This is a genomic window from Rhodococcus sp. NPDC060086, from assembly GCF_042730275.1.
Taxonomy (GTDB): Bacteria; Actinomycetota; Actinomycetes; order Mycobacteriales; family Mycobacteriaceae; genus Rhodococcus.
On the sequence record NZ_JBHWWZ010000008.1, the window covers coordinates 1 to 57,354 of the forward strand.

Consider the following 57,354-nt stretch of genomic DNA (forward strand, 5'->3'; position numbering starts at 1 on the left):
GGCCTGTTCTCTCGCGGAACGGTTTACGGCACCTGCCGGACCGCGCCCTTGTCTGCCGACGTGGCCAGCGCTGCGTAGGCGCGCAATGCCTTGGAGACCGTGCGCTCACGGTCGAGGGGCTGCCACGGACGCTCGGAGGCCTCCATCTTCGCGCGACGCTCGGCGAGAACGTCGTCGTCGACGAGCACCTCGAGTGCGCGGGTGGCGACATCGATGCGGATCCGGTCGCCGTTCTCGATCAGGCCGATGACACCCCCCGAGGCTGCCTCGGGGGAGACGTGGCCGATCGACAGACCCGACGTGCCACCGGAGAAGCGTCCGTCGGTGATCAGTGCGCACACCTTGCCGAGGCCGACACCCTTGAGGAACGACGTGGGATGCAGCATCTCCTGCATGCCCGGACCTCCGGCCGGCCCCTCGTATCGCACGACGACGACGTCGCCGGGCTTGACCTTCTTACCGAGGATGACCGAGACGGCCTCCTCCTGGGATTCGACGACGAGCGCGGGGCCTTCGAAGTGGAAGAGGTCCTCATCGATGCCCGCGGTCTTGAGGATCGCGCCGTCCGGAGCGATGTTGCCGCGCAGCACGACGAGTCCACCTTCGACGGTGTAGGCGTGCTCGACGTCGCGAATGCAGCCGCCCGCAGCATCGGTGTCGAGCGACGACCACCGGTTGTCCGTCGAGAACGGCTCGGTGGTGCGCACTCCACCGGGAGCGGCATGGAAGAGTTCGAGTGCCTCGTCCGTGGTCTTGCCGGAGCGGATGTCCCAGTCGTCGAGCCACTGGTCGAAGCTCTCGGTGTGGACGGTGTGCACGTCGGTTTCGAGTAGGCCACCGCGACGGAGTTCGCCGAGGATCGCGGGGATGCCGCCGGCCCGGTGCACATCCTCCATGTGGTAATCGGAGTTCGGCGAGACCTTCGACAGGCACGGCACCTTGCGGCTGATCGCGTCGATCGTCGTGAGATCGAAGTCGACCTCACCTTCCTGCGCGGCTGCCAGGACGTGCAGCACCGTGTTGGTCGAACCGCCCATGGCGACGTCGAGTGCCATCGCGTTGCGGAACGCCGCCGGGGTGGCGACGTTGCGGGGCAGGACCGACTCGTCCTCATCGCGGTAGTAGCGGAGAGCCGCCTCGACGACGGTGGTGCCCGCTCGCTCGAACAGGGCGCGGCGCGCCTCGTGGGTCGCCAGCGTCGATCCGTTGCCCGGCATCGCGAGCCCGAGTGCCTCCGTGAGGCAGTTCATCGAGTTCGCGGTGAACATGCCCGAGCACGAACCGCACGTCGGGCACGCGCTGCGCTCGACCTCGTCGAGACCGGCGTCGTCGACTTCCTCGCTCGCGGACGCGGAGATCGCGGTGATCAGGTCGGTGGGTGCCTGTGCCACCCCGTTGACGACCACGGCCTTGCCTGCCTCCATCGGGCCACCGGAGACGAACACCGTCGGGATGTTCAGGCGCATGGCCGCATTGAGCATTCCGGGTGTGATCTTGTCGCAGTTGGAGATGCACACGAGTGCGTCGGCGGTGTGCGCGTTGGCCATGTATTCGACGGAGTCGGCGATGATCTCGCGGCTGGGCAACGAGTACAACATTCCGCCGTGGCCCATGGCGATGCCGTCGTCGACGGCGATCGTGTGGAATTCACGCGCGACGCCACCGGCGGCCCGTACCGCTTCGGCGACGATGTCGCCGACGTCCTTGAGGTGTACGTGCCCGGGGACGAACTGGGTGTACGAGTTCGCGATGGCGACGATCGGCTTGCCGAAATCGGAATCGGTCAGGCCGGTGGCGCGCCACAGGGAGCGCGCGCCGGCTGCATTACGTCCGACGGTGGTGGTGCGTGACCTCAACGGGGGCATGGGCTGACTTCCTTGACGGGGCTGGTGGTGCGGCGCGGTGACCTGACGCGCCCGACTGCCGGGCTCTGGCGGTACAGGGCGCGGCGGTACAGGGGCGCAGCAGGATCGAATCTACCCGCGTGCTACTTCGTGTCGGGATCCGACTCGGTGTCGGCAGGTGTATCGGATATCACGTCGGCGTCGTTCGATTCCTTGTCCGCTTCGGCCAGTTGTGCTTCGCGAGCGGCCGCGTACGGGTCGGTGATACGTCCGCCGCTGGCTTCGGCCAGTTGCGGCAGACGCCCGAAAGTGACGACGGGAAGCGCAACCTCGGTGTCGTCCGTGAGGGTCGCGCGCGCCCATCCGCGCTTGGGGAATCGGATGCCCTTCAGTGAATCCCAGCCGACCGTCGTCGTGGTGAACGTCGCGCGAGCGACGATGCCGTCGGGGCCGACGACGGTGCGTACCCGCAGTACCCAGGCGACGACCAGGAGTGGGATCACCAACATCCACGAGAATGCGGCGGGCCATGCCATCGCGGGGGAAAGCACCGCGAGGAACAGAAGCCCGCATGCGAGGAATGAGAGCCGCGAGATCTGGATGATCTGCGTCGTCGGTTCGGGAGTGTGGGAGGATGGGGCCGGTGGCACGGGCTGCTGTGGAGATGACACCTCACCATCTTCTCATCGCAGCCATGGCATCTCACATTCTGGGACAGTGACCGTACCAAGTTGACTGTTCGTACTCCACGCGCCTACCGTCGAGCGCGTGAATCAGAATGGGTTGCTCGTAATCGGCCGGCGCGTCGTCGCCTGAGCCGCTTATAGCAACTCGCCCACGACGCGCCACCCTCGTACAGCACAATGCTGACGAGGGTTTTTTGTTGCCCGGAGTCAGAATCAGAGGAATTCGTAGTGAGCGCACCAACCGCACGACCTCAACCCTCGCCGCGGAAGCCGGGGTCTGCCACCCCGACTACCGCAGCTGCCGCGACGCAGCCCGCCGGCCGACGCTCGGTAGCCCCTGAACGGGTCACCGGAGCCCAGGCGGTAGTCCGGGCTCTCGAAGAGCTCGAGGTCGACACGGTCTTCGGTATTCCCGGCGGTGCGATCCTTCCCGTGTACGACCCGCTGTTCGATTCGAAGGGCGTGCGCCATGTGCTCGTCCGTCACGAGCAGGGTGCCGGCCACGCCGCGACCGGATACGCCCAGGCCACCGGCAAGGTCGGTGTGTGCATGGCCACGTCCGGCCCGGGCGCGACCAACCTGGTCACCCCGCTCGCCGACGCCCAGATGGATTCGGTCCCGATCGTGGCGATCACCGGCCAGGTCGGACGCCCGCTCATCGGAACGGACGCCTTCCAGGAAGCCGATATCTCGGGCATCACCATGCCCATCACCAAGCACAACTTCCTCGTCACCGACGGCGCCGACATCGCGCGCATCCTCGCCGAGGCGTTCTACCTGGCGTCCTCGGGCCGCCCGGGCGCCGTCCTCGTCGACATCCCCAAGGACATCCTGCAGGCACAGACCACGTTCAGCTGGCCGCCGGAGATGCACCTGCCCGGGTACCGTCCGGTCACCAAGCCGCACGGCAAGCAGGTCCGTGAAGCCGCGCGACTCATCGCCGACGCCAAGAACCCCGTCCTGTACGTCGGCGGCGGTGTGATCAAGGCCGACGCGTCCGCCGAGCTGCTCGAACTCGCCGAACTGACCCGCATCCCCGTGGTCACCACGCTCATGGCGCGCGGCGCGTTCCCCGACAGCCACGAACTGCACTGCGGCATGCCCGGTATGCACGGCAACGTCGCTGCCGTGGGGGCGCTGCAGAAGAGCGACCTGCTCATCACCCTCGGTGCCCGGTTCGACGACCGCGTCACCGGCCAGCTCGACACCTTCGCACCCGGCGCGAAGGTCATCCACGCCGACATCGATCCGGCGGAGATCGGCAAGAACCGGCACGCCGACGTGCCGATCGTCGGCGACTGCAAGGAGGTCATCGTCGACCTGCTCGAAGCAGTTCGCGCCGACCTCGCGACGGGCACCACGCTCGACTACACCAAATGGTGGGTCTACCTCGACGACCTTCGCAGCACATACCCGCTGTCCTACGACCGGCACACCGACGGCACCCTGTCGCCGCAGTACGTGATCCAGGCCGTGGGCAAGCTCGCCGGACCCGACGCGATCTACTGCGCCGGCGTCGGCCAGCACCAGATGTGGGCCGCACAGTTCGTCGACTACGAGAAGCCGCGTACGTGGCTCAACTCCGGTGGTCTCGGCACGATGGGCTACGCCGTGCCTGCCGCGATGGGCGCCAAGATGGGTAGGCCCGAGGCGGAGGTCTGGGCGATCGACGGCGACGGCTGCTTCCAGATGACCAACCAGGAACTCGCGACCTGCGCGGTCGAAGGTGTGCCGATCAAGGTTGCGTTGATCAACAACGGCAACCTCGGCATGGTGCGTCAGTGGCAGACACTGTTCTACGAACAGCGGTACTCGAACACCGATCTGTCCACGCACAGCCTGCGTATCCCCGATTTCGTGAAGCTGGCCGAGGCTCTCGGCTGCGTCGGCATCCGCGTCGAGCGCGAGGAAGACGTCGAGGACGCGATCCGCCAGGCGCAGGCCATCAATGACCGGCCCGTCGTCATCGACTTCATCGTCGGCAAGGACGCCCAGGTGTGGCCCATGGTCGCGGCGGGCACAGGCAACGACGAGATCATGGCGGCCCGCGACATCCGTCCGTTGTTCGACGAGGATGCCGCCGACGACCCCACCGTGGTCCACGAGACCATCGAGCGTGACCATGCGCGCAGCGAGCAGGCTGCGGCCGAGGAGGAAAACAAGTGAGCACGAGCCACACCCTCAGCGTCCTCGTCGAGGACAAGCCGGGCGTGCTGGCCCGAGTCGCATCGTTGTTCTCGCGGCGTGGTTTCAACATCGAATCGCTCGCTGTCGGTGGCACCGAGGTTCCGGAGATCTCCAGGATGACGATCGTCGTGACGGTCGACGAGTTCCCGCTCGAGCAGGTCACCAAGCAGCTCAACAAGCTCGTCAACGTCATCAAGATCGTCGAGCAGGAGGACGAGGCCTCCGTTGCCCGCGAACTTCTGCTGATCAAGGTGCGGGCCGATGCCAGTGTGCGCTCACAGGTCATCGAGACAGTGAACCTGTTCCGCGCCAAGGTGATCGACGTGTCTCCCGAATCGCTGACCATCGAGGCCACCGGCACGCGGTCGAAGCTCGACGCGTTGCTGCGCATGCTCGAACCGCACGGCATCCGCGAGATCGTGCAGTCCGGAGTCGTGGCGGTCGGACGCGGTCCGAAGTCCATCACGGCTACCCGTTAGCCTGAACACACCCATATTTCCTGAAAGAGGTAACCACTGTGGCAGTCGAGATGTTCTACGACGACGACGCCGACCTGTCGATCATCCAGGGCCGTAAGGTCGCGGTCATCGGATACGGCAGCCAGGGACACGCGCACTCGCTGAGCCTGCGCGACTCCGGCGTCGAGGTTCGCATCGGCCTGAAGGACGGCTCCAAGTCGCGGGCCAAGGCCGAAGAAGCGGGCCTGACCGTCGGCACCCCGGCCGAGGTGTCGGAGTGGGCCGACGTCATCATGGTGCTCGCTCCCGACACCGCTCAGGCGTCGATCTTCACCAACGACATCGAGCCCAACCTGAAGGACGGCGACGCGCTGTTCTTCGGACACGGCCTGAACATCCACTTCGACCTGATCAAGGCTCCGGAGAATGTCACCGTCGGCATGGTCGCGCCGAAGGGCCCCGGCCACCTCGTGCGTCGCCAGTTCGTCGACGGCAAGGGCGTCCCGGCTCTGATCGCCATCGATCAGGACCCGAAGGGTGAAGGCCAGGCGCTTGCGCTGTCCTACGCCAAGGGCATCGGCGGCACCCGCGCCGGCGTCATCAAGACCACCTTCAAGGAAGAGACCGAGACCGACCTCTTCGGCGAGCAGGCTGTGCTCTGCGGTGGTACCGAGGAACTCGTCAAGATCGGCTTCGAGGTCATGGTCGAGGCGGGCTACGCCCCCGAGATGGCCTACTTCGAGGTTCTCCACGAGCTCAAGCTCATCGTCGACCTCATGTACGAGGGTGGCATCGCCCGCATGAACTACTCGGTGTCCGACACCGCGGAGTTCGGTGGCTACCTCTCCGGCCCGCGCGTGATCGACGCCGACACCAAGGAGCGCATGAAGGCGATCCTGGCGGACATCCAGTCCGGCGAGTTCACCCGTCGCCTCGTCGCCAACGTCGAGAACGGCAACACCGAGCTCGAAGGCCTGCGCAAGGCCAACGCCGAGCACCCGATCGAGGTCACCGGCAAGAAGCTGCGCGACCTGATGAGCTGGGTCGATCGCCCGATCACCGAAACCGCATAGTCGGTTCGGACTTCTTCCGGAGGCCCGGTACACCTCACGGTGTACCGGGCCTCCGGCGTTCGCGGACCACTCTCCTCCCGGCCTGCCGAGAGCGATACTGGGTGAATGTCGCTCTGGACCGGGCTGGGTCGACTCCCCGGGATCGCTACCGCACGCACGTACCAGCGCGGTTGGTTGCGGAGCGACATCGGCGCCGGACTCGCCCTCAGTGCGCTGCTCGTGCCGGCAGGAATGGGGTACGCCCAGGCGGCGGGCCTGCCCCCATACACCGGCCTGTACGCGACGATCGTGCCGATGCTCGTGTATGCAGTGGTCGGCCCCTCACGGATCCTCGTGCTCGGACCGGATTCCGCCCTCGCGCCGCTCATCGCTGCAGCGGTGATCCCGCTCGCCGCAGAGGGTGACCCGCAGCGTGCGATTGCACTCGCCGGGGTGTTGTCCGTACTGGTCGGCGTGATCCTCATGCTAGGGGGGATCCTGCGCCTCGGGTTCATCACCGAACTGCTCTCCAACCCGATTCGAATCGGCTTCCTCAATGCGATCGCGGTCATCGTCATCGTGGGTCAGCTGCCGTTGCTGGTGGGGACCGAGGACGACGAATCCGGTGTGCTCGCCGAGATCGCGGATGTCGTCGACGACGTGTTCGAAGACGGCGTGCACCTGTCCGCGTTCCTGATGGGTGCCGGGTCCATTGCTGTCATCGTCGCCGCTCGGAGATTCGTTCCCGTTATCCCGGGTGTCCTGATCGCGGTCGTCGGCGCGGTCGCGGCGACGGCAGTGTTCTCCCTGACGGACGAGATGGCGATGGTCGGTGAACTACCTCAGGGTTTTCCGGCGCCCGCGCTGGGCGGTGTCGGGTGGGGAGATGTCGTCGAACTATTCGGCGCTGCAGTCGCGATCGCTGTGATCGCGTTCGCCGACACCGCGGTCCTGTCCCGCGCCTTCGCGATGCGGCACGGCGAGCACGTCGACGGCAGTTCGGAGATGCGCGCGCTGGGTGTGGTGAATGTCGCTGCGGGGGTCACGGGTGGATTTCCGGTGTGCGGTAGCGGCAGTCGCACTCCGGTCGTCGAAGAGAGCGGGGGTCGTACGCAACTCGTGGGCGTGGTCGGCGCCCTGGCCGTGCTGCTGTTCCTGCTGGTCGTGCCGGGGTTGACCGCCTACCTCCCGCAAGCGGCGCTCGGGGCGGTCGTGATCGTCGCGGCGAGTTCTCTGATCGACCTGGGTGCAGTGCGGCATCTGTGGAAGGTGAGCAAGGTCGAATTCGGGCTTTCTGTCGCCGCATTCGCCGGTGTCGCATTGGCGGGAGTGCTGCAAGGCGTACTCGTCGCCGTCGGACTGTCCCTGATCGTCGTGGTCGTGCGCGCCTGGCAGCCATACCGCACCGAACTCGTCGAATTGCCCGACGTCGCCGGCTATCACGATGTGGAACGGCACCCCGAGGGGCATCGGGTCGATGGACTGGTCCTGGTGCGGTTCGACGCACCGTTGTTCTTCGCGAACGGAGCGATCCTCACCCGGTACGTCCGAGACCTCGTGCGCGACGCCGAAAAACCGGTGGAGTGGGTTGTTCTCGCCGCCGAGCCGATCACCGATCTCGATACCACGGCGGTGGAGGCCATCGAGGAACTCGACGGATATCTCGAGCGCAAGGGCATCCGGCTCGGCTTCGCGGCAATGAAGGGTCCCGTCAAGGATCGGTTGAATCGAATGGCCGCCGAGGGTCGCTTCGAGGTGGAACGTTTCCATCCGACCGTCCGCACCGCGGTCATCGCGTTTCGGCACCGCAACGACGACATCGACCGTCGTGATGTGGATGCACCGCCGCGCGATGTCGTCGACTGAACGGCGTTCTCGGGGGAGGAATGATCGGTACGGCGCGAAGTGTCCGAATTGTGACCGGTGGGGTTGGTGTGGCAGCACACCCCTGTGGGGTACGCCCCCTACGGTATCGCCATGGGATGGAATCCGAGGGTAGCGGCAGTGGCGGCGATTCTGGCGACAGTGTGTATGGGTGGCGCAACGGTCACCGCCCACGCGCAACCCACGGTCCCAGGTATCGTGCTTCCCGGTGTCGAGGTCCCCGCGCTCGGCGATCTGCTTCCTCCTGCACGATCGGAATTGTTCGGAGGAGGACGAAACCTGTTTCCCGACAGGAGATTCGTTGCGTTGTACGGCCATCCCAGTGGGCCCGCGCTCGGTGCCTTCGGTGAGCAGGACACCGCTGGCGCGATCGCAAGGGTGCGCGACCTCGCGGCACAGTACCAACCGTTCTCGGCGGAACCGGTGCTGCCCGCATTCGAGATCATCGCGAGCATCGCATCCGCCGATTCCGGTACCGACGGGCGTTTTTCGCGTATCACATCGCCGGAGCAGTTGCGGCCCGTGATCGATGAGGCCGAGGCCGCAGGCGTGTACGTCGTCCTGGATCTGCAACCCGGTCACACTCATTTTCTCGAGCAGGCCCGGATCTACGAGGAATTCCTCGCGCGGCCGAATGTCGGTCTCGCACTGGACCCGGAATGGCGACTGGCGCCGGGTCAGCAGCACATGGTGCAGATCGGTTCCGTCGATTCGGCCGAGATCAACGAAGTGGTGGCATACCTGGCCGACCTCGTGCAGCGGCACGATCTGCCACAGAAGATGCTCGTTCTCCATCAGTTCCGCAGTTCGATGATCACCGGTCGTGAGTTCGTCGACGCCGGTCGACCGGAGGTCTCGGTGGTCCTTCACGCGGACGGGCACGGCACCCCGGCGCAGAAATTCGACACGTGGGGCGCACTGCAGAGTGGCCTGCCACCGCAGATCCACATGGCATGGAAGAACTTCTACGACGAGGATCTGCCCACCTTCACGCCGGAACAGACCATGGCCATCGAGCCGAAACCGGTGTTCGTGTCATTCCAGTGAGTACCGGCGGGTAGCTGCCGCATCCCCGTAGGCCCGCGAAGACCGCCGGGGCACTAAACTATGGGCGGTCGCGGCTTGAACACGCCTACCGTCAGGTGCCCGCGCCGTCGACTACTCGCCACATACACGACACAGGGAGTTTGCACGTGAGCCAGAATGGCCGTCCAGTAGTCCTGATCGCCGACAAGCTTGCGCAATCGACCGTCGATGCCCTCGGCGACGGAGTCGAGGTGCGCTGGGTGGACGGCCCGGACCGCCCGGCGCTGTTGGCCGCGGTGCCCGACGCGGACGCATTGCTGGTGCGGTCGGCCACGACCGTCGACGCCGAGGTCCTCGCCGCCGCTCCGAAGCTGAAGATCGTCGGCCGCGCAGGTGTGGGTCTCGACAACGTCGACATCGCCGCCGCCACCGAGCGCGGTGTGATGGTCGTGAACGCTCCCACCTCGAACATCCACTCTGCCGCCGAGCACGCCGTCGCGCTCCTGATGTCGGCCGCCCGCCAGGTGCCCGCCGCCGACCGCACGCTGCGCGAGCGCACCTGGAAGCGCTCGAGCTTCAATGGCACCGAGATCCTCGGCAAGACGGTCGGTGTCGTCGGCCTCGGCCGGATCGGTCAGCTCTTCGCCCAGCGCCTCGCCGCATTCGAGACCCACGTCATCGCCTACGACCCCTACCTGCCCGCTGCACGCGCCGCGCAGCTGGGCATCGAACTGGTCGATATCGACGAGCTCGTCTCGCGCGCCGACTTCATCTCGGTGCACCTGCCGAAAACGAAGGAAACCGCAGGTCTGATAAACGCCGAGCGTCTGGCCACGGCCAAGGACGGTGTCATCATCGTCAATGCTGCCCGTGGCGGTCTCATCGACGAGGACGCGCTGTACGACGCGCTCACCTCGGGCAAGGTCCGCGCCGCCGGACTCGACGTGTTCAACACCGAGCCCTGCACCGATTCGAAGCTCTTCGACCTCGACAACGTGGTCGTCACCCCGCACTTGGGCGCCTCGACCGCCGAAGCGCAGGATCGCGCCGGCACCGATGTCGCCAAGAGTGTCCTCCTGGCTCTCGCCGGTGAATTCGTCCCCGACGCCGTCAACGTCTCCGGTGGCCCGGTCGGCGAGGAGGTCGCGCCGTGGCTCGAACTCGTCCGCAAGCTCGGCCTGCTCGCAGGCACCCTTTCGCCCGAGGCCGTGCAGAACGTGCAGGTCGTGGCGAGCGGTGAGCTGTCCGTCGAGAATGTCGAGATCCTCGGTCTCGCTGCGCTCCGGGGCCTGTTCTCGGCCAGCAGTGACGAGCCGGTCACCTTTGTCAACGCCCCGCAGCTCGCCGAGCAGCGCGGCGTGAGCATCGAGGTCGAGAGCATCAGCGAGGCGCAGACCCACCGCAGCGCCGTCGAGGTGCGCGCTGTGGCGGCCGACGGTGGCATCACCACCGTTGCGGGCGCTCTGACCGGCCTGCAGCAGGTCGAGAAGATCGTCAACATCAACGGACGCAGCTTCGACCTGCGTGCCGAAGGACACAACTTCATCGTGCACTACCAGGATCGACCCGGCGTCCTCGGCACGCTGGGCACCGTCCTCGGCAACGCGGGCATCGACATCCAGGCAGCCGCGCTCAGCCAGGACGCCGAAGGCCCCGGCGCGACGGTGATCCTGCGCGTCGAGCGCGTCGTCGCCGACGCGGAGGTCGCGCAGATCGTCGACCAGCTTGAGGCACGTGTCGCGCAGGTCGACCTGTCCTGATCATCGCTTTGCACCGTTCGGTGGCCGCGACCGTCTGCACGGTCGCGGCCACTGTCGCACAGGAAGAGAGCACAGAAAATGAAACTTGCGGTCATCCCCGGTGACGGCATCGGTGTCGAGGTCACGGCCGAGGCGCTGAAAGTCCTGAACAAGCTGGTTGCGGATCTCGAGACCACGGAATACGACCTCGGCGCGCGCCGCTACAACGAGACGGGTGAGTTGCTCCCCGAAGCCGACCTCGCCGCGATCCGCGAGCACGACGCGATCCTGCTCGGCGCGATCGGCGACCCGTCGGTCACTCCCGGGATCCTCGAACGTGGCCTCCTGCTGAACATGCGCTTCGCGCTCGATCACCACGTCAACCTGCGTCCCTCACGGCTGTACCCGGGGTCGAAGTCTCCGCTCGCTGCGAACCCCGACATCGACTTCGTCGTGGTGCGCGAGGGCACCGAGGGCCCGTACACGGGCAACGGCGGCGCGATCCGCGTCGGTACACCGCACGAGATCGCAACCGAGGTGTCGGTCAACACCTGGTTCGGCGCAGAGCGTGTCGTGCGCTACGCGTTCGAGCTCGCGCAGACCCGCCGCAAGCACCTCACGCTGATCCACAAGACCAACGTGCTGTCCAATGCCGGCGCGATCTGGACCCGCGCCGTCGAGACCGTCGGCAAGGATTTCCCGGAGGTCGAGACGGCGTACTGCCACATCGACGCGGCGACCATCTACATGGTCGACAACCCGTCCCGGTTCGACGTCATCGTCACCGACAACCTGTTCGGCGACATCATCACCGACCTCGCAGGCGCAGTCACCGGAGGTATCGGCCTGGCCGCCAGCGGCAACATCGATGCCTCCGGAACGAATCCGTCGATGTTCGAACCGGTTCACGGTTCCGCACCGGACATCGCAGGCAAGGGTATCGCCGACCCGACGGCCGCGATCCTGTCCACCGCGCTGCTGCTGCGCCACCTGGGCCGCGACGAGGACGCAGCGCGCGTCGAGGCTGCCGTCGAGGCGGATCTCGCCTCGCGCGGTGATTCGCCGATCGTGACCACCGAGATCGGCGACCGTATCACCGCCGCACTCTGATCACCGGTGCGCGGTTCCGGTAGCACGCACTACCGGAACCGCGCACGACGTCAGTCCTGTCCGGGCACCACCGGTACCGCTGCCGCAGGGGCGATTGCGGAGAGCGCGAACGCTGCGGGAAAGCCGACCGCGGCGATGAGAGCACCGAACACCGGGCCCACAGCGGCGGCGAAGACGAACTGGCCGGTGTTCTGGACGCCGAGCGCCCGACCACCCCAATACGGTCCGGCGATCTCGGCGACGGCGGTGAACGCAAGGCCGTTGGGACTCGACGAGGCGACCGACGCGACGAGCAGCACGGCAACGGCGACGGGGGAGTCCGTGAGCGAGGTCGCCGCGAGCGCCACCATGGACATCGCGGTGATCATCGACACGATCCGCAGCGGACCCAACCTGCTCCCGACGCGATCCGACCACGCTCCCACGGCGACCCGGCCGAGCGCGCCGAGGACTTGTGCCGCGGTGATCACCAGTCCGGCACCGGTCTCGTCCCAGCCGCGGTCGACGATCAACCACACCAATGCGTATGTCCACACGACGTATTGAGGAATCACCAACAGGATCGATGCGACGTGGATGCGGGTCAGCGCAGAGCCGGCCCGGTACGGATTCGCCAACGCTCCGGTGCGCGCGGCCTCGGCCCTGTCAGGACGTGGCGGGTCGACGATCCCGACCGCGCACGCAACAGCAGCGACGCCGCACACGATCGCGGGAAATGCCAGGGCCCAAGCGATTCCGTGGTCACGCGCCAGCTGCGGCATGACCAGCGCGGAGGCTGCAACCCCGAGTGGCACCGACATCTGGCGAATGCCCATCGCGAGCCCGCGCTGATGCACCGGAAACCAGCCGACGACCACGCGTCCGCTGGCGGCGTTGGCACTCACCGCGCCGGCGCCGCCGCACGCGAGCAGCACCGCGAGGGCGGCCGGTGACGTGGTGAAGGTCGCGCCTGTGACCGCGGCGGCGGTGATCGCCATGCCGGCGGACAGGGCGAGGCGTTCGCCGAAGCGATCGGCAACGGCGCCCCATGCGACGAGGGTGAACATTCCGCCGAACAGCGGTGCAGCGGCGAGGGTTCCCGCTTGCGTCAGGGTGAATCCGGCCTCGTTGTGCCAGGTCGGGATGAGGAATGCGGCACCGTTGACCACTGTTGCCTGCGCGGTCTGGGCGAAGACACCCAGCGCGAGGATCAGCCATCGTCGGTTCCCGATGGTGAGTGTATCCATGAAATCTCACTATCTGAGAATGTGATCCCGTAGTTTGAAACTTGGGGGGAACTCTATACCGAGAGGGCCTGCGCGTCGATCGGGGAGAGTCGGCGCCCGATAGACTCGCCGCATGCGCCTTGGTCGAATCGCAAGTCCGGACGGTGTCGCTTTCGTCAGCATCGAAGGGGAGGGGGACTCCGTGATCGCCAAGGAGATCGCCGAGCACCCGTTCGGCACTCCCACCTTCACCGGCCGGAGCTGGCCACTCGCGGATGTGCGGCTGCTCGCACCGATCCTTGCGAGCAAGGTGATCGCGGTCGGGCGCAACTACGCGGCCCACGCGGCGGAGTCGGGCAACGAGGTGCCCGACGAGCCTGTGATCTTCCTCAAGCCCAACACGTCCATCATCGGTCCCGGCGTGCCCATCGTGATTCCGCGGAACTCCTCGGTGGTGCACCACGAAGCAGAGCTCGCGGTGGTCATCGGACGACCGTGCAAGGACGTCACCGCGGCGAAGGCACGCGAAGCGATCCTCGGGTACACGGTCGCCAACGATGTGTCCGCCCGCGACCATCAGGCGAAGGACGGTCAGTGGGCCCGCGCCAAGGGGCACGACACGTTCTGCCCTCTCGGCCCCTGGATCGAAACCGACCTCGACGCCTCCGACCTCGAGATCTCTGCGGAGGTCAACGGGCAATCTCGTCAGCGCAGCCGCACTTCGATGATGGTGCACGACATTCCGGCACTCGTGGAATGGGTCTCGGCGGTCATGACATTGCTGCCGGGCGACGTGATCCTCACGGGCACGCCGGAGGGCGTCGGTCCGATCGAAGCCGGCGACACCGTCTCGGTCACGGTCGAGAAGATCGGCACGCTCACCAACCCCGTGGTGACGAAGGGCGCCTGAGCTGTCGGTCCGCCGTTCCTGCGGTGTGGTCGGAGACTAACCTGAGAGGGTCTTGATATCCCGTCCCTCGACCCGAGTGAGCCGATGACCACCAGCGAAGTTCGCGTCCGTTTCTGTCCGTCCCCGACCGGTACCCCGCACGTCGGCCTCGTGCGTACCGCCCTGTTCAACTGGGCATTCGCACGACACCACGGCGGGGCATTCGTCTTCCGTATCGAGGACACCGATGCGGCCCGGGATAGTGAGGAGTCGTACCAGGCGATACTCGACGCGTTGCGCTGGCTCGGGCTCGAATGGGATGAAGGGCCAGAGGTGGGCGGCCCGTACGAGCCATACCGTCAGTCGCAGCGACGGGATCTGCACCTCGACGTCGTCGCGAAGCTCCTCGCGGCCGGTGAGGCGTACGAGTCGTTCTCGACCCCGGAAGAGGTCGAGGGGCGGCACAAAGCGGCCGGTCGCGACCCCAAGCTGGGATACGACAACTTCGACCGCGACCTCACCGCCGAGCAGCGGCAGGCCTACCTCGACGAAGGCCGCAAGCCGGTCGTGCGACTCCGGATGCCTGCCGACGATCTGCGCTGGAACGACCTCGTGCGCGGTGAGACGACATTCAAGGCGGGCACCGTGCCCGACTTCGCGCTCACCCGAGGCAACGGCATCCCGTTGTATACGCTCGTCAACCCCGTCGACGACGCCCTGATGAAGATCACCCATGTGTTGCGCGGTGAGGATCTGCTCTCCTCGACGCCCCGTCAGCTCGCGTTGTATTCCGCACTGCAGCGCATCGGCGTGGCCGACTTCACTCCCGAGTTCGGGCACCTGCCGTTCGTGATGGGCCAGGGCAACAAGAAGTTGTCCAAGCGCGACCCGGAATCGAACCTCTTCCTCCATCGGGACCGCGGATTCATTCCGGAAGGGCTGCTCAACTATCTCGCGCTCCTCGGCTGGGGGCTCGCCGACGACCGCGACGTGTTCTCACTCGACGAGATGGTCGCCGCATTCGATATCTCCAAGGTCAACTCGAACCCGGCCCGCTTCGACCAGAAGAAGGCCGACGCGATCAATGCCGAGCACATCCGGTTGCTCGAGCCCGCAGACTTCGCGGCGCGCCTGAAGGCCTTCCTCGTCGAACACCGGCACATCACCGCGGATGTGGACGATCAGCTCTTCGCTGTGGCGGCCGACCTCGTCCAGACCCGCATCGTCGTCCTCAGTGACGCATGGGGTCTGCTGAAGTTCCTGTTCGTCGACGAGGCGGACTTCGAACTCGACGAGGCGTCCGCGGCGAAGAACCTCAAGGAAGATGCCGCCGCGGTCCTCGACGCGACGATCGCGGCGGTCGAGGGCCTCGACGCGTGGACCACCCCGGAGCTCGAGGGGGCGCTCAAGGCGAAGCTGATCGACGAGTTGGGCCTCAAGCCACGGAAGGCGTTCGCGCCCGTTCGTGTCGCCGTGACGGGCTCGCATGTGAGCCCGCCGCTCTACGAGTCGATGGAACTGCTCGGTCGCGAGCGGTCGCTCGCGCGTCTGCGGGACGCTCGCGCCACCATCGCCTGATTGGACCTGTCCTGATCGGGTCACGCTACGAGGAGGGCGCTCGCCATCACGGCGGGTGCCCCCTCGCTTCCGCGCCGGGTGACCGGCCGGGTCGGAGCCGCACGAACTTATAGCGCTGACCAGGCGATTTGTAGTTCTGTACCCCCATGGTGTTAATCTTCTTCTCGGTTCGGAACGGAGGCCGAGCGCGAACAGCGCAGGCCGAAGGAACAGACCATTGGGGTATGGTGTAATTGGCAACACAGCTGATTCTGGTTCAGCCATTCTAGGTTCGAGTCCTGGTACCCCAGCTGCGATGCGGTGGTTTGCTATCGCATCCCGGTCAGTTTAGGCTGGCTGAGCTTCCTTCGGGAAGCGCAAACAGAAGAAGATCCTGGCCCCGTCGTCTAGCGGCCTAGGACGCCGCCCTCTCACGGCGGTAGCGTGGGTTCGAATCCCATCGGGGCTACCATGGATCTCCTCCGACTTTCGGGTCGGAGGGATTCTTCTTCTGTAGGGTTCGATCTCCGGAAACGGGCCGATCGAGCCCGGGCAAGTTCCTGGCCCCGTCGTCTAGCGGCCTAGGACGCCGCCCTCTCACGGCGGTAGCGTGGGTTCGAATCCCATCGGGGCTACATCGAAAGAAGACCCTCCGGAAACCCGGAGGGTCTTCTTCATTCTCATGATCAGCCACTCTTGCGCCGGAATTGACGATGGTGGTCTGTGTTGGCGTGCGGCCCGTTGGCCTTCGACGTCGCGTCGAGATGCGCGGTTCCGCTGCCCTTGCTCTGCTTCTTGCGTTCGAGTGCCGCGAGGAACTCTTCTTTGATGCGTTCTTTTGCCGGGTCGGTCATGTTCGTACCTCCCTCCTGTTGGTGAATGTAGCGCGGCGGGTGCCGGCCTGTCGCGTGAATTTCGACGTCAACGATCGGCGCGCGGTAGATACGCGGCGGTCGTGCCACCGAGCGCGATGGCGGGTATGCCGAGCTTGCGGTGGTCCCAGGACCGAACGCGTTGTGGCACCACGCGTACCGCCACCCTCTTGTGCATCATCTGTTCCACGGCGGGGCGCATCTCGTCCGTGTACGGGCCGGTGTAGCGCTCCCAGACGTCTCGGCAGACGTCGAACAGCACGTCGTGATCTTCGACGATCCGGGCGCGACCTTCGATCGAAACGCCGCGCAATTGATCGTAGGTGTCGCCGGCTTCGACAAGTGCGGTGATGCGATCGTCGCGACGGAGATTCACGACCTTCTGCGATTTCGCCTTCGTCTCGAACCAGATCTCGCCGCCGAGCACGGCGTACCACATGGCCACCAGATGCGGTGTACCCTGCGGTCCCAGCGAGGCGAGTGTGGCCACGCGGCTGTGGTGGAGGAAGTCGCTGACTTCCGGCTCGGTCATTGCGATCTCTGCTCGGCGGTTCGTTCCCATGGGCAGAACTGTGACACACCTCGCAACAGGTCACCAACGCGACCGTCGGAGGCCGCCCTCCGAATCGATGACCTGACCCACGACCCATCTGCCCTCGTCCGAGACGAGCCACGCGATCAGTCTCGCAGGGTCGTCGGGTTGGCCGAATCGTTTCTGAGGAAACGCCTCCAGCACTGCCCGGAGTGTCTCTTCGTCACGGTCGCGCGTGTCGGGGGACAGGTATCCCGTGTTCGCCGGACCCGGATTGACAGCATTGAGCAGAATCTTCCGCTCGAGCAATTCGTCGGCGACGGGCGAATGCGGCAGTGAGAAGTAAGACCGACCGTGCGTCCACCTGCCAGTGGACGTCCAACGTTGTGGTGTCGAGTTCGAGCAGTGCGCCGTCGCTGCCGCTGTGGGCGTGGTTGCACACCAGGATGTCCACGTGTCCGAACGCGTCGGTCGCCCTGTCTCGGACACCACCGCGTCGAGATCGTCTGCTCCCCACGGCTGGTCGAGATCGTGATCGCGGAAATGGGTGACGAAGACGTGCGCCTGCCGCCACGAGCTTACGGGCGATCGCACAACCGATACCGCGGTGACGGCCACGCCGGTCACGACTGCCACGCGGCCTTCGGGCCCAGGGGATACATGGCGCCGATGGAGCGGTATGGATGTGCAGAATGCAAGCGAATTTCGGCGGACTACAAACGTTTGTGCAATGCCTCGGCGGCCGCGAGCAGGTCGGCGGCCCAGCGGGCGCCCGGTCGGCGGCCCATGCGGTCGATGGGGCCGGAGACCGAGATCGCTGCCACCACCGCGCCATTGCCGTCGCGCACGGGCGCGGCCACGGAGGCGACGCCGGGTTCGCGCTCGGCTGCGCTCTGCGCCCAGCCGCGTCGGCGGACCTCGGAGAGCACGCGCTCCCCGAATGCGGCATCCGGGAGCAGGGTGCGTTGGGTGGCCGTATCGGCCCACGCGAGCAGGACTTTGGCTCCGGATCCGGCGGTCATGGGCAGGCGTGCGCCGACGAGCACGCTGTCGCGCAGGCCGGTCGGAGGTTCGAGAGCGGCGATGCAGACGCGTTGGGTGCCGTCCCGGCGGTACAGCTGCACGCTCTCCCCGGTGATCTCGCGCAGCCGGGGGAGGACGAGAGAGGCTGCCTCGACGAGCGCATCGCCTGCGCCTGCGGACAGTTCGGCAAGGCCGGGGCCCGGCCGCCATTGGCCGTCGCCGTCGCGCATCAGCAGGCGGTGGACCTCGAGTCCGACCGCGAGGCGGTGTGCTGTCGCGCGCGGTAACCCGGTGCGCGCACACAACTCGTTGAGGTTGCACGGTTGCTCGGCCACCGCATGGAGGACCGTCATCGCTTTGTCCAGCACCCCGATCCCGCTATGCTGTCTCATAGGTCGATACCTCCGTCTCGCATATTGGGAAGCATAGCGCATCCGGTTTGCGGCGGAAACGGCACCAGACGCGACTCGGACGGCCCCGAGATCCGGGTTCGCGTACGGCACGTACGACAGGTGGAGAGAATGGCTGGAAAGACTCTGGCAGAAAAGGTGTGGGACCAGCACGTGGTTGTGCGCGGTGAGGGAGAGGGAGCGGCGCGTGAGCCCGACCTGATCTACATCGACCTGCATCTCGTACACGAGGTCACCAGCCCGCAGGCGTTCGACGGTCTGCGGCTGGCAGGGCGAGGAGTGCGGCGTCTCGATCTCACGATAGCGACCGAGGACCACAACGTCCCGACGATCGACATCGACAAACCTATCGCTGATCCGGTGTCGCGCACGCAGGTCGAGACGTTGCGCCGCAACTGTGAAGAATTCGGCGTGCGGTTGCATCCGATGGGAGACCTCGAGCAGGGCATCGTGCACGTGGTCGGGCCGCAGCTCGGATTGACCCAGCCCGGTATGACGGTGGTGTGCGGCGACAGCCACACCGCCACTCACGGTGCGTTCGGCTCGATCGCGATGGGTATCGGCACCAGCGAAGTCGAGCATGTACTGGCGACCCAGACGTTGTCGCTGCGGCCGTTCAAGACGATGGCGATCAACGTCGACGGCGAGCTGCCGGCGGGAGTCACGAGCAAGGATCTGATTCTCGCGATCATTGCGCAGATCGGTACCGGAGGCGGACAGGGCTACGTGCTCGAGTACCGCGGCGAGGCCATCCGTGGGCTCTCGATGGAATCTCGTATGACCATCTGCAACATGTCGATCGAGGCCGGCGCACGAGCCGGGTTGATTGCGCCCGACGAGATCACCTACGAGTTCCTGAAGGGACGTCCGCATGCACCGCAGGGCGCCGACTGGGATGCCGCGGTGGCCGCGTGGGAGCAGCTGAAGACCGACGAGGACGCAGTTTTCGACGCCGAGGTACACATCGATGCCAGCGTGCTGACTCCTTTTGTCACGTGGGGAACCAACCCGGGTCAGGGTCTTCCGCTGGGCGCGTCGGTGCCGGTACCGGACGAGATCGCCGACGAGACGGAGCGTCACGCAGCCGAGAAGGCCGTGCGCTACATGGACCTCGAGCCCGGTATGCCCTTGCGAGAGATCAAGATCGACACCGTGTTCGTCGGGTCGTGCACCAACGGCCGCATCGAGGACATGCGCGCGGTCGCCGACATTCTGAAGGGCCGCAAGGTCGCTGAGGGCGTTCGGATGCTCGTTGTTCCCGGATCGATGCGGGTTCGTGCTCAGGCCGAGTCCGAAGGTCTCGGCGAGATCTTCGTTGCGGCAGGTGCAGAGTGGCGTCAGGCCGGTTGTTCGATGTGCCTGGGCATGAACCCCGATCAGCTTGCGCCGGGCGAGCGTTCCGCATCGACGTCGAATCGCAATTTCGAAGGCCGCCAGGGCAAAGGTGGGCGAACGCACCTCGTGTCCCCACCTGTGGCCGCCGCCACTGCCGTTCGCGGCACGCTGTCCGCCCCGGCGGATCTGGACTAGAGCACGGGACGAGGAGAGAATTCGATGGAAGCCTTCACCACTCACAAGGGCATCGGCGTTCCGCTGCGCCGATCCAATGTCGATACCGATCAGATAATCCCCTCGGTGTACCTGAAGCGAGTAACCCGCACGGGATTCGAGGACGGACTGTTCGCCGGGTGGCGCACCGACCCGGCATTCGTCCTCAACACCCCGCCGTTCGATCGCGGCAGCGTCCTCGTTGCCGGCCCGGATTTCGGAACAGGGTCCTCCCGAGAGCATGCCGTCTGGGCTCTGTCCGATTACGGTTTCCGGGTAGTGATCTCGTCACGTTTCGCCGATATCTTCCGCGGCAACGCCGGAAAAGCCGGAATGCTCGCCGCTCAGGTAGGCCAGGACGACGTCGAATTGCTCTGGAAACTCATCGAACAGCAGCCGGGACTCGAACTCGAAGTGAGTTTGGAGAACCGAACTGTGACCGCCGGAACAACCGTGGTGCCGTTCACCATTGACGACTACACGCGGTGGCGTCTGATCGAGGGCCTCGACGACATCGGGCTGACATTGCGCCAGGTAGAAGCGGTTTCCGAGTACGAGAAGGCAAGGCCTTCTTGGAAACCACGCACCCTTCCGGCGCCCTGAAAAAGGCCTCCGGGAGGCTATTCGGGCCCGAGTCGAAGCGCTTTTCGGCTCGGGCCCGCCCATGTATTTGCATGAGAATTGGCGTGGCACATAGACTCTTGACCGTTTGCGGGGCTACCGTGGACTCGAGTCGGTCTGACGGTGGACCGTGATATGCGGAGGAAATCAATGAACAAGGCAGAATTGATCGACGTTCTGACCGAGAAGCTCGGTTCGGACAGGCGCACCGCAACGGAGGCTGTCGAGCACATCGTCGACGCGATCGTTCGCGCCGTGCATGCCGGCAACAGTGTCACCATCACCGGATTCGGTGTGTTCGAGCAGCGTCGTCGCGCGGCTCGTGTTGCTCGAAACCCGCGAACTGGCGAGACCGTCAAGGTCAAGCCGACGTCGGTTCCGGCATTCCGCCCGGGTGCTCAGTTCAAGGCAGTCATCGCTGGAACGCAGAAGCTTCCCGCGAGTGGCCCGGCCGTCAAGCGCGGTGCCGCTGCAGCAGTGAAGAAGTCCGCTGCCGCGAAGAAGGCTGCGAAGAAGACTGCTGCGAAGAAGACCACGGCGGCCAAGAAGACCACCGCGGCAAAGACCACGGCGGCCAAGAAGACCACCGCGGCGAAGACCACGGCGGCCAAGAAGACCACGGCGGCAAAGAAGGCTCCGGCCAAGACCACCGCCACCGCGGCCAAGAAGACCACCGCGGCAAAGACCACGGCGGCCAAGAAGACCACGGCGGCAAAGAAGGCTCCGGCCAAGACCACCGCCACCGCGGCCAAGAAGACCACGGCGGCAAAGAAGGCTCCGGCCAAGACCACCGCCACCGCGGCCAAGAAGACCACCGCGGCAAAGAAGACCACGGCGGCCAAGAAGGCTCCGGCCAAGAAGACCACGGCTCGCAAGACCGCGGCCAAGAAGTAGGTCTGCTCGATATCTGACCGACCCGTGTACTGCGGGCCGAGTACTTCGGCGGCTACCGGAATCTCCGGTAGCCGCCGAAAGTGTGTTTTATGTAGGCGAGACCGGTTTCGCTGTGCTCGATCCTGGCAGTGCTCGAAACCCGACAGTGCTCAGGTTTGATCGGCAGCCAAGGGACTGTCGATGTACTCGGCCGCCACCAGTCGCCCATCGTCGAACGACAGAACCCACGTGCTCGCCTTGCGCGTACGCCCCTCAGGCAGATCGAATCCCCACTGTTCCGACCACCACTGCAGAAGATTCGGAATCACACCGCCCTGACTGCACAAGACGGGGACCTCCCCGTTCTCGATGATGTCCGCGATCCGCTTGTGGGCGAGCGCGGGGTCGGCTGTGTAGTCTTCTTCGGACAGCGAAGGTTCCAGCGCGATGTCGAGGTCGAGGAGATCGGCGAGCGGTTCGATCGTCTGGATGCACCGGGCGCGGTCCGGGGAAAAAAGGGCATCGGCACCGAAAGCAGACAGCTGGGGCGCCAGCGCCGCGGCCTGGGCCACCCCCTTGTCCTCGAGTGGGCGGTCCCGGTCATCACCCTGGTAGGCCTTGCGACTACCGGCTTTCGCATGCCGCACCACGAGCACCGTCCGGGTATCAGCCGGCAACTCCATGAATCGGCGCAACACCGTGTGGTCCATCGAATATGACAATTCGCCGAAAGCAGCGTCGGGCGAAACCCATCGGAGGACATCCACTTCCTCGTTCGCGACGAATTCGCCGGACTCACACCGCGCCGCCCAGTAATCGACCAACTTGCGTTGGGAGGTGGCCTTTCCCGTCGCTTCGCTCGCCCCGGTGGCCTTTCCCGTCGCTTCGCTCGCCCCGGTGGCCTTTCCCGTCGCTTCGCTCGCCCCGGTACCAGACACGGGATACACGACCCTACCGAGGCCGCGCCCGAGCACCGCTCGGAAACCGGTCTCCTCCTCGGTTTCCCGGAGCGCCGCAACGATCGCCGTCTCCCCAGGATCGAGCTTGCCCTTCGGCAGGGTCCAATCGTCGTATCTCGGTCGGTGCACCAGGGCGATCTCGATGCCACTCCGACCAGGTCTCCACAGCACCGTTCCCGCCGCGAAAATGTCCTTGGGCGATGATGTACTCGACGTTTCGGTCACCTGTTCTCCATTCACGAGGTGCGCATCCGCATGAGTTCGACCTGATGATCCCGTGCGGCGGACCCCGGCGCAGGACTCGCGGACCAGGCACCGTCGGATTCCAAGGTCCAGCAGCGGGTTGCGGGATCCAGCGCGGAGTCGAAGATCTGACCCAGCTGCAAGCAGAGTTGGGGATCCTTCACCTGGGCCATCACTTCGACGCGGCGGTCGAGATTACGATGCATCATGTCGGCACTGCCGATCCAGAACTCGTTGCTGCCACGGAGATGGAGCAGGCGTGAATGTTCGAGGAAGCGTCCCAGAATCGATCGCACGGTGATGTTCTCGCTCAGTCCCGGAACACCCGGCTTGAGTGCACAGATACCGCGAACGACGATCTCCACGGAGACACCTGCACACGACGCGCGGTACAACGCGTCGATGACCTGCTCGTCGACGAGTGCGTTGGCCTTGAGGCGAATTCCGGTGGGCTTGCCCATCGCATGATGCTCGACCTCGCGTTCGATGCGCTCGATGATGCCCTTGCGTACTCCGTGGGGAGCGACGAGGAGATTGCGGTACTGCGCCTTTCGGGAGTAGCCAGTGAGAGTGTTGAACAGATCGGTCAGGTCGGCGCCGATCTCGGGCGAACACGTGAGCAGCCCCACATCCTCGTACAGCCGAGCAGTTTTCGGATTGTAGTTGCCGGTGCCGATGTGGCAGTAACGCCGAATCGTGGAACCCTCACGGCGAACCACGAGTGAGGTCTTGCAGTGGGTCTTGAGACCCACCAGTCCGTACACCACGTGGACGCCCGCCTGCTCGAGCTTCCGCGCCCACTGAATGTTCGCCTGCTCGTCGAACCGCGCCTTGATCTCGACGAGTGCGACGACCTGCTTGCCTGCCTCGGCGGCGGCGATGAGCGCGTTGACGATGGGGGAGTCGCCGGAAGTGCGATACAGCGTCTGCTTGATCGCCAACACCTGGCTGTCGGCGGCGGCCTGCTCGATGAATCGCTGCACGCTCGTCGAGAACGACTCGTACGGGTGATGGACGAGCACGTCACCTTCGCGCAGCGTCGAGAACACGCTCTTCGGGGTTTCACGTTCGCCGAACGCAGGATGCGTTGCAGGTACGAACGGAGCGTCCTTGAGATCCGGGCGGTCCACGGCATGTACCTGCCAGAGACTGGACAGATCGAGCAGACCCGGCAGCTGCACCACGTCCGACGGATCGACATCGAGCTCACGCAACAGCAATTCGAGCATGTGCTCGGTCATGTCGTCGGACACCTCGAGGCGCACCGGAGAACCGAAACGGCGACGCGCGAGTTCGCGTTCGAGGGCCTGCAGCAGATCCTCGTCGCGATCCTCCTCGACGTCGAAATCCGCGTTACGCGTGACCCGGAACGCGTGGTGTTCGACGACTTCCATTCCGGGGAACAGAACGTCGAGGTGCGCTGCGATCAGTTCCTCGAGGGGAAGGAAGGCCGGGATCGCGGTGGAAGCGTCGACCTGGTCGACCCGGATATAGCGGCCGACGTTGTCGGGAACCTTCACACGCGCGAAATGCTCTCCCGCGGAATTGAGGTCCTTCACGGTGACAGCGAGATTCAGGCTCAACCCGCTGATGTACGGGAACGGATGAGCGGGATCGACGGCAAGCGGCGTGAGGACGGGGAAGATCTGCTCGGCGAAATATCGGGTCAACCGTACCTTCTGGTGCTCGTCCAGATCGGACCAACGGATGATCGAGATACCTTCGGCGGCAAGGGCCGGGAGCACCGACTCCAGAAAGACCTGGGCCTGACGGCCGGCGAGTTCCTGTGTGCTCGAGGCGATGAGTGCGAGCTGTGCCCTCGGTGACAGGCCGTCGGCGGATCGTACCGACAGCCCTGTTTCCGCGCGGCGTTTGAGGCCTGCGACGCGCACCATGTAGAACTCGTCGAGATTGGATGCGAAGATCGCAAGGAACTTTGCTCGCTCGAGAAGAGGTATCGACTTGTCCTCCGCGAGGGCGAGCACACGCGCATTGAAATCGAGCCAGCTCAGTTCCCGGTTGAGATAACGGTCCGCGGGGAGCCCATCCGTGCTGAGTGCGCGATGCTCGGCCGCGGCGGGCGGTGCAGCGGGTGTGGCGGTGCCTCGCACCGGCCGGGTAACGGCGCGGGCCGGGACTGCATCTTCGGGTCCGACGTTCGAGTCGGTGGTATGGCCGTGGGTCACTACTTCATTGTTGCAGGAACATCGTGGCCCCGTGACTCAGCGGCGGACACCAGGTGCTCGTTCCGGAAGCAGGAATCCGATCCGGTCGAGGACCTGGCTCGTGGCGTCTCCGATGCCGAGTCGGACGGCGGCCTCGAGGTCGTCGAGGGTGTCGACATCCAGGCGCAGGCCGTCCAAGGGGTCCGTCAGTGCCCGTGCTCCGGATCGGATGTGCCGTCGTGCGGACTGGATGCCGAACATCGGCTCGAGTGGACGATCCGGTCTGCACTGGAACAACGCGGACGTTCCATCGCCGGTGTGATCGACGACGATCGCCGTGCCGAACGACCGCGCTTCGGTGAGTGCGGTCGTGAGTTCCGACGATCGCAGCGCCGGAAGGTCCGCCTGGAGTGCGACGAGATCGATTCCCGGGGACTCCGCGCGAATGCGTCTCGCGGCCAAGCCGAGCGCTGCATTGAGAGGGTCCGACTCGCCACGATGTACGGGATCGGGCAGAACCTGGGCGCCATGTGCGAACGCGACCTCGGTGGCGACCGGATCCGACGTCACGACGGTGGCAACCGTTTCGGGAAGCCCCACGACCGCAGCGAGGGTGTCGATGAGCATCGCGATCACCAGGTCGGAGCGTGTGGACGGTTCGAGGGCGTGCGCGAGCCGCGTCTTCGCCAGGCCCAAGGCCTTGACGGGGACGAGCACGTGCACAGCGGTCATGCCCGGGATTCTGCCAGTTCCCCGGCCGGATGCACTCCGGCGTCCCGTCTCGCGGTGTGCGCACCCGGCTTGGGCGATACTGGACGCACCCGTGGTGGAGACGTACGCGGCGGGGACTGTGATGCGACGAGACGACAGCGCAGCGTGGCGACAGCACAACGAGACGATGAGGGGAACCGTGTGACCAAAGCGGCGATTCTGGGGGCGGGTTCATGGGGGACGGCGTTCGCGAAGGTTCTCGCCGAGGCGGGTACCGACGTGACCGTCTGGGCTCGACGGGAGGAGATGGCGCGATCCATCCACGACCGGCACGAGAATCCCGACTATCTTCCCGGTATCGAGTTGCCTCCGACCTTGTCGGCCACCGCCGATCACCGGGTGGCGCTCGACGGCGCTGATTTCGTCGTTCTCGCGGTCCCGTCCCAGACGCTGCGGGTCAATCTCGCGCAGTGGCGGGACGACATCGCGCCCGACGTGACGCTTCTCAGTCTCGCGAAAGGGATCGAGAGCGGCACCCTGATGCGGATGAGCCAGGTGGTCGGTCAGGTCACCGGAGCGGACCGGAATCGGATCGCGGTGCTGTCCGGACCGAATCTCGCACGCGAGATCGCCGTGGGCCAACCCGCCGCCACCGTGATCGCCTGCCCCGATTCCACACGCGCCATGCAAATCCAGAAGGCTTGTGCCACAGGTTACTTTCGTCCGTATACGAACACGGATGTGGTCGGGTGCGAGATCGGCGGCGCCTGCAAGAATGTCATCGCACTGGCGTGCGGCATGGCGGTCGGTGTGGGGCTGGGGGAGAACACGGTTGCGAGCATCATCACCCGCGGTCTGGCCGAGATCATCCGTCTCGGAACCGCGCTCGGGGCCAAGCCGGCGACCCTGGCGGGCCTGGCGGGGGTCGGCGACCTTGTCGCCACATGCGCGTCGCCGCTCTCGCGCAACCGGACCTTCGGTGAACGGCTCGGTCGGGGCGGGACGCTCGAGAGCGCACAGGAGGCCACGCACGGTCAGGTTGCCGAAGGCGTCAAATCCTGTACCTCGGTGCGGGAACTCGCTGCCAATTACGACGTCGAGATGCCCCTCACGGACGCGGTGCATCGCGTGTGCCATGAGGGGATGTCGGTTCAGGACGCGATCGGGCTGCTGCTCGGTCGCCGTGTGAAGCCCGAGTGATCCCGATGCCCGGCGATTCGACGCGGTGCGTGAAAGCTGTTGCTGTAGAGGGTGTTCCAGGTGAACCCCTGCGGCCGGGTCCGGTATTCGCGGCACCGTATCGCCTCGGTGAGGACGAACTCGCCGACGTGGACACCTACGCGCGGGCGTCGAATCCCGGATGGCGCGATCTGGAACGGGCACTCGCGGCACTCGAGGGTGCGTCCGCGGCCCGTGTCGTCGGCTCCGGAATGTCCGCGATCACCGTCGCGCTCCGGGCGCTCGCGCGCCCCGGCGGGATGGTCGTGGTCCCGTCGGACGGGTACTACCAGGTGCGCATGTATGCGCGCGACTGCCTCGCGCCGTTCGGTGCGACCGTGCACGAACTGTCGGTGCGCGAGTTCGGCGACGGCACCCTCGGCGCCGCGCTTGCGGACGCGCCCGCGGGCGCGGTGGTCCTCGTCGAGACTCCGTCGAATCCGGGCCTCGACACCGTGGACCTCGCGGCGACCGCGGCGACGTGTCGTGCGGCCGGTGCGCTCCTGCTCGTCGACAACACCACGGCCACCCCGCTCGGTCAGCAACCACTCGACCTCGGCGCCGACGTCGTGGTGGCCAGTGGCACCAAATCGCTCAGCGGACACAGTGATCTACTGTTCGGGTACATCGCCGTGCGCGAGGACACATTTCTCCCGCCGCTCGATCGTGAGCGGCTGCTGTCGGGGACCGTGCTGGGCCCGTTCGAGACCTGGCTCGCCCATCGCAGCCTGGGGACGGCGGGTCTGCGCTTCGAGCGGCAGTGCGCGAATGCACTGGCGATCGCGCGGATGCTGGCAGAACACCCTGCGGCCGCATACGTGCGTTATCCGGGTCTGCCGACCGACCCCGCGTACCCGGTCGCGTCCGCGCAGATGCGCAGGTTCGGTCCCCTCGTCACCTTCCGGCTCGACGACGCCTACGCCGTCCATCGCTTCGTGCGGTCGTCGGAGCTGATCGTCTCCGCAACCAGCTTCGGAGGAATCCACACCACGGCAGACCGGCGCGCCCGCTGGGGCGACGCGGTCGCTCCGGGGTTCGTGCGCCTGTCGTGCGGTATCGAGGACACCGAGGACCTTCTCGCCGATCTTGATGCGGCGCTGCGAGCCTCGTGAACGACGGGAAACCGGCTGGGGCGAAGACCGCCCTTACCGGTACGGTGTGTCCCGTGAGTAACCCCCGCATCCGGGTGGCTGTCGTGTTCGGCGGCCGCAGCAACGAACATTCCGTCTCCTGCGTATCGGCAGGAAGCGTCCTACGAAATCTGGATCCCGACCTCTACGAAGCCGTCCCGATCGGGATCACCGTCGACGGATCCTGGGTACTCGCACACACCGACCCCGAACAGCTCGTCATGGCCGGGCGTGAACTGCCGGTGGTCGACCCGACCGGGTCCTCGTTGGTGCTCACCGCCGACCCGACCCGCAGCGGCGACCTCGTCGCCCTCGGCGAGGACGAATTCGGCAATGTTCTCTCGTCGGTCGACGTCGTGTTCCCCGTGCTGCACGGCGCCAACGGCGAGGACGGCACGATCCAGGGTCTGCTCGAACTCGCCGGAATCCCGTACGTGGGCCCGGGGGTGCTCGCCAGCGCCGCAGGCATGGACAAGGAGTTCACCAAGAAGCTGCTCGCCGCCGAGGGTCTTCCGGTCGGATTCCAGGTGATACTCCGACCCGGCACCGCGACGCTCACCGGCGAGCAGAAAGACCGTCTGGGTCTGCCCGTGTTCGTCAAGCCCGCACGCGGCGGATCGTCGATCGGTATCAGCCGTGTCACGGATTGGCCGGCATTCGATGCCGCGGTGGCAAAGGCGCGCAGGCATGACCCGAAGGTCATCGTCGAATCGGCTGTCGTCGGCCGCGAGGTCGAATGCGGTGTTCTCGAGTTCCCGGACGGGGACGTCCGCGCGAGTGTCGTCGCCGAGATCCGGATGCCCGATGCCTCGGGCAACCACGAAGCGTTCTACGACTTCGACACCAAGTACCTCGACGACGTGTGCGAATTCGATGTCCCGGCCAAGCTCGACGACGACGTATCCGACGAGATCCGCGACCTGGCGGTGCGCGCATTCCGTGCGCTCGACTGCCAGGGGCTCTCGCGTGTGGACTTTTTCGTCACCGAGAACGGGCCGGTGATCAACGAGATCAACACGATGCCCGGGTTCACCTCGATCTCGATGTATCCGCGGATGTGGGAGGCTGCAGGCATCGACAACCGTGAGCTCGTGTCCACCCTGATCCGCACGGCTCTTGCGCGGGGCACCGGGCTGCGCTGAGCTCGCCGCGCACCGAGCTGCCTGTCGGCTCGGTCACCATCGCGACTACGCTGTGGCCATGACTGCCGTGACCCCTGACTCCACCGCATCCGATTCCGCGGAAGCCCAGGCGATCGACACTCGCGAGGCGGTGCACGCTGCCGCCCGCGGCGCCCGTGTCGCCTCCCGGCGTCTCGCCCTCCTCACGACCGCGCAGAAGGATGCCGCATTGCACGCGGCCGCCGATGCGATTCTTGCCGCGTCGGACGCGGTGCTCGCGGCCAATGCCGCGGACATCGACGCCGCGCGTGCGGGCGGTACGGATGAATCGCTTCTCGACCGGCTGCGCCTGACCGAAGCCCGTGTCGAGGGCATCGCGTCAGGTCTGCGGCAGGTCGCCGGGCTGCCCGACCCGATCGGTGAAGTCGTGCGCGGCAGCGCTCTGCCCAACGGACTCGAGCTCCGCCAGCTCCGTGTACCGCTCGGCGTGGTCGGCATGGTCTACGAGGCGCGCCCGAACGTCACCGTCGATGCATTCGGGCTCGCCCTCAAGTCGGGCAACGCGGCGTTGCTGCGCGGCTCGTCGTCTGCGGTCCACTCGAATACGGCGCTCGTCGAGGCGCTGCGAAGTTCGCTCGCCGCTCAGGGACTGCCCGAAGATGCCGTGCAGTTGCTGCCGAGCGCCGATCGGTCGTCGGTGACGCACCTGATCCAGGCCCGCGGACTCGTCGACGTGGTGATTCCGCGTGGCGGTGCAGGCCTGATCTCGGCGGTGGTCCGCGACGCGACGGTGCCCACCATCGAAACCGGCGTGGGCAACTGCCACGTCTACATCCACTCCGCCGCCGATCTGGTGATGGCGGAGAAGATCGTCGTCAACGCCAAGACCCGTCGCCCCAGCGTGTGCAACACCGTCGAGACGATCCTCGTCGACAAGGCCATCGCCGACACCGCCGTTCCGAAGCTCCTGCAGGTCTTGCAGTCGCACAGTGTCACCGTCCACGGCGACCTGCCCGGACTCGTTCCCGCAACCGAGAACGACTGGGCCGAGGAATATCTCACTCTCGATGTGGCGCTCGCGGTTGTCGATGATCTCGATGCCGCGGTCGATCACATCGACCGGTACGGCACCGGCCACACCGAGGCCATCGTCACCGCCGACCTCGCCGCGGCTCGTGAGTTCACCGCGCGGGTCGATGCGGCGGCCGTCATGGTCAATGCTTCCACCGCATTCACCGATGGCGAGCAGTTCGGGTTCGGTGCCGAGATCGGAATCTCCACCCAGAAGCTGCACGCCCGTGGCCCGATGGGCTTGCCCGAACTGACCTCCACCAAGTGGGTGGTGTGGGGCGACGGCCACACGCGCCCCGCCTGACGCCCCGCCCGATCAGCACGACGAAAGGACACAGCGTGGATCGTGCGCTGCCGACCACTCCGCCGATCTTCGCGGACGTCCAGGATGTGATTGACCGGCTCGCCGAGACGGGATACCTCGCCGACAAGGCCACCGCCACGTCGGTGTTCCTCGCCGGCAGGCTCGAGAAGCCGCTGCTCATCGAAGGCCCCGCCGGTGTCGGCAAGACCGAGCTGGCGCGCGCCGTCGCACAGACCTCCGGTGCCGAACTGGTCCGGCTGCAGTGCTACGAGGGCGTCGACGAATCCCGCGCGCTGTACGAGTGGAACCACGCGAAGCAGATCCTGCGCATCCAGTCGGCCGGAGCGAACGCCGCGGCAGGCGAATCGTGGGATTCGACCAAGGAGGACGTGTTCTCCGAAGAGTTCCTGCTGTCGCGTCCGCTGCTCACCGCCATCCGGCGCGACGACCCGACCGTTCTGCTGATCGACGAGGTCGACAAGGCCGACGTCGAGATCGAGGGGCTGCTCCTCGAGGTGCTCAGCGACTTTGCGGTGACGGTTCCCGAGCTCGGCACCATCCAGGCCTCCCGCAAGCCGTTTACGGTCCTGACCTCCAACGCGACCCGCGAATTGTCCGAGGCCCTCAAGCGCCGGTGCCTGTTCCTGCACCTGGATTTCCCGGACGCAGACCTCGAACGACGCATCCTGGCGAGCCGGGTCCCCGAGCTGTCCGAGGCCGTCGCCGAACAACTCGTCCGCACCGTCCACGTGCTGCGCGGCATGCAGCTCAAGAAGGTGCCGTCGGTCGCCGAAACCATCGATTGGGGCCGCACGCTGCTTGCGCTGGGTATGGACACCCTCGACGATGCGGCCGTACGCACCACTCTCGGAGTTGTCCTCAAGCACCGGTCCGATCAGGATCGTGCGGCCGCCGAGCTCCGGTTGAACTGACATGACCGGGGCACCGACATCCGGTTCGGGCGGAACGCTGAGGGCGCCGCACGGAATTCCCGGTCATCTCGTCGGATTCGTCGAATCGCTGCGTCGGCGCGGTATTGCGGTGGGTCCATCCGAAACCGTCGATGCGGGCCAGGTCATGACGGTGATCGACCTGCTCGACCGGGAGATGCTCCGTGAGGGTCTGGCGTGCACACTGCTGCGCCGGTCCACCCACCGACCGACATTCGATGCGCTGTTCGATCTGTGGTTCCCCGCGGCGATCGGGCAACGCGGTGCCGACGGTGCCGGGTTCACATTGCCCCGAACACCGTCGGGTGAGATCGATCTCGAGGCCGTGCGCGACCTGATCGCGGAGCTTCTCGCCGACGATTCCGCGGAGGCCCTCGCCACGACCGAGATGCTCACCGCACAGCTCGTCGACGAGCTCGGTCAGTACAAGTCGTCGAACGGACCGTCCTTCTCGGCATACCAGACACTGCGCGACGTTTCTCCGGAAACCTTGCTCACCCGGATTCTCGAAGGGCTCCTCGGCAATGCTTCGCGCGACGACCGCGACTCCGGTGACTACGAGACCGAGGTCGCGCGGCAGACCGCGGCACGACGTATCGCCGATTTCCGGGCGATGATCGAACGGGAGACCCGTCGCCGTACCGCCGAACAGCTCGGTCGCGAGCGGGTGGAGAAGTACGGGGTTCCCAAACTCGCGGAAGAGGTGGACTTCCTGCGTGCCTCCGACACGGAGCTCGTCGCGTTGCGTCGCCAGGTCATGCCGCTCGCGCGGCTCCTCGCAAGCCGCCTCGCAGCACGCCGGCGCCGGAGCCGCGCCGGCGCCATCGATCTGCGGCGGACGCTACGCAAGTCGATGTCGACAGGCGGTGTGCCCATCGACCTCATCAACCGCAAGCCGCGCCCGGCCCGGCCGGAACTCGTCGTGCTGTGCGACGTCTCGGGTTCGGTCTCGGGGTTCTCGCACTTCACCCTGCTACTCGTACACGCGCTTCGCGAGCAGTTCTCCAGAGTCCGGGTGTTCGCGTTCATCGACACCACCGACGAGGTGACCCATCACTTCACGGCAGGCATCGACCTCGGGACAGCGATGTCGCAGATGCTGCGCGAAGCGGAGCTGATCACGTACGACGGCCACTCCGACTACGGCAATGCCTTCGCCACCTTCAACGAGAAACACGCCCACAGCCTCACCAGCCGCAGTTCCCTGCTGATTCTCGGCGATGGGCGGAACAACTATCGCAACCCCAACCTCGACGCCCTCGGTCACATGGTCCAGGTGGCGCGGCACGCGCACTGGCTCAACCCCGAGCCGCGTGGGCAATGGGGCTCCGGAGATTCGGCGGCGCGAGTGTACGGCGAGGTCATCACGATGCACGAATGTCGCTCGGCGAAACAGTTGGCCGAGGTGGTGGCCGCTCTGCTGCCGGTCTGACCACGTAAGCTGGACAACCGTGCCTCAGCCATCCGACCGATACCCGGTGTCCCCGCGACGCCTTGGCGTCATGGGCGGTACCTTCGACCCTATCCACAACGGGCACCTCGTTGCCGCCAGCGAGGTCGCCGACAGGTTCGGTCTCGACGAGGTGATCTTCGTACCGACCGGGCAGCCCTGGCAGAAAACCGGACGTCAGGTCAGCGCCGCGGAAGACCGGTATCTGATGACCGTGGTCGCGACAGCGTCCAATCCCCAGTTCACCGTCAGTCGCGTCGATATCGACCGCGGCACCGCGACCTACACCGTGGATACCCTCCGCGACCTGCGGAAGAAGTACCCGGAGTCGGAGCTGTACTTCATCACGGGCGCCGATGCGCTCGCGTCGATCCTGTCGTGGCAGGACTGGCCGACGTTGTTCGATCTCGCACGTTTCGTCGGGGTGTCCCGCCCCGGCTACGACCTCAGCGTCGAGCACCTGGCACCGCACCTCGAAGGGCTTCCATCAGAGGCGGTGAGCCTCGTCGAGATCCCGGCGCTGGCGATCTCCTCGACGGACTGCCGCACTCGAGTCCACAATCATCGTCCGGTCTGGTACCTCGTTCCGGACGGTGTGGTGCAGTACATCAGTAAGCGTCACCTCTACGTGGACGCACCATCATGAACCTTTTGAACACCGAGAGAAAGAGCACCCAGTGAGCGCAACGGCAGAAGCCCTCGAGATGGCCCGCATCGCGGCCCTCGCCGCAGACGAGAAGCTCGCGACCGACGTCGTGGTGCTCGACGTGTCGGAGCAGCTGGTGATCACCGACTGCTTCGTTATCGCCTCGGCGCCCAACGAGCGCCAGGTCAACGCGATCGTCGACAACATCGAAGAGAAGCTGCGCGACGCCGGCCACAAGCCCGTCCGTCGGGAGGGCACTCGTGAGGGCCGTTGGACCCTGCTCGACTACATCGACGTCGTCGTGCACGTCCAGCACGAGGAGGAGCGGAATTTCTACGCCCTCGAACGTCTGTGGAAGGACTGCCCGACGGTGCCGGTCGACGGCGTCGCCGGACCGCGTTCGGCCACGGACGATGCGGAGGGTGAGTGAGTGCGCCGGTGCGGGTGCGGCGGCTGATCCTGCTGCGCCACGGACAGACCGAGTACAACGCGACGAGCCGGATGCAGGGCCAGCTCGACACCGACCTGTCGGAACTCGGTCGTCGCCAAGCGCTGGCCGTGTCCCATACGGTCGCGGACTTCGATCCGATCGCGATCGTGTCGTCGGATCTGCGTCGTGCGTACGACACCGCGATGGCGATCGGGGACCGGGCGGGTCTGCCCGTCGAGATCGATCCGCGGCTGCGTGAGACCCACCTGGGGCAGTGGCAAGGCCTGACCCACACCGACGTCGATGTGAGCCGACCGGGTGCGCGGGCACAGTGGCGCGGCAACGCGACCTGGGCGCCGCCGGACGGCGAGAGCCGCGTCGACGTTGCAGCGCGTAGCAGGCCCGTCGTCGACGAGTTGCTCGCCAAGCACGAGCAGTGGAACGACCGGCCGATCGTGCTCGTCGCCCACGGAGGGCTGATCGCTGCATTGACCGCGTCGATGCTCGATCTTCCGGTCGATCGATGGCCGGTTCTCGGGGGGCTCGGGAACACCGGCTGGGTGCAGCTCAGCGGCTACGGTGATGTGCCGTCCTGGCGTCTGGATGTGTGGAACGCGTCGGCAACGGTGTCGCCCGATGACGTCCTCTGAACCCGGAGTGGCCTCGCCGCGACCCACACTGCTGGTGATCGGCGACTCCCTCAGCTATTACGGACCGAAAGGCGGCCTGCCCGCGGATGATCCGCGGATCTGGCCGAACATCACGGCGGAGGCGCTCGGCTGGGATGTCGAGCTGATCGCCCGTATCGGCTGGACGACCCGCGACGCGTGGTGGGCGATGACGCAGGATCCTCGCGTGTGGGCAGCGATCCCACGCGCCGGTGCGGTCGTGCTCGCCGTCGGCGGGATGGACACGCTGCCGTCGCCGCTGCCCACGGCCCTGCGGGAAAGCATGCGGTATCTCCGACCTGCCTCGCTGCGACGGGTCGTGCGCACCGCGTACGGCTGGGCCCAGCCGCGGTTGTCGCCGCTCGGATGGCCGGTGGCTCTTCCTCCCGGTGTGAGCGTCGAATACCTCGAAACCATCCGGGATTCGCTCGCGTACATGCGACCAGACCTGCCGGTGATCGGAACCTTGCCCTCCGTGCACGACAGTGAGCAGTACAGGTCAGTGCACCGCGGGCGTCGCCCCGCTACCCGGGCGATCTCACAGTGGGCCGACGAAAAGTCCGTTCCCCTTGTCGATCTGGGTGAAGCTGTACGGGAGAACATCTTCTCGGACGACGCGAACCCCGACGGCATCCACTGGGGTTGGGAAGGCCACCGCAGGGTCGCGGACGCGATGATCACCGCGGTGCGGATGGCCCGTCCGGATGCGCAACCCGCCGCGGACGGCATACGGTAGGTGCCGTGTCAGTAGTGGTGGTCACCGATTCGTCGTGCTGTCTCGATCCGAGGATGGCCGAGCAATACGACATCCGGATCGTTCCGCTGCACGTGATCGCCGACGGACGAGACCTTCGCGAGGGCATCGACGAGCTTCCCGAGGATCTGTCGGGGGTCACCACGTCCGGACCGTCGCCGGCCGAACTCGTCGAGGTCTACACCCGTGCCCTCGAGGACAGCGACGGTGACGGCGTGGTCGCGGTGCACCTGTCCCGGTTGCTGTCGGGTACCTGGGATGCCGCGAAACACGCCGCCGACTCGTTGGGCGATCAGGTACGCCTGATCGATTCCCAGAACACTGCGATGGGCTTGGGATTCGCCGCACTCGAAGCGGCGCGAGCGGCCGAAACGGGGGCCGAACTCGACGACGTGTACTCGCGAGCCGTCGAGGTCGCGGCCTCCGGACGCACGCTGCTCGTCGTCGACCGACTCGACCATCTGCGCCGCGGCGGCCGAATCGGCACGGCCACCGCACTGCTCGGCACGGCCCTCGCGATGAAACCGGTCCTCCATCTCGTCGACGGAAAACTGGTGCTGCGCGAGAAGACCCGGACGATGACCAAAGCGATCACGAAGATCGTCGACGGCATCGTCGCCGAAGCCGGCCCGGCTCCGCTCCTCGCGGTACACCATCGTGGGGCGCCTGAGCGTGCACGCCTGCTCGCGGAGCAACTCGCCGAGCGGATACCCGACGCGGCAGAACTCCTCATCACCGAGATCGACGGAGTGCTCGGAGCCCATGTCGGTCCGGGTGCGCTCGGGGTCGTCGTCGCGCGCCGCTGAACGGACGGTTATCCACAGCCGCACGATCCATCCACAGATTTGCCGTCACAGCCGTTCCCTGGCGATTCCACGCCCGTGACGGGATTAGCGTCACGGCATGGGCAGCGACGGGGACCTCGCGAGAACGAGGCTGGATGCGATCGCGCGGGCCGACGTGATCGGACGGGTCGAGTCGGCACCTTCCCGCAGCGGCTCTCGGGACAGTTCCGGGAGCGTCGGCGTCGGAAGGCTCGGGTACGCCGACGACACAGACGAATACGACCTCCCCAGTGGCCACTCCGGTCAGAGTGAGGTAGCCGGGCCGCAGAGCGTGCTCGAACGGATGCGCGCCGCGCGATGGGATACCGGCCGCGGCGGCAGTAGGGCACTCGCCGGGGTGGCCCTGGTAGCGGTACTCGTCGCAGTTGTCGTCGTGTGGCGGGATCGCCCCGTGCCCGAGGCCGTTCCGCCGCTGCCCACCGTCGAAGTGGTCGCGACGTCGTCCCATGCCCCGGTTCCGGAGCAGCCGGCGGAGGTGGTGGTCAGTGTGGTCGGACTCGTCGCGAAGCCGGGGTTGGTGCACCTCCGGGAGGGCGCGCGAGTCGCGGATGCACTCGACGCAGCGGGTGGGCCAGGTGAGGGCGCCGACCTACTCGGCCTCAACCTCGCTCGGCGGGTGGCCGACGGCGACCAGATCCTCGTGGGCATGGCACCGCCGCACCCGGTTCCCGAGGGCAGCGCGGTGTCCGCGACCGGAGGAGATGATGCGGTTGATTCCGGTGGTGCGGCGGAAGTCGGTCGGAACCCGTTGAATCTCAACACGTCCGATGAATCTGCTCTGGATGCGTTGCCGGGAGTGGGGCCGGTGACCGCATCGGCGATCGTTGCGTGGCGGCGCGACAACGGACCGTTCACCGACGTCGCGCAACTCTCGGAGGTGGACGGAATCGGCCCCGCCCGGCTGGCTCGTCTACGCGACTTGGTGACCGTGTGACCGCACCCGCCACCGTCGACGCCCGACTCCTACCGTGCACCGTCGCAGCCGGGGCAGTGACTCTGGTCGGCCTGTATTCGGGTTGGTGGATCTCGGTGCTCGTGACTGCAGTTGCGGTGGTGGGGGTGCTGGTCGGCGGACTGAGGGTGAGGGGTCTGGGGAAGAAGGCTGCAAGTCTGTGTTCGCGAAGGCGCAGGGGGCGTTCGCGAACACGGGACGGCGTGGTGCGGGCGGTGCTCGCGGTTCTCGTCGTCACTGCGGGATTCGGCGGCGCCGTCGCGATGCGGATGTGGTTCGTCGAGCATCATCCGCTCGCGACGGCGCCGACGGGGACGTGGGTCACCGCGGTCGTGGAACCGACCGACGATCCACGGGCGGTACGGAATTCGCCGTTCGGGGGTGAGCCACAGGTGCGCATCCCCGTCGCTGTGCGGCACGTGACGCTGGGCAGGGAATCGATGTCGGTCGGGGGTGCCGCGCTCGTGTTCGCTCCCTCCGACGGTTGGCGGAATCTGCTGCCGGGGCAACGGGTCACCGTACGAGGACAGGTGTCCGAGAACAGGTCCTCGGGAGGTATGGACCCCGGGACCTCGGTCGCGGTGATTCGGGCCGACGGACCGCCGCGTGCGATGGAGGAGCCCTCCGCCCTTGCAGAATGGGCCGGAGGCGTTCGCGACGATCTCGCCGGGGTGTCCGCACATGCGCTCGGCCCTTCTGAAGCCGGGTTGTTTCCCGGACTGATCGTCGGCGATACGAGTCGACTCCCGGACGACGTACGCGAGGACTTCAGGGTGGCCGGCCTGACGCACCTGACGGCGGTGTCGGGCGCGAACGTGAGCATCCTTCTCGGCGCGGTCCTGCTTCTGGTCCGGTTCGTCGGGATAGGCCCGCGGACGGGGGCTTTCCTGGCAGGTGCGGCGTTGGTGCTGTTCGTGATCGTCGTCCGTCCGTCGCCGAGCGTGGTGCGCGCCGCCGCGATGGGCGCGGTCGCACTCCTTGCTTTCATTGTTGGGCGGCAGCGGCAGGCGTTGCCTGCGCTCTGTTCGGCGATCGGAATACTGATGCTGGTGTGGCCGGATCTTGCGGTGGATGTGGGATTCGCGTTGTCCGCAACGGCCACGGCCGGGCTCGTGCTCATCGCACCCGTGTGGGTTGCCCGGCTGCAGGCACATGGATGGCCACGCGCTGTGGCCGAGGTATGCGCGGTGTCGTGCGCGGCGTACATCGTGACCGCACCGATCCTCGCTGCAGCGACGGGAACCGTCAGCGTCGTTGCGGTGGTAGCGAATGTTCTGGTGACCCCGGTGCTCGCGCCGCTGACCGTCCTCGGTTCGGTGGTCGCGCTGTGTGCCCCGGTGGTTCCGGGCGTCGCGGAGTTCCTTGCACGCGGGGCAGCGCCGATGCTGTGGTGGCTGCTGACCGTCGCCGCGCGGGCGGCGTCGGTGCCCTCGGCGGAATTATCGCTGCCGGACGGAATCCCGGGAGCAGCGGTGATCGGTGGCGCCGTACTCGTCGGCTGTGTTCTGTTGCGCTACAGGAGAATGCGGACGATCGCCGGTGTCGTGTTGGTGTCGACCCTCGTGGTGTGGATTCCCGTACGTCTGTTCGCGCCCGGCTGGCCGTCACCCGGTTGGGTGTTCGCGGCGTGCGATGTGGGGCAGGGCGACGCAGTGGTGCTCGCGACCGGCGACGGGAGCGCGGTGGTTGTCGACACAGGGCCGGAGGCCACGCCGGTCGATCGGTGTCTGCGCCGATTGCGCATCGATGCGGTTCCGGTGCTGATCGTCTCGCACCTGCACGCCGATCACATGGGCGGAGTGCGCGGAGTGCTGCAGGGTCGTCAGGTGGGGCAGGTGGTCGTCGGTCCCGGTGCGGTGTCCCGTGACGCCGCCGGAGCTCTCATCGACACGGCTGCCGAGTTCGGAGTGAACATACGGGAGACGATGCCTCGGGAAGTACTGCACCTCGGGGCGGTGACGATCCGAGTCCTCGGTCCTCCGGTGGGGCAGTCCGGTGACTCGGAGAACGACCTTTCCCTGGTGCTGGTTGCGGAGACGACGGTGGGGCGCATCCTGCTCCCGGGGGACGCGGAGGCGCCGGCTCTCGACGCGTTGATACGTACGGGGGTCGACGTGCGCGCCGACGTCCTCAAGGTTCCCCACCACGGCTCGAGAACGACGTCGGAGGCATTCCTGGCTGCGGTACGACCCCGGGTCGCGGTGATCAGTGCGGGACGCGACAACTCGTTCGGGCATCCACATCCGGAGATCGTCGAGGTCTTGAACGACATGGGCTCCCGGGTGCTCCGCACCGACCTGCACGGCGACGTCGCGGTGGTGCGGGCCGGTTCCGGGGCACTGGCCGTCGTGTCGGACTCACGTGGCACGATCGGTCCGTGAGCGACACACCTCTGCATCTCGTTCTCGGCAACGAAGAACTCCTCGTCGACCGCGCTGTCACACAGATCATCGCGGACGTGCGTGCCCGGAGCGGCGCCGGCAACAACCTTCCGGTGTCGCGGCTGCGCGCCGGCGATGCGGGCGTCCCCGAATTGGCCGAGCTCCTGAGCCCCTCGCTGTTCGCGGAGGAGCGGGTCGTGATCCTCGAATCCACCGCCGACGCGGGCAAGGATGCGGCGGCCCTGATTCTCGACGCGGCCGCGGCACCTCCCGAAGGGGTCGCCCTGGTCATCCTGCACAGCGGGGGCGGACGCACGAAGGCGATGGTGGGGGCACTGCGGAAGTGTGGTGCCGAGGAGCACGACTGCCAGGCACCCGAGAAGGCGGGGGAGCGCGCGAAGTGGGTGCGCGCGTTCGTGCACGAGGAATTCCAGGTGGCAGGCGTGCGGGTGGCGGGCGATGTCGAAGAGTTGGTGATCGACGCGGTCGGATCCGACCTGCGCGAACTCGCGGCGGCGTGCAGTCAGCTCATGGCCGATACCGGCGGCAAGATCGACGCGAACGCGGTCCGACGCTACTACTCGGGCAAGGCCGAGGTCACCGGATTCGATGTCGCCGAGAAGGCCGTGGCAGGAGATGTCGCGGGCGCAATGGAAGCGCTGCGATGGGCGATGCACAGGGGGGTCCCGCACGTCCTGCTCGCCGATGCCCTCGCCGATTCCGTGCACACCATCGCCAAAGTGGGGTCGGCCGGGCGCGGAGACCCGTTCTCGATGGCGTCGGGTCTCGGGATGCCGCCGTGGAAGGTCAAGAAGGCCCAGGGGCAGGCGCGGCGGTGGGCACCGGAATCGATCGGGATCGCGCTCGGTGTGGTCGCGGCGCTCAACGCCGACGTCAAGGGCGCGGCGGCCGATGCCGACTACGCCGTGGAGTCCGCCGTACGTACCATCTCAGAACTGGTCGCCTGACGGTTCGTCACCGATCGAGCTTCGTCACTCGACCGAGCGTCCGTCTGCACGAACGAAGGCCGCGCCCTAGAAAGGGTGCGGCCTTCGTTCAGCAGAGCTTGCGTCCTCTACCTCGGAGCTGAGGGCTCAGAGCTTGTTGGCAAGCTTCGCGAGAGCGGACTTCTTGTTGGCAGCCTGGTTGGCGTGGATGACGCCCTTGCTGACTGCCTTGTCGAGCTGACGGCTGGTGGAGACGAGGAGCTCGCCGGCCTTGTCCTTGTCGCCTGCGGCCGCAGCCTCGCGGAAGGAGCGGATCGCGGTACGCAGCGACGACTTCACCGACTGGTTCCGGAGCCGGCTGCGCTCGTTGGTGCGGATCCGCTTCACCTGGGACTTGATGTTGGCCACGCGTAATATCCTGTCGTCTTGCTGGTAGTTGATAGGAAAGCTCTGGGTGCACTAGGGCACGACGATCGACGATACCAGCGACGCCCGCCAATTCCCAAACCGATCCCGCGGTGATCCACCACATTTCCGGCAGTCCATCCGCTACGGGTGTCGGCTGTCTCACATCTTTGGGCCGATTCGGCTACGCGCCGCTCACGTCCGCGTGACACTGGTCACATGACCGCAGAACGTGAAACGGCCCTCGAAGAATTCGGCCCGGGGGACTTCTCGGATCTCAAGAAATGCGTGGCCGAAGCAATCGGAACCTTCGTGCTCGTCTTCTCCGCGGTCGGAACCGCAGTGTTTGCCGGCGCGAAGGTCGGCAACCTCGGAGTTGCTCTCGCATTCGGTCTGACGCTGCTCTTCCTCGTCTACACGATAGGCCCGATCTCCGGCTGTCACGTCAACCCGGCCGTCACCTTGGGGCAGCTCATCGTCGGGCACGTCACGCCCGTCCGCGCCGTCGGATACTGGATTGCTCAGGTCGTGGGTGGCCTCGTCGCCGGTATCACGATCTTCGCGGTGGCGTCGTCGCTGCCGTCCTACGATCGGGCGGCCGACGGTCTAGGGGCGAACGGCTGGGGTGCGCACAGTCCGTCCGCGATCGAGGGGCCGCTCGGTGGAGTCCTCGAGAACGGCTACGGTATCGGCGCCACGATGATCATCGAGATCCTGCTCACCGGTCTGCTGGTCTTCGTCGTGCTTGCCAGCACCGACCAGATCTCCGATGTGCTCAACGCCGGTATCGCAATCGGCTTCGCGCTCGCGGTCATCCACCTGATCGCCATCCCGATCGACAACACCTCCGTCAACCCGGCCCGCAGCATCGCGGTGGCGTTCTATCAGGATGGTGCACTCGGTCAGTTGTGGCTGTTCATTGTGTTTCCCCTCATCGGGGGTGTACTCGGCGCGCTCGTCTACACCTTGTTGTTCGGCCGAGACGTCGTTCGGTCGAGACAGGGGACTGCGCGCGTCGTAGACGGGTAGTTCGCCGGGTGCCCGCCGCATTTCTACGCCCAGCCGAAATCCGAGCGGAGGCGTGACGCGACCTGATCGAAACGAGAACGGTCGAGGATCGCGCCCTCGCGGCGGATGCCGTCCTCCGGAACATCCAGAACGCGATCCAGCCGGATCCAGCTCGGGCGGTTCTGGCGGTCCCACGGGCCGGTACCGATTCCGACCCAGTCGGAGCGTCCGTCACGGTCACCGTTGGACGAGAGCATCAGACCGAGCAGCGTCGCTCCCTCACGCCCGACCACGAGTACGGGCCGGTCCTTGCCCTGGCTCGCATCCTCCTCGTACTCCACCCACGTCCACACGATCTCGCCCGGATCGGCGCGGCCGTCGAGTGCGGGGGAGTATTCGATCGTCCGCGCACGCTGGGCCGTAGGCGTCGTGTGAGAGGCGACTGGACGGCCCGGAACGGGTGCGGGCGCAGTCCGGCCGGACTGCTGGGTGAGCGCTCCCTTCGCGCGGTCGAGCGCTCCCGACTGCTGAAGCTGCCGGTACAGCCGCGGGCCGTGTTCGACCGCGAGGCGTCCGAGTTGCTTGCCCATCTTCATCCACTTGCCGGCCACGATCGGCAAGTGTAATCAGGCGTCGGCACAGCCGACGACCCCCCGATTGCGCGTCTTGGATATTCTTCAAGGTGACCGCGGCCCCAGGCCGCTGCCGGCCCGAGTCAGGAGCACGACATCAGCACGTTTGCCGACACCACGTTCACGGACCCCGCCAAGATCCGGAACTTCTGCATCATCGCGCACATCGACCACGGCAAGTCGACGTTGGCGGACCGCATGCTGCAGCTCACCGGGGTGGTCGAGGAACGGCTGATGCGCGCCCAGTACCTCGACCGGATGGACATCGAGCGTGAGCGCGGCATCACCATCAAAGCGCAGAACGTGCGTCTGCCGTGGCAGCTCGACGGTGAAGACTACGTCATGCACTTGATCGACACTCCCGGTCACGTCGACTTCACCTACGAGGTGTCCCGCGCGCTCGAAGCATGTGAAGGCGCCGTACTCCTGGTCGATGCCGCGCAGGGCATCGAAGCGCAGACCCTCGCGAATCTGTATCTCGCTCTCGACAAGGACCTGACGATCATCCCGGTCCTCAACAAGATCGACCTGCCCGCCGCCGACCCCGACCGGTACGCCGGGGAAATCGCCAACATCATCGGATGCGAGCCGTCCGACGTGCTGCGGGTCTCCGGCAAGACCGGCGAGGGCGTCCCCGCATTGATCGACGAAGTGATCCGGCAGATCCCGGCGCCGGTCGGCGACCCCGATGCACCGGCGCGCGCGATGATCTTCGACTCGGTGTACGACACCTACCGCGGAGTCGTCACGTATGTCCGCGTCGTCGACGGCAGGGTCGTGCCGCGCGAGAAGATCAAGATGATGTCGACCGGTACCACGCACGAGCTGCTCGAAGTGGGCATCGTGTCGCCGGAAGCGAAGCCGACGACCGGACTCGGTGTCGGCGAGGTCGGCTACCTGATCACGGGTGTGAAGGACGTGCGCCAGTCGAAGGTCGGCGACACCGTGACGTTGGCGCGCAAAGGTGCTGAGAAACCGCTCACCGGTTACCGTGAACCGCGACCGATGGTCTATTCGGGCCTGTACCCCGTGGACGGCTCCGACTATCCGGTTCTGCGCGATGCTCTCGACAAGCTCCAGCTCAACGACGCCGCGCTCACCTACGAACCCGAGACGTCGGTCGCGTTGGGCTTCGGATTCCGGTGTGGTTTCCTCGGTCTCCTGCACATGGAGATCACGCGCGAGCGGCTCGAACGTGAATTCGGGCTCGATCTGATTTCGACCGCACCCAACGTGGTGTACCGCGTGGTCCTCGAAGGCGGCGAGGACGTCGTCGTGACCAACCCGTCCGTCTGGCCCGAGGGTAAGGCCCGCGAGATCTACGAACCCATCGTCAAGTGCACGATCATCGCGCCGAGCGAGTTCATCGGTTCGATCATGGAGCTGTGCCAGGGGCGGCGCGGAGAGCTCGGGGGAATGGACTACCTGTCCGAGACCCGCGTCGAACTGCGCTACACGTTGCCGATGGCCGAGATCATCTTCGACTTCTTCGATTCGCTCAAGTCGCGCACGCGTGGTTACGCCAGCATGGATTACGAGGAGGCCGGCGAGCAGGAAGCCGCGCTCGTCAAGGTCGACATCCTCCTGCAGGGTGAGGCGGTCGACGCGTTCAGTGCGATCGTGCACAAGGACGCCGCTGCTGCGTACGGCAACAGGATGACAACCAAGCTCAAGGAACTCATCCCGCGCCAGCAGTTCGAGGTTCCGGTGCAGGCCGCGATCGGCTCGAAAATTATTGCGCGCGAGAATATCCGCGCCATCCGCAAGGACGTGCTCGCCAAATGCTACGGCGGCGATATCAGTCGTAAGCGGAAGCTGATCGAGAAGCAGAAGGAAGGCAAGAAGCGCATGAAGACGATCGGCCGCGTCGACGTTCCTCAGGAAGCGTTCGTGGCGGCCCTGTCGTCCGAGGCGGCATCGGACAAGCCCAAGAAGTAGCCCGCTCGGCGAAAGGAATCCTGTGCTCGAGACCTGGTTGACCCGTGAACTTGGAGTCACGATCCCGTTGGTGGGAGCGCCGATGGGAGGTCGGGCAGGCGGTTCCCTCGCTGGGGAGGTCACCAAGGCCGGGGGTCTGGGGCTGATCGGTGCGGCCCGCTACAACAGCGCGGAATGGCTCGAGGAACAAGCGCACACCGCACGCGAGATCGGTGGTGGGCTTCTCGGATTCGGGCTCATGACGTGGTCGTTGCACGACGACGACTCGCTACTCGACGCCGTACTGGAACATCGCCCACAGGTGGTGACGCTCTCGTTCGGTGACCCCGCTCCGTATGTGCAGCGAGTCCACGACGCCGGTGCCGTCGTGATCTCCCAGATCAACACTCACGAGGATCTGCGGATCGTCGAGGCCGCCGGAGTCGATGCGGTGGTGGCGCAGGGGCACGAGGCGGGCGGTCACACCGGTCGGATCGGGACTCTCCCGCTGCTCCAGGAAGTGCTCGAATCCACCGAACTTCCGGTACTCGCCGCGGGCGGTATCGCGTCGGGCCGCGGGCTCGCCGCGGTACTCGCAGCCGGGGGAGTCGGTGCGCTGGTGGGTACGGCGCTCCTGGCCAGCCCCGAAACGGTGGGACCGGCATACGCGCGAGACCGGCTGATCGCCGCTGGAAGCGCCGACACGGTCTACACCGACGTCTTCGACAAAGCGCGTCACCAGCCGTGGCCCGCGCGGTGGGGTGGCCGCGCTCTGGTCAATTCCTTCACCGAGAAGTGGCATGGTCGTGGAGCCGACGAGCAGACTCTGGCCGGCGAGTACACCGGCGACGATCCCGACATCGGGGTCGTGTACGCAGGTGAGGCCGCGGGCCTCGTCCGAGCGCAGCGACCGGCCGGCGACGTCATCCGTGATATCGGCGCGCGGGCCGAGGAGTTGCTCGGCCGCTTCCGCTGACCTCGTTGCTTCGGACCCCGCTCGGGATGAGGTGTGGGCTCAGTGCCGCACATGTGCGGGCCTGAATTCCCCTGACTCGGTGCTCTGTTCGGCGCGGATCACGTGGACGACCGCATTTATCTGAGCAAGATGGGTGAATGCCTGGGGGAAGTTGCCCAGGTGCCGCCCGGTCGCAGGATCGATCTCCTCGGCGTACAGCTTCAGTGGGCTCGCGAAATCGAGCAGTCGACGGCACAGAGTGGAAGCGCGTTGCACCTCACCGATCTCGACGAGTGCGGACACCAGCCAGAACGAGCAGATCGTGAACGTGCCCTCCTCTCCGGCGAGCCCGTCGTCGGTGTCCTCCACCCGGTAGCGCAGAACGAGGCCGTGTTCGGTCAGCTCATCCGCGATCGCAAGAACCGTTGCGCGTACCCGGGGGTCCTCGGGTGGGAGGAACCGGAGCAGTGGGATCAGCAGATTCGACGCGTCGAGTGCCGGATGGCCGTAGCGCTGCGTGAAGACGCCACGTTCGTCGACGCCGTGTTCGAGGATGTCCGCTTTGATCTCGTCGGCGACTGCCGACCAGCGCTCGGCGTGGTCGGGCTGGCCGTGCATGTCGGCAAGCTTCGCTCCTCGATCGAGGGCGACCCAGCACATCACTTTCGACGACGTGAAATGCTGCGGCTTCCCGCGTACTTCCCACATCCCGCGATCGGGTTCCCGCCAGTGCGTGATCGCCTGCTCCACCTGGCTGCTCAGGAGTGGCCACAGGGATTCGGGTATCTGCTCGCGAGACTTCACATGCAGATACACCGAATCGAGCAGGGCACCCCACACGTCGTGTTGACGTTGCCGATACGCGTCGTTGCCGATACGGACAGGCTTGGCATCGGCGTATCCGGACAGATGGTCGAGCGTCGATTCCGTCAGCACACGTTGACCGTCGACCCCGTACATGACCTGCAGCGGATGATCGTTGCCGTCTGCGCCCTGCGAGACATCGAGGATGAACGAGAAGAAGTCGTCGGCCTCGCGGTCGAAGCCCAGGGTGTACAGACCCCACAGTGCGAAGGTGGAATCGCGGACCCACGCGTAACGATAGTCCCAATTACGTTCGCCTCCCGGTGTTTCCGGAAGTGATGTCGTGGCGGCCGCGAGGAGCGCGCCGGTGGGGGAGTAGGTCAGCCCCTTGAGGGTCAGGGCGCTGCGCTCGAGATATGTGCGCCACGGGTGGTCCGGGAACCTGCCCGTAGTGATCCACTCGCGCCAGTAGTCCTGGGTGGTGAGCATCTTCGCTGCGGCCTCCTCGAACGTGTGCGGCGGCGACGGCTCGCCCCACGACAGCGCGACGAACACCGAATCGCCCTTGTTCATCCGGGTGCGGGCGCGGGCTTCGCGCCCTTCGATGCCCAATCGCATGTTGGAGGTCAGGCGCAACCGGGGGTGCTCGTCCGGTGCGCCCGCGCACACTGCCGTCGCCTCTTCGTACACCTTGCCGGTGTACTCCCACTCGGTGCCACCGCGGTGGTAGTCGAACGCGGGCTCGCAACTCATGTTCAACTCGACCGTGCCGTTCACGCACCGCACTGTGCGGAGCAGGATGTGCTCGGCTTCCCAGTCCGAGGGCGTGCGCCGTTGTGTGGCGGACCGTTGGTGGAGGTCGTACCAGGGGCCCATCACCAGGGCGTCGCGCACGACGATCCACCCGGTGTCGGTCTGCCACGTCGTCTCCAGCACGATCCCACCCGGAAGGTATCTGCGGGCAGCGGGCACCGTCCGGTCGTGCGGTCCGATGCGGAAGTGGCCGGCGCTGCGATCGAGCAGAGCGCCGAACACACTCGGTGAGTCCGGTTGCGGCACGCACAGCCATTCGACGGACCCGTCACGCGCGACCAGGCACGATGTCTGGCAGTCCGACAGGAATCCGTAGTCGTCGATCGGTGGGAACGGCGTGCGGTTCGGCACGGCCGACAGCAGTTGCGGAGTGGAGGCCATCTGTCCATGATCGGTCCCGAGCGGGTGTGACGCGGGGCGAATGAGCTGACGCATTACAGTGGACGGGATGGAACAGGTCGCATCGTGGTGGGACGGGTTCGAACTCTGGCTCACGGGCCTGTCGTTCGTCCCCCAGGCCGCATTGGTGCTGATCGTGATGGTGCCGCTGTGTGGTGCAGTGGCATGGTTGCTCGACCGCGTCATTGCCGCGGCGTTCGCCGCGGTGGGACGGAGCGAGCCCGAACCGTCCCCACGGAACGGGAAACCTGGACCATCGGCACCGGACATGGAGGACTGCTGACATGCCACGCTCGCGCGTGACCCTGGCGCTCATCGCGCTGCTCGTTCTCGTCATCGTCGCATGGTTGCTCACTCTGTAGAGTTCCCGCGCCTACTCTCTGCCGGACCTTCGTTCGAGCTCTGCTAAAGTCTCCCGCGTGTCTGCAACCGTATTGCCCAGCGCGCGCCATGAATTGGCGCTGATTGCTGTCGGCATGCCGTCTGTTGCCGACATCGACTGTTGTTGTCGCTGATCTACCCGCACCGATGTCAGCGGTTTTGCCGCGCCGGTAACCGGGTTCTGCGATCCCGTGGTGTTCTCCTGCAGTCGTTTCTCCAGTGAGCTTCTGCAGGCGGCGTTGTGCCCGTCTGTTCTGTGGGCCGGCGCCCGTCACTGCGCCCTCGCGATGACATCGATCCCGATTTTCGAAATCCCAGATCTGTCCGCTCTGTTCCGTCAGGAACAGCCTGCAGGAGGCACCTCGATGAAGATTCGTTCCACTTTTTTCGGCGCGGCAGCGCTCGCCGTCGCGACGGCCACTGCCCTCACCGCGTGCTCGGGTGGCGGTGCCAGCGATACCGTCGGAGGTGAAGCGGGGGCCGACGGTTCCGGCGGTACCGTCAACCTCTACGCGTACGCGGTGCCGAAGGTCGGGTTCGACCTGTTGATTCCGGCATTCCAGGAGACCGACGCCGGTGAAGACGTGGTGTTCCAGCAGTCCTATGGCGCCTCGGGCGACCAGTCTCGCAAGGTGCGCGACGGTGCCGAAGCCGATTTCGTGAATTTCTCCGTCGAACCCGACATCACGCGACTCGTCGAGGGGGGTCTTGTCGACGAGGATTGGAACGCCGGCGCGGACAAGGGCCTGCCGTTCGGTTCGGTGGTGACGATCGTCGTGCGTGAGGGCAATCCCAAGAACATCCAGACCTGGGACGACCTTCTGCGTGAGGACGTCGAGGTAGTCACACCGAACCCGTTCAGCTCGGGATCCGCGAAGTGGAACCTGCTCGCCCCCTACGCGGCGAAGAGCAATGGTGGGCAGGACAGTCAGGCCGGTCTCGACTACGTGACGGCCCTCGTCCAGGACCACGTGAAAGTGCAGCCCAAGTCCGGTCGCGAGGCCACCGAGACGTTTCTCCAGGGCACGGGTGACGCGCTACTCAGCTACGAGAACGAGGCACTGTTCATCGAGCGCAACGGCGACCCCGTCGAGCATGTGACGCCGCCGATCACCTTCAAGATCGAGAACCCCGCTGCGGTGCTCAGTGGTTCGGCGAACGCGGAGAAGGCCCAGGCGTTCCTCGACTTTCTCTACACCGAGGAAGCCCAGCGCCTGTGGGGTGAAGCCGGGTTCCGGCCCGTGGATCCTGCAGTGGCCGAGGAATTCGTCGCGGACTTCCCGGAACCCGAAACGTTGTGGACTATCGACGACCTCGGGGGATGGGACGTCGTCAATGACGAACTCTTTGCCGACGGCACCGGCGCCATCGCCGTGATCTACGACAACGCAACGAAATAGAGCCGGAAGCAGAGCCCGACCGTGAGTACCTCAGTAGAAGTGTCCGCCCCGAAGAGGCGTGGCCGGCGCACCGCGAAAGTCACCGGTGCCGTAGGCCCGCTCGGGATCGGCGTTGCCACCCTGTGGCTGAGCATCATCGTCCTGCTGCCGCTCGCGGCCCTGGCCACCGAAGCCTTCTCTGGAGGCTTCGGTGGCTTCTGGGACGCAGTCACTGCACCGAATGCGCTTGCGACCCTTCGTATCACGGTTACCGTCTCGATCGTGGTCGCGTTGATCAACGCAGTGATGGGAACGTTGATCGCGTGGGTACTCGTACGGGACGAGCTTCCTGGCAAGAAGATCGTCAACGCGCTGATCGATCTGCCGTTCGCGTTGCCCACGATTGTGGCGAGCATCGTGCTGCTCGCGTTGTACGGACCGCAGAGCCCCGTCGGTATCCAGCTCAATGCGACACAGCCCGGTCTGGTCGTCGCGCTCGCGTTCGTCACCCTGCCGTTCGTGGTGCGATCGGTTCAACCCGTTCTCATCGAGGCGGACAGGGAGGTCGAGGAGGCTGCGGCATCACTCGGTGCCGACAACATCACGACCTTCCGGACCGTGGTGCTTCCGACCCTGGCGCCCGCGATCCTCGGGGGAGTCGGACTCGCGTTCGCCCGCGCCATCGGGGAGTACGGCTCGATCGTGCTGATCGGCGGGAACATTCCCGGACAAACCCAGGTGGCGTCGCAGTACATCCAGCAGCAGATCGAGATCGACAGGCCGGTCAACGCCGCGGCCGTCTCGGTGGCGTTGCTGCTCATCGCATTCGTGGCACTGTTCGTGCTGCGGCTCGTCGCACACCGCGGCCGTGTCCGTGAGGAGAACGACGCGTGAAACTCTCTCCGCTCTCGCGCATCTCGCTGCGCGTAGTCGCGCTCGGATACCTGATCGCGCTGCTGCTCGTGCCGATCGGCTTCATCCTCTACCGCACCTTCGAGAACGGTGTGATGGCGTTCGTCGACTCGATCACGACGCCCGCCGCGATCTCCGCGCTCAACCTGTCGGTGCTCATCGTCGCGATCGTCGTCCCCGTCAATGTCGTATTCGGCATCGTGGTTGCGCTGGCGCTGGTGCGCGGACGCTTTCCTGGTCGCGGACTACTGCAGTCCGTCGTGGATCTGCCGTTCGCGGTGTCGCCGATCGTGGTCGGTGTCGCGCTGATCATGCTGTGGGGCGCCAATGGCTGGTTCGGCGGACTCGAATCTCTCGGATTCAAGGTGATCTTCGGGTTACCGGGAATGGTCATCGCAACGATCTTCGTGACACTGCCGTTCGTGGTGCGCGAGGTCGAACCCGTCCTCTACGAGATCGGCGAAGAACAGGAGCAGGCCGCCGCGACACTGGGCGCCGGCACCTGGCAGACATTCCGGCGGATCACCCTTCCGGCGATTCGCTGGGGCCTGACGTACGGCATCGTTCTCACCGTCGCCCGCGCCCTCGGTGAATTCGGTGCGGTCATCATGGTCTCGTCCGGCTTCCCCGGGGTATCGCAGACCCTCACGCTGCTTGTCCACGCCCGCTACATCGACGACCACAACACCTTCGGCGCGTACAGCGCCGCAACCCTGCTCATGGCCATCGCAGTGGTGGTCCTGCTGCTGATGACATTGCTCGACCGCAAGAGGAGCACCACAGCATGATCACCGTTTCCGGGGCGTTCAAGAACTACGGCGACTTCTCCGCGCTCGACGATGTCTCACTCGACATCCCGTCCGGCTCGTTGACCGCGCTGCTCGGACCGTCCGGCTCGGGTAAGTCGACGCTGCTGCGCTCGATCGCCGGGCTCGAATCCCTCGACGGCGGCACCGTCCACATCGCAGGAAACGACGTCACGGACGTGTCACCGCAGAAACGCGGAATCGGCTTCGTTTTCCAGCACTACGCCGCTTTCAAACACATGACGGTTCGCGAGAACGTGGCGTTCGGTCCGAAGATCCGCAAGCTCCCGAAGCGGCAGATCGCGGCGAAGGTCGACGAACTCCTCGAGGTCGTCGGACTCGACGGATTCCAGCACCGATACCCCGCTCAGCTGTCGGGCGGGCAGCGGCAGCGCATGGCACTCGCGCGCGCCCTGGCAGTGGACCCCCAGGTGCTCCTGCTCGACGAGCCGTTCGGTGCGCTCGATGCGAAGGTACGCGCCGACCTGCGGACCTGGCTGCGTCGACTGCACGACGAAGTTCACGTGACCACCGTGCTGGTCACCCACGACCAGGAGGAAGCGCTGGACGTTGCCGACCGCATCGCGGTGATGAACCGCGGCCGGATCGAACAGGTCGGCACACCGGAGGATCTCTACGACCGCCCGGAGAACGACTTCGTGATGTCCTTCCTCGGAAACGTCTCGAAGTTCAGCGGCAGGCTCGTGCGTCCGCACGACATCAGGCTCGGTCACGAACCCGGTCTCGAGATCGCGCAGGCGTCGGGTACACAGGACCTCGGTGTCGCCCGCGCCACTGTCGAGCGCGTCGTGCACCTCGGATTCGAGGTGCGGGTCGAGCTGAAGAACGCCGCCACCGGTGAGCCGTTCATCGCGCAGGTCACGCGCGGCGATGCGCGTGCGTTGGGACTGAAGGCGGGCGACACGGTCTACGCGCAGGTCACCGCGGGGCCCGGTGCGTCCGTGGTGGTGAGCGCAGAATAGGGAGACGGCTCAACTGCGGCAGATGAGCACCGGACACATCGCGTGGTGGATCAGATTCTGACTCGTCGATCCGAGGAGCGCCGACGCAATCGTGCTGCGGCCGTGACTGCCCACAACCACGAGCTGCGCATGAGCGGAGTGTTCGAGAAGCGTGACGTCGGGCTTTCCTCGCTCGACACGGTACGAGACCTCCACGTCGGGATAGTGTTCGCGGTGGCCGGCGAGGCTCTCCGAGAGTTCTGCCGCCTGGTGTTCCTCGTATGCCTCCCAGTCGGTGAATCGTGACCCTTCGCCGTAGGTGAGGGTGGACTGCTCGGACCAGGTATGCACTGCGGTCAGTGGTGCGCCGGCCTTGTCTGCGATCTCGAAAGCGTGGTCGATGGCCTTCGCACTCAATCTGCTGCCGTCGACCCCCACGAATATGGGTGCGCCATCGAGTTCGGACGGGCCCGGGTCGCCGCGCCACGTCACGACCGGACAATGGGCGTGGTTGACGGTGTGCACGACATCGGATCGCGCGAACATGGACTGCAGCTCGCTCGTCGTCGTATGACCGAGCACGACCATGCGTGTGGTGTCCGACAGCTCCACGAGGGTCTGTGCGGGCTTGCCCACCTCGATCTTGCGTTCGACGACGACGTCGGGTCGTGCCGCGCGCACCACGGCCTCTGCCGCGTCGAGAGCCTGCTCTCCGTGCGCGGCAGCGCCATTGCCCGACGGTCGTTCCGGGACGACGTGCGTCAGATACAGGGGTTCCCCGAAGCGATGGGCGATCGACGCGGCCCAGCGCGCTGCACCGAGCGCGCTGTCGGAGCCGTCGATCCCCGCCACGATTCCCCGTCCGGTCGATGCTCTGCCCATGATGATCTCTCCTCACTCTGCCACCAGTGTGGTACAGACCACATCTGCTCGCCAGGGTTCGACGAACTCGGCCGGTGAACGCGACCCCGGGCGCCGCATTCAGTCGCCGACCGCGTCCCTACCGCGTCGCACGATCTTCGGGTCGGCTCCGAACACCACCTGATCGTCCTTGTTCTCGTAGTCGAACTGGTCGAGGAAGAAGCGCATGGCGTTGATGCGGGCGCGTTTCTTGTCGTTGGATTTGATGGTGGTCCACGGCGCATGGTCGGTGTCGGTGCGCCGGAACATCTCTTCCTTCGCGGCGGTGTACAACTCCCACTTGTCGAGGGATTCGAGATCCATGTCGGACAGCTTCCACCGTCGGACGGGATCGAGTTGACGGATGGCGAAGCGGGTGCGCTGCTCGTTCTGGGTGACGGAGAACCAGAACTTGGTCAGCGAGATCCCGGCGTCGATGATCAACTGCTCGAAGAGTGGGACGTGGTCCAGGAACCGTTCGTATTCGTCGTCGGTGCAGAACCCCATGACGCGCTCCACGCCCGCACGGTTGTACCAGGAGCGGTCGAACATCACGAGTTCACCTGCGGTGGGGAAGTGCTTGATGTATCGCTGCATGTACCACTGTCCGGACTCGCGGTCGGACGGCTTGTTCAGCGCGACCACTCGGGCGTGCCGAACGTTGATGTACTCCTGGAAACGCTTGATCGTGCCGCCCTTGCCCGCGGCGTCGCGGCCTTCGAAGACGATGATGTGCTTCGAATCGTTGTCCTTCGCCCACGACTGGAACTTGAGCAGTTCGATCTGCAGGAGGTACTTCTCGACCTCGTATGTCGCGCGATCCATCCGCTCGTCGTACGGGTAGTTCTCGCGCCAGGTGTCGACCGCGCGGCCGCGGGTGTCGATGAGGTCGGGATCCTCACCGTGATCGTCGCGCACCGAATATCCTTCGGTGCGAAGACGGTCGATGTAGCGCCGTAGTTCGTTCTGCACGCGTTCTCCTCGCGGATCCGGATTCGCACGACCGGGGGGTCACCCCACGGGCGGGGTGGCTACCGTTGTAGTCGTAGAAAGTGAATACCACGCAAACCGTCGCAGCGGTGGATGCGCGTGATGTGCATCAGGCCGCGACGAGAGCCGGGGATGCAGCCACAGTGTCGAGGTAACGCGCGGCGATCACGTCGCCGACGGCCTCGTGATCGGTGAGAGTCGCGGCGATGTGCACACGGTGCAGAGGTTCGGCTGCGGCACACGTACGGTCCCAGAGCAGGCCCGGCGCCAGCATCCAGGGCGCGAGCACGAGCGTGCGCGCACCCGAACGGGAGAGTTCGGTCAAAGCCGTTTCGGCGGACGGTCCGGTGGCCGTCGCGAAACACGTACGACCAAGCGTCCACGCGGTTCCGGCGAGTATGCGGGGTGTGACCATCGCACTCGACGAATTCGCACCGAGCCGGCGCGAGCCGACCGCACACAGTGCAACCCCGACAGTGGGATCGTCCGCCGACACACCCGTGGCGACGATGTTGTCGCGTGCAGCCGCCACCAGCAGCTCATCGTCTCCGAGAATGTCGGAGCACACGACTTCGAGGTGTGGAGTGCGGATTCTGGACTCCGCCAGCAGCGCGGGGAGATCGATACGCGCGTGGAACGCGCTGCCGAGCAGCAACGGGACCACCACCGCGCATCGATGCCCTTCGGCGGCGACCGTATCGAGGACCTGCGGTACCGATGGGTTGTTCAGATCGAGAAACGCGAGGCGGACGTCAAATTCGGGATGCCGATGGCGGACCGCTGTGAGCGCGGCAGCCACGGCCCGCGCCGAACGCGGGTCGCGGCTGCCGTGCGCGACAGCGATCAGGGGGATCATGCGAGGACAGGGTCCCCGGTTTCGACCCCACCGAGTTCGATGTCGGAGAGCCCGTTGCCGACCAGACCTGCCGCCAGGGTGTTCCCGCCCGCCGGGTCGATGAGAAGGAAGCTTCCGGTGCGACGGTTGACCTTGTAGTCGTCGGCCGCGATCGGCTCGGCGACACGCACGGAGATTCGCGCGATCTCGTTGAGCTCCAACGACTCCGGGCTCGGAACCGACGTCAGGTTCTGCTCGTCGAAACGCTCCTCGAGCGTGCCGACGATCGCCTGTGTGGTGCGGGTGCCGTGCTTGAGCAGCAGGCGGGCGCCGGGACGCAGCGGCTTCTCCGCCAGCCAGCACACGGTCGCCTCGAACTCGCCGATCGGCTCCGGTGCGCCAGGTGCGGCAATGACGTCGCCGCGTGACACATCGATGTCGTCGGCCAGGATCAAGGTCACCGAGCGGCCTGCGTGGGCAACGTCGAGTTCGCCGTCGGCGGTGTCGATGCGCTCGACCGTCGTACGGATACCGGACGGCAGGATCACGACCTCGTCTCCGGGGCGGACCGAGCCGGCACCGATCTGGCCGGCGTAGCCGCGGTAGTCGGGATGCTCGGCGGTGCGGGGCCGGATCACGTACTGGACCGCGAAACGCAGGCCGACGTCGTGTCGCCCGTGCACATCGGCATCCACCGGAACAGACTCGAGGTGCTCGATGAGGGTCGGGCCGTCGTAGAACGGGGTGTTCTCCGAGCGCGTCGCGACGTTGTCACCGTGCAGCGCGGAGACGGGGATCTCCTGCACGTCCTCGGGCGCCCAGCCGAGCGAGCGCGTGAGCGAGGTGAACTCGTCCCGGATGTCGGCGAACACCTGTGCCGGATTCTCGACGAGATCGATCTTGTTGACGGCGAGCACCAGCTTGGGCACACCGAGCAGCGCGAGGACCGCAGCATGCTTGCGGGTTTGCTCGATGACACCTTTCCGCGCGTCGACGAGCAGCACGACGAGTTGTGCTGTGGAGGCACCCGACACCGTGTTGCGGGTGTACTGCACGTGACCGGGGGTGTCGGCGAGCACGAAGCTGCGCTGCGGCGTGGCGAAGTACCGGTAGGCGACGTCGATGGTGATGCCCTGCTCACGCTCGGCGCGCAGGCCGTCGACGAGCAGCGACAGGTCGGGGGTATCGAGGCCGCGGTCGACCGATGCGCGGGTGACGGCATCGATCTGGTCGGCCAGAACGGATTTCGTGTCGTACAGCAGCCGGCCCACCAGAGTGGACTTGCCGTCGTCGACGCTCCCGGCGGTAGCCAGGCGAAGGAGGTCGCTCATGATCAGAAGTAGCCCTCTCGCTTGCGGTCTTCCATGGCCGCTTCGGAAACTCGGTCGTCGCCACGGGTTGCGCCGCGTTCGGTCAGACGGGATGCCGCCACCTCGGCCAGGATGGCCTCGTTGTCGGCTGCGTCGGAGAGCACCGCGCCGGTGGTGGAGCCGTCGCCGACGGTGCGGTACCGCACCGACAGGGTCTGCAGGTCTTCGCTGTCCTTCGGGCCACCCCACACGCCGGGGGTCATCCACATGCCGTCACGCTGGTAGACGGGACGCTCGTGCGCGTAGTAGATGCTCGCGAGCTCCACGTTCTCGCGTGCGATGTAGCGCCAGATGTCGAGCTCTGTGAAGTTACTCAGCGGGAAGACGCGTACCTGCTCACCCGGGGCGTGCTTGCCGTTGTACAGGTTCCACAGCTCGGGACGCTGCCGCTTGGGATCCCACTGGCCGAATGCGTTGCGCAGCGAGAAGATCCGCTCCTTGGCGCGTGCGCGTTCCTCGTCGCGGCGCGCGCCGCCGAAGACGGCGTCGAACCGGTTCTCGGAGATGGCGTCGAGCAGCGGCACGGTCTGCAGCGGGTTGCGGATGCCGTCGGGCCGCTCGGTGAGGCGGCCGTCGGCGATGTATTCCTCGACGCTCGCGACGTGTAGCCGCAGGTTGTACTTCTCGACGACGTAGTCGCGGAATGCGAGCACCTCGGGGAGGTTGTGGCCGGTGTCCACATGTAGCAGCGCGAAGGGAAGCGGTGCAGGCCAGAACGCCTTGATCGCGAGATGGAGGAGAACGGTCGAGTCCTTGCCGCCCGAGAACAGGATCACGGGCCGTTCGAACTCGCCCGCGACCTCACGGAAGATATGGATCGCTTCCGACTCGAGGGCGTCGAGAGTGTCGAACTTGTTGCCGTCCAGCTTTGCTCGCTGTTCGGAAGTTGTCGTATCGATGAGTGTCATGAGGAGTGCAACCCGCATTCGGTCTTGGCTTGGCCGGCCCAGCGTCCGCTGCGCGGGTCGGCCCCGGGAAGTGGCTTGTTCGTGCACGGGGCGCACCCGATGGACGGGTACCCCTCGTCGACGAGGGGATTGACGAGAATTCCGTGTTCGTCGATGTAGTTCTGCATGTCCTCATCGGTCCATGCCGCGATCGGGTTGATCTTGACGAGCCCGAACGCCTCGTCGAACGAGATCAGCGGTGCGTTCGCCCGAGTGGGCGACTCGACCCGCCGGATTCCGGTCACCCACGCGCGATATCCGCTGAGGGTGTCCTTCAGCGGCACCACCTTCCGCAGGCGGCAGCACTCGCCCGGGTCGCGGGCGAACAGGTCCTTGCCCAGCAAGGCGTCCTGCTCGGCGACTGTCTGCTTCGCAGCTGCATTGATCACGTTGACGCCGTACACCTGTTCCACGGCGTCGCGGGTGCCGAGAGTTTCGGCGAAGTGGTAGCCCGTTTCGAGGAACAGGACATCGACGC

General features: G+C 66.1%; 54 protein-coding genes and 3 tRNA genes (1 of these 57 only partly in view). 38 read left to right on the forward strand and 19 right to left on the reverse strand.

The features are described from left to right. Positions 1 to 23 precede the first annotated feature (23 nt). Entirely contained in the window at positions 24 to 1,865 is a 1,842-nt protein-coding gene (ilvD, locus tag ACFWB0_RS07080; RefSeq protein WP_378489732.1) for a dihydroxy-acid dehydratase, read from the reverse strand. A 122-nt stretch (positions 1,866 to 1,987) separates the two neighbouring features. Then, positions 1,988 to 2,494 carry a PH domain-containing protein gene (locus ACFWB0_RS07085; protein WP_378489733.1) on the reverse strand — a complete coding sequence of 169 codons (507 nt, stop codon included), beginning with the start codon at positions 2,492 to 2,494 and terminating at the stop codon, positions 1,988 to 1,990. Positions 2,495 to 2,758: 264 nt separating this feature from the next. Between ACFWB0_RS07085 and ACFWB0_RS07090 the strand changes: the two genes are divergently transcribed. The 7 genes from ACFWB0_RS07090 to ACFWB0_RS07120 all read left to right on the forward strand — a co-directional run bounded on the left by ACFWB0_RS07090 (position 2,759) and on the right by ACFWB0_RS07120 (position 11,986). Further along, entirely contained in the window at positions 2,759 to 4,696 is a 1,938-nt protein-coding gene (locus ACFWB0_RS07090) for an acetolactate synthase large subunit (protein ID WP_378489734.1), read from the forward strand. Beyond that, positions 4,693 to 5,196, forward strand: a complete 504-nt coding sequence (gene ilvN, locus ACFWB0_RS07095) for an acetolactate synthase small subunit (protein ID WP_378489735.1) — start codon at positions 4,693 to 4,695, stop codon at positions 5,194 to 5,196. Before ACFWB0_RS07090 ends, ilvN begins: the two co-directional genes overlap by 4 nt. Positions 5,197 to 5,246: 50 nt before the next feature. After that, positions 5,247 to 6,248, forward strand: coding sequence for a ketol-acid reductoisomerase (gene ilvC / locus ACFWB0_RS07100; RefSeq protein WP_378489862.1), 1,002 nt, complete (start codon positions 5,247 to 5,249; stop codon positions 6,246 to 6,248). Positions 6,249 to 6,353: 105 nt separating this feature from the next. Beyond that, positions 6,354 to 8,093, forward strand: coding sequence for a SulP family inorganic anion transporter (locus ACFWB0_RS07105; RefSeq protein ID WP_378489736.1), 1,740 nt, complete (start codon positions 6,354 to 6,356; stop codon positions 8,091 to 8,093). Between the two features lie 111 nt (positions 8,094 to 8,204). Beyond that, a complete protein-coding gene (locus ACFWB0_RS07110; protein WP_378489737.1) occupies positions 8,205 to 9,158 on the forward strand; it encodes a hypothetical protein in 954 nt (317 codons plus the stop codon). 146 nt (positions 9,159 to 9,304) lie between these two features. Further along, positions 9,305 to 10,897 (forward strand): phosphoglycerate dehydrogenase, encoded by a 1,593-nt coding sequence (gene serA / locus ACFWB0_RS07115; protein WP_378489738.1) that lies wholly within the window; start codon positions 9,305 to 9,307, stop codon positions 10,895 to 10,897. A gap of 78 nt (positions 10,898 to 10,975) precedes the next feature. Then, complete coding sequence (locus tag ACFWB0_RS07120) at positions 10,976 to 11,986, forward strand: 3-isopropylmalate dehydrogenase (protein WP_378489739.1); 1,011 nt, start codon at positions 10,976 to 10,978, stop codon at positions 11,984 to 11,986. A gap of 50 nt (positions 11,987 to 12,036) precedes the next feature. Here ACFWB0_RS07120 and ACFWB0_RS07125 read toward each other — a convergent pair whose 3' ends face one another. Further along, positions 12,037 to 13,212 carry an MFS transporter gene (locus ACFWB0_RS07125; protein ID WP_378489740.1) on the reverse strand — a complete coding sequence of 392 codons (1,176 nt, stop codon included), beginning with the start codon at positions 13,210 to 13,212 and terminating at the stop codon, positions 12,037 to 12,039. Between the two features lie 112 nt (positions 13,213 to 13,324). Between ACFWB0_RS07125 and ACFWB0_RS07130 the strand changes: the two genes are divergently transcribed. The 5 genes from ACFWB0_RS07130 to ACFWB0_RS07150 all read left to right on the forward strand — a co-directional run bounded on the left by ACFWB0_RS07130 (position 13,325) and on the right by ACFWB0_RS07150 (position 16,272). Beyond that, positions 13,325 to 14,101 (forward strand): fumarylacetoacetate hydrolase family protein, encoded by a 777-nt coding sequence (locus ACFWB0_RS07130; RefSeq protein WP_378489741.1) that lies wholly within the window; start codon positions 13,325 to 13,327, stop codon positions 14,099 to 14,101. An 84-nt stretch (positions 14,102 to 14,185) separates the two neighbouring features. Next, positions 14,186 to 15,658, forward strand: a complete 1,473-nt coding sequence (gene gltX / locus ACFWB0_RS07135; RefSeq protein WP_378489742.1) for a glutamate--tRNA ligase — start codon at positions 14,186 to 14,188, stop codon at positions 15,656 to 15,658. Positions 15,659 to 15,876: 218 nt separating this feature from the next. After that, positions 15,877 to 15,948: transfer RNA gene (locus tag ACFWB0_RS07140), tRNA-Gln, on the forward strand. An 85-nt stretch (positions 15,949 to 16,033) separates the two neighbouring features. Further along, positions 16,034 to 16,109: transfer RNA gene (locus ACFWB0_RS07145), tRNA-Glu, on the forward strand. A 90-nt stretch (positions 16,110 to 16,199) separates the two neighbouring features. Then, a tRNA-Glu gene (locus ACFWB0_RS07150) sits at positions 16,200 to 16,272 on the forward strand. Between the two features lie 51 nt (positions 16,273 to 16,323). Here the strand turns inward: ACFWB0_RS07150 and ACFWB0_RS07155 are convergent. The 4 genes from ACFWB0_RS07155 to ACFWB0_RS07170 form a co-directional block, all read right to left on the reverse strand. Then, the gene (locus ACFWB0_RS07155) at positions 16,324 to 16,491 is read right to left on the reverse strand and encodes a DUF5302 domain-containing protein (protein WP_378489743.1); all 168 of its coding nucleotides are present in this window, start codon (positions 16,489 to 16,491) and stop codon (positions 16,324 to 16,326) included. Positions 16,492 to 16,558: 67 nt separating this feature from the next. Beyond that, positions 16,559 to 17,071: a pyridoxamine 5'-phosphate oxidase family protein gene (locus ACFWB0_RS07160; protein WP_378489744.1), complete on the reverse strand. Its 513-nt coding sequence runs from the start codon at positions 17,069 to 17,071 to the stop codon at positions 16,559 to 16,561. A 30-nt stretch (positions 17,072 to 17,101) separates the two neighbouring features. Continuing rightward, complete coding sequence (locus ACFWB0_RS07165) at positions 17,102 to 17,677, reverse strand: SDR family oxidoreductase (protein WP_378489745.1); 576 nt, start codon at positions 17,675 to 17,677, stop codon at positions 17,102 to 17,104. Positions 17,678 to 17,754: 77 nt separating this feature from the next. After that, positions 17,755 to 18,456, reverse strand: coding sequence for an IclR family transcriptional regulator (locus ACFWB0_RS07170; RefSeq protein ID WP_378489746.1), 702 nt, complete (start codon positions 18,454 to 18,456; stop codon positions 17,755 to 17,757). 129 nt (positions 18,457 to 18,585) lie between these two features. Here ACFWB0_RS07170 and leuC point away from each other — a divergent pair, with 129 nt between their 5' ends. The 3 genes from leuC (at position 18,586) to ACFWB0_RS07185 (ending at position 21,537) form a co-directional block, all read left to right on the forward strand. Further along, positions 18,586 to 20,004, forward strand: a complete 1,419-nt coding sequence (leuC, locus tag ACFWB0_RS07175; protein ID WP_378489747.1) for a 3-isopropylmalate dehydratase large subunit — start codon at positions 18,586 to 18,588, stop codon at positions 20,002 to 20,004. Positions 20,005 to 20,028: 24 nt separating this feature from the next. Next, positions 20,029 to 20,625, forward strand: a complete 597-nt coding sequence (gene leuD / locus ACFWB0_RS07180; RefSeq protein ID WP_378489748.1) for a 3-isopropylmalate dehydratase small subunit — start codon at positions 20,029 to 20,031, stop codon at positions 20,623 to 20,625. 168 nt (positions 20,626 to 20,793) lie between these two features. Continuing rightward, positions 20,794 to 21,537 carry an HU family DNA-binding protein gene (locus tag ACFWB0_RS07185; RefSeq protein WP_378489749.1) on the forward strand — a complete coding sequence of 248 codons (744 nt, stop codon included), beginning with the start codon at positions 20,794 to 20,796 and terminating at the stop codon, positions 21,535 to 21,537. A 149-nt stretch (positions 21,538 to 21,686) separates the two neighbouring features. On the opposite strand, the gene ACFWB0_RS07190 is transcribed toward ACFWB0_RS07185, so the two are convergent. Genes ACFWB0_RS07190 through cofC form a run of 3 tightly spaced genes read right to left on the reverse strand, consistent with a single transcriptional unit; the run spans position 21,687 to position 25,615 of the window. After that, a complete protein-coding gene (locus tag ACFWB0_RS07190) occupies positions 21,687 to 22,700 on the reverse strand; it encodes an NUDIX domain-containing protein (RefSeq protein WP_378489750.1) in 1,014 nt (337 codons plus the stop codon). Positions 22,701 to 22,711: 11 nt separating this feature from the next. Then, positions 22,712 to 24,904: an RNA degradosome polyphosphate kinase gene (locus tag ACFWB0_RS07195; protein WP_378489751.1), complete on the reverse strand. Its 2,193-nt coding sequence runs from the start codon at positions 24,902 to 24,904 to the stop codon at positions 22,712 to 22,714. 36 nt (positions 24,905 to 24,940) lie between these two features. Next, positions 24,941 to 25,615, reverse strand: coding sequence for a 2-phospho-L-lactate guanylyltransferase (cofC, locus tag ACFWB0_RS07200; protein WP_378489752.1), 675 nt, complete (start codon positions 25,613 to 25,615; stop codon positions 24,941 to 24,943). 180 nt (positions 25,616 to 25,795) lie between these two features. On the opposite strand from cofC, the gene ACFWB0_RS07205 reads away from it, so the two are divergent. From ACFWB0_RS07205 to holA, 14 genes are all read left to right on the forward strand, one after another. Then, entirely contained in the window at positions 25,796 to 26,794 is a 999-nt protein-coding gene (locus ACFWB0_RS07205; RefSeq protein ID WP_378489753.1) for an NAD(P)H-dependent glycerol-3-phosphate dehydrogenase, read from the forward strand. Positions 26,795 to 26,799: 5 nt separating this feature from the next. Continuing rightward, positions 26,800 to 27,924, forward strand: coding sequence for a cystathionine gamma-lyase (locus tag ACFWB0_RS07210; protein WP_378489754.1), 1,125 nt, complete (start codon positions 26,800 to 26,802; stop codon positions 27,922 to 27,924). Between the two features lie 53 nt (positions 27,925 to 27,977). Then, positions 27,978 to 29,084, forward strand: coding sequence for a D-alanine--D-alanine ligase family protein (locus tag ACFWB0_RS07215; RefSeq protein ID WP_378489755.1), 1,107 nt, complete (start codon positions 27,978 to 27,980; stop codon positions 29,082 to 29,084). A gap of 58 nt (positions 29,085 to 29,142) precedes the next feature. Further along, on the forward strand, positions 29,143 to 30,438 hold the full coding sequence (locus ACFWB0_RS07220) for a glutamate-5-semialdehyde dehydrogenase (RefSeq protein ID WP_378489756.1): 1,296 nt from the start codon (positions 29,143 to 29,145) through the stop codon (positions 30,436 to 30,438). 35 nt (positions 30,439 to 30,473) lie between these two features. After that, on the forward strand, positions 30,474 to 31,370 hold the full coding sequence (locus ACFWB0_RS07225) for an AAA family ATPase (protein ID WP_378489757.1): 897 nt from the start codon (positions 30,474 to 30,476) through the stop codon (positions 31,368 to 31,370). A gap of 1 nt (position 31,371) precedes the next feature. Continuing rightward, positions 31,372 to 32,820: a VWA domain-containing protein gene (locus ACFWB0_RS07230; protein WP_378489758.1), complete on the forward strand. Its 1,449-nt coding sequence runs from the start codon at positions 31,372 to 31,374 to the stop codon at positions 32,818 to 32,820. A gap of 19 nt (positions 32,821 to 32,839) precedes the next feature. Next, entirely contained in the window at positions 32,840 to 33,484 is a 645-nt protein-coding gene (gene nadD, locus ACFWB0_RS07235; protein ID WP_378489759.1) for a nicotinate-nucleotide adenylyltransferase, read from the forward strand. Positions 33,485 to 33,515: 31 nt separating this feature from the next. Next, a complete protein-coding gene (rsfS, locus tag ACFWB0_RS07240; RefSeq protein ID WP_378489760.1) occupies positions 33,516 to 33,914 on the forward strand; it encodes a ribosome silencing factor in 399 nt (132 codons plus the stop codon). Positions 33,915 to 33,985: 71 nt separating this feature from the next. Beyond that, positions 33,986 to 34,564: a histidine phosphatase family protein gene (locus ACFWB0_RS07245; protein ID WP_378489863.1), complete on the forward strand. Its 579-nt coding sequence runs from the start codon at positions 33,986 to 33,988 to the stop codon at positions 34,562 to 34,564. Next, positions 34,551 to 35,318, forward strand: coding sequence for a diglucosylglycerate octanoyltransferase (gene octT, locus ACFWB0_RS07250; protein WP_378489761.1), 768 nt, complete (start codon positions 34,551 to 34,553; stop codon positions 35,316 to 35,318). The genes ACFWB0_RS07245 and octT overlap by 14 nt, the downstream gene beginning before the upstream one ends. Before the next feature lie 5 nt (positions 35,319 to 35,323). After that, positions 35,324 to 36,142 (forward strand): DegV family protein, encoded by an 819-nt coding sequence (locus tag ACFWB0_RS07255; RefSeq protein WP_378489762.1) that lies wholly within the window; start codon positions 35,324 to 35,326, stop codon positions 36,140 to 36,142. A 97-nt stretch (positions 36,143 to 36,239) separates the two neighbouring features. Next, the gene (locus ACFWB0_RS07260; RefSeq protein WP_378489763.1) at positions 36,240 to 37,115 is read left to right on the forward strand and encodes a helix-hairpin-helix domain-containing protein; all 876 of its coding nucleotides are present in this window, start codon (positions 36,240 to 36,242) and stop codon (positions 37,113 to 37,115) included. Further along, on the forward strand, positions 37,112 to 39,514 hold the full coding sequence (locus ACFWB0_RS07265; protein ID WP_378489764.1) for a DNA internalization-related competence protein ComEC/Rec2: 2,403 nt from the start codon (positions 37,112 to 37,114) through the stop codon (positions 39,512 to 39,514). Before ACFWB0_RS07260 ends, ACFWB0_RS07265 begins: the two co-directional genes overlap by 4 nt. Next, positions 39,511 to 40,482: a DNA polymerase III subunit delta gene (gene holA / locus ACFWB0_RS07270; RefSeq protein WP_378489765.1), complete on the forward strand. Its 972-nt coding sequence runs from the start codon at positions 39,511 to 39,513 to the stop codon at positions 40,480 to 40,482. The genes ACFWB0_RS07265 and holA overlap by 4 nt, the downstream gene beginning before the upstream one ends. A 126-nt stretch (positions 40,483 to 40,608) precedes the next feature. Here the strand turns inward: holA and rpsT are convergent, their stop codons facing one another. Further along, positions 40,609 to 40,869, reverse strand: a complete 261-nt coding sequence (gene rpsT / locus ACFWB0_RS07275) for a 30S ribosomal protein S20 (RefSeq protein WP_378489766.1) — start codon at positions 40,867 to 40,869, stop codon at positions 40,609 to 40,611. A 216-nt stretch (positions 40,870 to 41,085) separates the two neighbouring features. On the opposite strand from rpsT, the gene ACFWB0_RS07280 reads away from it, so the two are divergent. Continuing rightward, the gene (locus ACFWB0_RS07280; protein WP_378489767.1) at positions 41,086 to 41,895 is read left to right on the forward strand and encodes an aquaporin; all 810 of its coding nucleotides are present in this window, start codon (positions 41,086 to 41,088) and stop codon (positions 41,893 to 41,895) included. A gap of 23 nt (positions 41,896 to 41,918) precedes the next feature. Here the strand turns inward: ACFWB0_RS07280 and ACFWB0_RS07285 are convergent, their stop codons facing one another. Next, positions 41,919 to 42,485, reverse strand: coding sequence for a type II toxin-antitoxin system PemK/MazF family toxin (locus ACFWB0_RS07285; RefSeq protein ID WP_378489768.1), 567 nt, complete (start codon positions 42,483 to 42,485; stop codon positions 41,919 to 41,921). 117 nt (positions 42,486 to 42,602) lie between these two features. Between ACFWB0_RS07285 and lepA the strand changes: the two genes are divergently transcribed. Together lepA and ACFWB0_RS07295 are read left to right on the forward strand one after the other, a co-directional pair. Beyond that, on the forward strand, positions 42,603 to 44,444 hold the full coding sequence (gene lepA, locus ACFWB0_RS07290; RefSeq protein WP_378489864.1) for a translation elongation factor 4: 1,842 nt from the start codon (positions 42,603 to 42,605) through the stop codon (positions 44,442 to 44,444). Between the two features lie 22 nt (positions 44,445 to 44,466). Continuing rightward, the gene (locus tag ACFWB0_RS07295) at positions 44,467 to 45,399 is read left to right on the forward strand and encodes an NAD(P)H-dependent flavin oxidoreductase (RefSeq protein WP_378489769.1); all 933 of its coding nucleotides are present in this window, start codon (positions 44,467 to 44,469) and stop codon (positions 45,397 to 45,399) included. 39 nt (positions 45,400 to 45,438) lie between these two features. Here ACFWB0_RS07295 and ACFWB0_RS07300 read toward each other — a convergent pair whose 3' ends face one another. Further along, positions 45,439 to 47,376: a glycoside hydrolase family 15 protein gene (locus tag ACFWB0_RS07300; RefSeq protein WP_378489770.1), complete on the reverse strand. Its 1,938-nt coding sequence runs from the start codon at positions 47,374 to 47,376 to the stop codon at positions 45,439 to 45,441. Between the two features lie 67 nt (positions 47,377 to 47,443). On the opposite strand from ACFWB0_RS07300, the gene ACFWB0_RS07305 reads away from it, so the two are divergent. The 6 genes from ACFWB0_RS07305 (at position 47,444) to ACFWB0_RS07330 (ending at position 51,855) form a co-directional block, all read left to right on the forward strand. Beyond that, entirely contained in the window at positions 47,444 to 47,677 is a 234-nt protein-coding gene (locus ACFWB0_RS07305) for a hypothetical protein (protein ID WP_378489771.1), read from the forward strand. A gap of 136 nt (positions 47,678 to 47,813) precedes the next feature. After that, entirely contained in the window at positions 47,814 to 47,909 is a 96-nt protein-coding gene (locus ACFWB0_RS07310; protein WP_378489772.1) for an Ms4533A family Cys-rich leader peptide, read from the forward strand. Between the two features lie 231 nt (positions 47,910 to 48,140). Beyond that, entirely contained in the window at positions 48,141 to 49,175 is a 1,035-nt protein-coding gene (locus tag ACFWB0_RS07315) for a sulfate ABC transporter substrate-binding protein (RefSeq protein WP_378489773.1), read from the forward strand. A gap of 21 nt (positions 49,176 to 49,196) precedes the next feature. Further along, a complete protein-coding gene (cysT, locus tag ACFWB0_RS07320) occupies positions 49,197 to 50,048 on the forward strand; it encodes a sulfate ABC transporter permease subunit CysT (protein WP_378489774.1) in 852 nt (283 codons plus the stop codon). Then, the gene (gene cysW, locus ACFWB0_RS07325; RefSeq protein WP_378489775.1) at positions 50,045 to 50,854 is read left to right on the forward strand and encodes a sulfate ABC transporter permease subunit CysW; all 810 of its coding nucleotides are present in this window, start codon (positions 50,045 to 50,047) and stop codon (positions 50,852 to 50,854) included. Before cysT ends, cysW begins: the two co-directional genes overlap by 4 nt. Next, entirely contained in the window at positions 50,851 to 51,855 is a 1,005-nt protein-coding gene (locus tag ACFWB0_RS07330) for a sulfate/molybdate ABC transporter ATP-binding protein (protein WP_378489776.1), read from the forward strand. Before cysW ends, ACFWB0_RS07330 begins: the two co-directional genes overlap by 4 nt. A gap of 9 nt (positions 51,856 to 51,864) precedes the next feature. On the opposite strand, the gene ACFWB0_RS07335 is transcribed toward ACFWB0_RS07330, so the two are convergent. The 6 genes from ACFWB0_RS07335 to ACFWB0_RS07360 form a co-directional block, all read right to left on the reverse strand. Further along, the gene (locus ACFWB0_RS07335; protein ID WP_378489777.1) at positions 51,865 to 52,716 is read right to left on the reverse strand and encodes a universal stress protein; all 852 of its coding nucleotides are present in this window, start codon (positions 52,714 to 52,716) and stop codon (positions 51,865 to 51,867) included. A 99-nt stretch (positions 52,717 to 52,815) separates the two neighbouring features. Then, positions 52,816 to 53,706: a polyphosphate kinase 2 gene (ppk2, locus tag ACFWB0_RS07340; protein WP_378489778.1), complete on the reverse strand. Its 891-nt coding sequence runs from the start codon at positions 53,704 to 53,706 to the stop codon at positions 52,816 to 52,818. A gap of 127 nt (positions 53,707 to 53,833) precedes the next feature. Continuing rightward, positions 53,834 to 54,580: a sirohydrochlorin chelatase gene (locus ACFWB0_RS07345; RefSeq protein ID WP_378489779.1), complete on the reverse strand. Its 747-nt coding sequence runs from the start codon at positions 54,578 to 54,580 to the stop codon at positions 53,834 to 53,836. Continuing rightward, positions 54,577 to 55,890 carry a sulfate adenylyltransferase subunit 1 gene (locus ACFWB0_RS07350; protein ID WP_378489780.1) on the reverse strand — a complete coding sequence of 438 codons (1,314 nt, stop codon included), beginning with the start codon at positions 55,888 to 55,890 and terminating at the stop codon, positions 54,577 to 54,579. The genes ACFWB0_RS07345 and ACFWB0_RS07350 overlap by 4 nt, the downstream gene beginning before the upstream one ends. 2 nt (positions 55,891 to 55,892) lie before the next feature. Continuing rightward, on the reverse strand, positions 55,893 to 56,837 hold the full coding sequence (gene cysD, locus ACFWB0_RS07355) for a sulfate adenylyltransferase subunit CysD (protein ID WP_378489781.1): 945 nt from the start codon (positions 56,835 to 56,837) through the stop codon (positions 55,893 to 55,895). Beyond that, a protein-coding gene (locus ACFWB0_RS07360; protein WP_378489782.1) for a phosphoadenylyl-sulfate reductase crosses the window boundary here: on the reverse strand, positions 56,834 to 57,354 show its 3' portion. It continues 187 nt past the right edge of the window; only the last 521 of its 708 coding nucleotides appear in the window; its start codon lies beyond the right edge, outside the window — the gene reads right to left on this strand; its stop codon occupies positions 56,834 to 56,836. Before ACFWB0_RS07360 ends, cysD begins: the two co-directional genes overlap by 4 nt.

Coding starts and splice junctions, on each gene's coding strand:
- ilvD (WP_378489732.1), bottom strand. CDS start 1,865: ATGCCCCCGTTGAGGTCACGCACCACCACCGTCGGACGTAATGCAGCC.
- ilvC (WP_378489862.1), top strand. CDS start 5,247: ATGTTCTACGACGACGACGCCGACCTGTCGATCATCCAGGGCCGTAAG.
- ACFWB0_RS07105 (WP_378489736.1), top strand. CDS start 6,354: ATGTCGCTCTGGACCGGGCTGGGTCGACTCCCCGGGATCGCTACCGCA.
- ACFWB0_RS07110 (WP_378489737.1), top strand. CDS start 8,205: ATGGGATGGAATCCGAGGGTAGCGGCAGTGGCGGCGATTCTGGCGACA.
- ACFWB0_RS07120 (WP_378489739.1), top strand. CDS start 10,976: ATGAAACTTGCGGTCATCCCCGGTGACGGCATCGGTGTCGAGGTCACG.
- ACFWB0_RS07125 (WP_378489740.1), bottom strand. CDS start 13,212: ATGGATACACTCACCATCGGGAACCGACGATGGCTGATCCTCGCGCTG.
- ACFWB0_RS07130 (WP_378489741.1), top strand. CDS start 13,325: ATGCGCCTTGGTCGAATCGCAAGTCCGGACGGTGTCGCTTTCGTCAGC.
- gltX (WP_378489742.1), top strand. CDS start 14,186: ATGACCACCAGCGAAGTTCGCGTCCGTTTCTGTCCGTCCCCGACCGGT.
- ACFWB0_RS07155 (WP_378489743.1), bottom strand. CDS start 16,491: ATGACCGACCCGGCAAAAGAACGCATCAAAGAAGAGTTCCTCGCGGCA.
- ACFWB0_RS07160 (WP_378489744.1), bottom strand. CDS start 17,071: ATGGGAACGAACCGCCGAGCAGAGATCGCAATGACCGAGCCGGAAGTC.
- ACFWB0_RS07170 (WP_378489746.1), bottom strand. CDS start 18,456: ATGAGACAGCATAGCGGGATCGGGGTGCTGGACAAAGCGATGACGGTC.
- leuC (WP_378489747.1), top strand. CDS start 18,586: ATGGCTGGAAAGACTCTGGCAGAAAAGGTGTGGGACCAGCACGTGGTT.
- leuD (WP_378489748.1), top strand. CDS start 20,029: ATGGAAGCCTTCACCACTCACAAGGGCATCGGCGTTCCGCTGCGCCGA.
- ACFWB0_RS07185 (WP_378489749.1), top strand. CDS start 20,794: ATGAACAAGGCAGAATTGATCGACGTTCTGACCGAGAAGCTCGGTTCG.
- cofC (WP_378489752.1), bottom strand. CDS start 25,615: ATGACCGCTGTGCACGTGCTCGTCCCCGTCAAGGCCTTGGGCCTGGCG.
- ACFWB0_RS07210 (WP_378489754.1), top strand. CDS start 26,800: ATGCCCGGCGATTCGACGCGGTGCGTGAAAGCTGTTGCTGTAGAGGGT.
- ACFWB0_RS07220 (WP_378489756.1), top strand. CDS start 29,143: ATGACTGCCGTGACCCCTGACTCCACCGCATCCGATTCCGCGGAAGCC.
- ACFWB0_RS07230 (WP_378489758.1), top strand. CDS start 31,372: ATGACCGGGGCACCGACATCCGGTTCGGGCGGAACGCTGAGGGCGCCG.
- ACFWB0_RS07245 (WP_378489863.1), top strand. CDS start 33,986: ATGCAGGGCCAGCTCGACACCGACCTGTCGGAACTCGGTCGTCGCCAA.
- octT (WP_378489761.1), top strand. CDS start 34,551: ATGACGTCCTCTGAACCCGGAGTGGCCTCGCCGCGACCCACACTGCTG.
- ACFWB0_RS07260 (WP_378489763.1), top strand. CDS start 36,240: ATGGGCAGCGACGGGGACCTCGCGAGAACGAGGCTGGATGCGATCGCG.
- ACFWB0_RS07280 (WP_378489767.1), top strand. CDS start 41,086: ATGACCGCAGAACGTGAAACGGCCCTCGAAGAATTCGGCCCGGGGGAC.
- ACFWB0_RS07300 (WP_378489770.1), bottom strand. CDS start 47,376: ATGGCCTCCACTCCGCAACTGCTGTCGGCCGTGCCGAACCGCACGCCG.
- ACFWB0_RS07305 (WP_378489771.1), top strand. CDS start 47,444: ATGGAACAGGTCGCATCGTGGTGGGACGGGTTCGAACTCTGGCTCACG.
- ACFWB0_RS07315 (WP_378489773.1), top strand. CDS start 48,141: ATGAAGATTCGTTCCACTTTTTTCGGCGCGGCAGCGCTCGCCGTCGCG.
- ACFWB0_RS07330 (WP_378489776.1), top strand. CDS start 50,851: ATGATCACCGTTTCCGGGGCGTTCAAGAACTACGGCGACTTCTCCGCG.
- ACFWB0_RS07335 (WP_378489777.1), bottom strand. CDS start 52,716: ATGGGCAGAGCATCGACCGGACGGGGAATCGTGGCGGGGATCGACGGC.
- ACFWB0_RS07345 (WP_378489779.1), bottom strand. CDS start 54,580: ATGATCCCCCTGATCGCTGTCGCGCACGGCAGCCGCGACCCGCGTTCG.
- ACFWB0_RS07350 (WP_378489780.1), bottom strand. CDS start 55,890: ATGAGCGACCTCCTTCGCCTGGCTACCGCCGGGAGCGTCGACGACGGC.
- cysD (WP_378489781.1), bottom strand. CDS start 56,837: ATGACACTCATCGATACGACAACTTCCGAACAGCGAGCAAAGCTGGAC.